We start from the raw sequence: 57,015 nt of genomic DNA, 5'->3' as shown, positions 1-57,015 counted from the left end.
TACCACCTCGGGCTCGCCTTCCAGGCCGTCGACGACCTGCTCGGCATCTGGGGCGACCCCGAGGCGACCGGCAAGCAGACCTGGAGCGACCTGCGCCAGCGCAAGAAGTCGCTGCCGGTCGTCGCCGCGCTCGCCGCGGGCGGCCCGGCCTCCGAGCGGCTCGGCGAGCTGCTCGCCGCCGACGCCAAGAGCAATGACTTCGACAGCTTCTCCGAGGAGGAGTTCGCCGCGCGCGCCGCGCTCATCGAGGAGGCGGGCGGCCGCGAGTGGACCGCCGAGGAGGCGCGGCGGCAGCACGCCGTCGCTATCGGGGCCCTGGACGCGGTCCAGATGCCTGACCTGGTGCGGGCGCAGCTCACCGCGCTCGCCGACTTCGTCGTCGTACGGAAGAGATGATCACTATCGGGCACACCTGACTCGCAGTCGCCGGACGCGCCGCCCTGGTGAGGGCGGTGTGTCCGACGGCGGACCCAGCAGAGATGAAGCACTGCGTCGAAGGGGAAGCCATGACAGCGACGACCGACGGTTCCACCGGAGCGGCGACGCCCCGCGCGGCCTCGGCCACCAAGACGACCGACATCACCCCCGGGGCGGCCGGGGCACGCGAAGCCGCCGCACGCGCCATACAACGGTCCACGGACTTCCTGCTGTCCCGCCAGGACGCCCAGGGGTGGTGGAAGGGCGACCTGGAAACCAATGTGACCATGGACGCCGAGGACCTGTTGCTCCGTCAGTTCCTGGGCATCCGGGACGAGTCGACCACGCGCGCCGCCGCGCTCTTCATCCGCGGCGAGCAGCGCGACGACGGGACGTGGGCCACCTTCTTCGGCGGACCCGGTGAACTCTCGGCCACCATCGAGGCGTACGTCGCCCTGCGCCTGGCCGGGGACGCCCCGGACGAGCCGCACATGGCGCGCGCCTCCGCCTGGGTCCGTGAGCAGGGCGGCATCGCCGCGGCCCGCGTGTTCACCCGGATCTGGCTCGCCCTCTTCGGCTGGTGGAAGTGGGACGACCTGCCCGAACTCCCGCCGGAGCTCCTGTACTTCCCGAAGTGGTTCCCGCTCAACATCTACGACTTCGGCTGCTGGGCGCGGCAGACGATCGTGCCGCTGACCGTCGTCTCGGCCAAGCGCCCGGTGCGCCCCGCGCCGTTCCCCCTCGACGAGCTGCACACCGATCCCAGCGACCCGAGCCCCGCCCGGCCGCTGGCCCCCGTGGGCAGCTGGGACGGGGTCTTCCAGCGCCTGGACAAGGCGCTGCACCTGTACCACAAGGTCGCCCCGAAGCCGGTGCGGAAGGCGGCGATGAACAGCGCCGCGCGCTGGATCATCGAGCGCCAGGAGAACGACGGCTGCTGGGGCGGCATCCAGCCGCCCGCCGTGTACTCGGTCATCGCGCTGCACCTGCTCGGCTACGACCTCGACCACCCCGTCCTGAAGGCGGGCATCGCCTCGCTCGACCGGTTCGCCGTGTGGCGCGAGGACGGCGCCCGCATGATCGAGGCCTGTCAGTCGCCCGTCTGGGACACCTGCCTCGCCACCATCGCGCTCGCCGACGCCGGGGTGCCCGCCGACCATCCGCAGCTGGTCAAGGCCGCGGACTGGATGCTGGGGGAGGAGATCGCGCGGCCCGGCGACTGGTCCGTGCGCCGCCCCCATCTGGCCCCCGGTGGCTGGGCGTTCGAGTTCCACAACGACAACTACCCCGACATCGACGACACCGCCGAGGTCGTCCTCGCGCTGCGCCGCGTCGCCCACCCCGACCGGCGCCGGATGGAGGGCGCCATCGCCCGCGGCGTGCACTGGAACCTGGGCATGCAGTCGAAGAACGGCGCCTGGGCCGCCTTCGACGTCGACAACACCAGCCCGTTCCCCAACAAGCTGCCGTTCTGCGACTTCGGCGAGGTCATCGACCCGCCGTCCGCGGACGTCACCGCGCACGTCGTGGAGATGCTCGCCTACGAGGGCAAGTCCCACGACCCGCGCACCCGGCGCGGCATCGAGTGGCTGCTGGCCGAACAGGAGGCGAGCGGCGCCTGGTTCGGCCGCTGGGGCGTCAACTACGTATACGGCACCGGCTCGGTGGTGCCCGCCCTCATCGCCGCCGGGCTGCCCGCCGCGCACGCGGCGGTCCGCCGCGCGGTCTCCTGGCTGGAGTCGGTGCAGAACGACGACGGCGGCTGGGGCGAAGACCTGCGCTCCTACCGCGAGGAGAAGTGGATCGGGCACGGCGCGTCCACCGCGTCCCAGACCGCGTGGGCGCTGATCGCGCTGCTCGCCGCCGGGGAGCGGGACTCCAGGGCCGTCGAGCGGGGCGTCGCCTGGCTGGTCCAGACCCAGGGCGAGGACGGCTCCTGGGACGAGCCGTACTTCACCGGCACCGGCTTCCCCTGGGACTTCTCGATCAACTACCACCTGTACCGGCAGGTCTTCCCGCTGACCGCGCTCGGCCGGTACGTCCACGGCGAGCCGTCCATCGGCGGCCTGGGCAAGGGCGGCTGATGGCCACGGCCCCGGCCCGGCCGGGAACCGCACCGCTGCTCGTCGCCTGCGCGCTCGGCATCGAGCACCTCGCCCTGCGCACCGGCGACCGCGGCGGCGCGAGCGGCCCCGTGACCGTGCTGCGCACGGGCATGGGTCCGAGGGCCGCCGAGCGCGCCGTGACCCGGGCGCTCGGCAAGGACTCCCTGCGCGGGGCCGCCGTCGTGGCCACCGGGTTCTGCGCGGGGCTCGCCCCCGGCATGCACCCCGGTGACCTGGTCGTCGCCGAAGAGACCCGCCACGACGGCGGCAGCACGCCCTGCCAGGGCACCGAACTCCTGGTGGAGGAGCTGGTGCGGGCGGTGCCCGGGCGCACCGTGCACACCGGCCCCCTCACCGGCTCCGACCACGTCGTGCGCGGCCACGAGCGCGGCGACCTCCTTGCCACCGGCGCGATCGCGGTGGACATGGAGTCCGCCGTCACTCTGCGCAGCGCGGTCACGGCGGGCCCCCGGCCGGTTGCGGCCGTCCGGGTGGTCGTGGACGCCCCACAGCACGAACTCGTACGCGTCGGCACGGTCCGCGGTGGCATAAAGGCCTTCCGCGTACTCCGTGCCGTGCTTCCCGCTTTTTTCGAATGGCACCGTTCTTCGCCGCTCCCCCGGAGGTGAGCCAGATGGCCATGCCGCTGCGCCAGTCAATCAAGGTCGCTACCTACCTCTTTGAACAGAAGCTGCGCAAGCGTGACAAGTTTCCACTGATCGTCGAATTGGAGCCGTTGTTCGCGTGCAATCTCAAATGTGAGGGCTGCGGCAAGATCCAGCACCCGGCCGGTGTGCTCAAGCAGCGCATGCCGGTGGCCCAGGCCGTGGGAGCCGTCCTCGAGTCGGGGGCGCCGATGGTGTCCATCGCCGGTGGCGAGCCCCTGATGCACCCTCAGATCGATGAGATCGTGCGGCAGTTGGTGGCCAGGAAGAAGTTCGTCTTCCTGTGCACCAACGCGATGCTGATGCGCAAGAAGATGGACAAGTTCACGCCCTCGCCGTATTTCGCGTTCGCCGTGCACATCGACGGCATGCGGGAGCGCCACGACGAGTCCGTGGCGAAGGAGGGCGTGTTCGACGAGGCGGTGGCGGCGATCAAGGAGGCCAAGAAGCGCGGCTTCCGGGTCACCACCAACTCGACCTTCTTCAACACCGACACCCCGCAGACCATCATCGAGGTCCTGAACTTCCTCAATGACGACCTGCAGGTCGACGAGATGATGCTGTCGCCCGCCTACGCCTATGAGAAGGCCCCCGACCAGGAGCACTTCCTCGGCGTCGAGCAGACCAGGGAGCTGTTCAAGAAGGCCTTCGCGGGCGGCAACCGGCGCCGCTGGCGGCTGAACCACTCGCCGCTGTTCCTCGACTTCCTCGAGGGCAAGGTCGACTTCCAGTGCACGGCGTGGGCGATCCCGAACTACTCGCTCTTCGGCTGGCAGCGCCCCTGCTATCTGATGAGCGACGGCTACGTACCGACGTACCGGGAGCTGATCGAGGAGACCGACTGGAGCAAGTACGGCCGCGGCAAGGACGACCGGTGCGCCAACTGCATGGCGCACTGCGGGTACGAGCCGACGGCCGTGCTCGCCACCATGGGCTCGCTCAAGGAGTCGCTGCGCGCCATGCGTGAGACCGCCGCCGGGAACCGGTGACGTCATGACCCCCTCGGGGCCCGTTCCCCTGGGCCTGCCCGAGCCACCGGCCCGGCCGATCGCGACGCGCCGCCGCGCGCGGCGCATCCAGGTCGGGTCGGTGGCTGTGGGCGGGGACGCGCCGGTGTCGGTGCAGTCGATGACGACGACGCGTACGTCGGACATCGGGGCGACGTTGCAGCAGATCGCGGAGCTGACGGCCTCGGGCTGTCAGATCGTGCGGGTGGCGTGTCCGACGCAGGACGACGCGGACGCGCTCGCGGTGATCGCGCGGAAGTCGCAGATTCCGGTGATCGCGGACATTCATTTCCAGCCGAAGTACGTGTTCGCGGCGATCGACGCGGGCTGTGCGGCGGTGCGGGTGAACCCGGGCAACATCAAGCAGTTCGACGACAAGGTCAAGGAGATCGCGCGGGCCGCTTCCGCCGCTGGTGTCCCGATCCGCATCGGTGTCAACGCCGGGTCGCTCGACAAGCGGCTGCTGAAGAAGTACGGCAAGGCGACGCCGGAGGCGCTGGTGGAGTCGGCGCTGTGGGAGGCGTCGCTGTTCGAGGAGCACGGCTTTAGGGACATCAAGATCTCGGTGAAGCACAACGACCCGGTGGTGATGGTCAACGCCTACCGTCAGCTGGCGGCGCGGTGCGACTACCCGCTCCACCTGGGCGTCACCGAGGCGGGTCCGGCGTTCCAGGGCACGATCAAGTCGGCCGTCGCGTTCGGCGCGCTGCTGAGCGAGGGCATCGGCGACACCATCCGGGTGTCGTTGTCGGCGCCCCCGGCGGACGAGGTCAAGGTCGGCATCCAGATCCTGGAGTCCCTCAACCTGCGCCAGCGCCGCCTGGAGATCGTCTCGTGTCCGTCGTGCGGCCGGGCACAGGTGGATGTGTACAAGCTGGCGGATGAGGTGACCGCCGGGCTCGAGGGCATGGAGGTCCCGCTGCGCGTGGCCGTCATGGGGTGTGTGGTGAACGGTCCGGGTGAGGCGCGTGAGGCGGACCTGGGGGTCGCTTCGGGCAATGGCAAGGGGCAGATCTTCGTGAAGGGCGAGGTCATCAAGACGGTGCCCGAGTCGAAGATCGTGGAGACCCTGATCGACGAGGCGATGAAGATCGCCGCACAGATGGAGGCCGCAGGCGTCCCGTCCGGGGTGCCCGACGTCACTGTGAGCTGAGGACAACCAGTAAGGGGGCCCGAGCATGACCCTTTTGGAGACCATCCGGGGGCCGCGCGACCTGAAGGCGCTGACCGAGTCCGAGCTGTGCGAACTGGCGGAGGAAGTCCGGGAGTTCCTGGTGCACGCGGTCGCCAGGACCGGCGGACACCTCGGGCCCAACCTGGGGGTGGTGGAGCTCACCGTCGCCCTGCACCGGGTCTTCGAGTCGCCCGTCGACCGCATCGTGTGGGACACCGGCCACCAGACCTATGTGCACAAGCTCCTGACGGGGCGCCAGGACTTCTCCAAGCTGCGCCACAAGGGCGGCCTCTCGGGCTACCCCTCGCGCGAGGAGTCCGAGCACGACATCGTCGAGAACAGCCACGCCTCCACCGCGCTCGGCTGGGCCGACGGGCTCGCCAGGGCGCGGCAGGTCCTCGGCGAGCGCGGCCACGTCGTGGCCGTCATCGGCGACGGGGCGCTGACCGGCGGCATGGCCTGGGAAGCGCTCAACAACATCGCGGCCGCGAAGGACCGGCCGCTGATCATCGTCGTCAACGACAACGAGCGCTCCTACGCCCCCACCATCGGCGGCCTCGCCAACCACCTGGCCACCCTGCGCACCACCGACGGCTACGAACAGGTCCTCGCCTGGGGCAAGGACGTCCTCCAGCGCACGCCCGTCGTCGGCCGCACCCTGTACGAGTCGCTGCACGGCGCCAAGAAGGGCTTCAAGGACGCCTTCGCGCCCCAAGGCCTGTTCGAGGACCTCGGCCTGAAGTACGTCGGCCCCATCGACGGCCACGACATCAGGGCCGTGGAGTCCGCGCTGCGCCGCGCGAAGCGCTTCCACGGCCCGGTCATCGTGCACTGCCTCACCGAGAAGGGCCGCGGCTACGAGCCCGCGCTCGCCGACGAGGCCGACCGCTTCCACACCGTCGGCGTCATGGACCCCCTCACCTGCGAGCCGCTCGCGCCGTCCAACGGCCCCTCCTGGACCTCCGTCTTCGGCGACGAGATCGTCCGCATCGGCGCCGAGCGCGAGGACGTGGTGGCCCTCACCGCGGCCATGCTCCACCCCGTCGGGCTCACCAAGTTCGCGGAGGCCTACCCCGACCGCGTCTGGGATGTGGGCATCGCCGAGCAGCACGCGGCGGTGTCCGCCGCCGGACTCGCCACCGGCGGCCTGCACCCCGTCGTCGCCGTCTACGCCACCTTCCTCAACCGCGCCTTCGACCAGCTCTTGATGGACGTCGCCCTGCACCGGTGCGGCGTCACCTTCGTCCTGGACCGGGCCGGAGTCACCGGACCCGACGGGGCCTCGCACAACGGGATGTGGGACCTGTCGGTCCTCCAGGTCGTCCCGGGCCTGCGCGTCGCCGCGCCCCGCGACGCCGACCAGCTGCGCGCCCAGCTGCGCGAGGCCGTGAACGTCGACGACGCGCCCACGCTGCTGCGCTTCCCCAAGGAGTCGGTGGGCCCCGCGATCCCGGCCGTGGACCGCGTGGGCGCCATGGACGTGCTGCGCGCGGACCCTGACCCGGAGGTGCTGCTCGTCGCCGTCGGCGTGATGGCGCCGGTCTGCCTGCAGGCCGCGGACCTCCTGGGCGAGCGGGGCATCGGCTGCACCGTCGTCGACCCGCGCTGGGTCAAGCCCGTCGACGCGGCCCTGGCGCCGCTCGCCGCGCGCCACCGGCTTGTCGCCGTCGTGGAGGACAACAGCCGCGCGGCGGGCGTCGGCGCGGCCGTCGCGCTCGCCCTCGACGACGCCGACGTGGACGTGCCCGTACGCCGCTTCGGCATCCCGGAGCAGTTCCTCGCGCACGCCAAGCGCGCCGAGGTCCTCGCCGACGTCGGACTGACGCCGGTGGAGATCGCGGGCCGGATCAGCGCGGCGATCGCCCGCGCGGGCGGCGCCGCGCACCCGGCAGGCGTCGGCGCCCCACGGGCGTCCGCCGCCGAGCCGGAGGAGACAGCCGGGGCCACCGGCACGGAGACAACGGAGAAAGCCGGTGCGGCCGGCGGGGAGAACCGAGCATGACAAGCACGAGCAAGGAGTTCGACCTCGGCAGACTGCTCGCCGAGCGCGGCGCCGAGCGGTACGAGCTGCACACCCGGCACCTCAACCACCAGTTGCCGCGCATGCTCCACACCATCGGCTTCGACAAGGTCTACGAACGCGCGGAGGGCGCCTACTTCTGGGACGCCGACGGCGCCGACTACCTCGACATGCTCGCGGGCTTCGGCGTGATGGGCCTCGGCCGCCACCACCCCGTCGTCCGCAAGGCCCTGCACGACGTGCTCGACGCCTCCCTCGCCGACCTGACCCGCTTCGACTGCCAGCCACTGCCAGGACTGCTCGCCGAGCGGCTGCTCGCGCACAGCCCGTATCTGGACCGCGTGTTCTTCGGCAACAGCGGCACCGAGGCCGTCGAGACCGCCCTGAAGTTCGCCCGGTACGCCACCGGCAAGCCGCGGATCCTGTACTGCGCGCACGCCTTCCACGGCCTGACCACCGGGTCCCTGTCGGTGAACGGCGAGGACGGCTTCCGCGACGGCTTCGCGCCGCTGCTCCCGGACACGGCCGTCCCCCTCGGCGACCTCGACGCGCTGCGCCGGGAGCTGAAGCGCGGGGACGTGGCCGCGCTGATCGTCGAGCCGATCCAGGGCAAGGGCGTGCACGCGAGTCCGCCCGGCTATCTGCGCGCCGCCCAGGAGCTCCTGCACCGGCACAAGGCGCTCCTCATCGCCGACGAGGTGCAGACCGGCCTCGGCAGGACCGGGGCCTTCTACGCCCACCAGCACGAGGAGGGCGTCGAACCCGACCTGGTGTGCGTCGCCAAGGCGCTCTCGGGCGGCTACGTCCCGGTCGGCGCGACCCTCGGCAAGGACTGGATCTTCAAGAAGGTCTACTCGGCCATGGACCGCGTCCTGGTCCACTCCGCCAGCTTCGGGTCCAACGCCCAGGCCATGGCGGCCGGGCTCGCGGTCCTCGCCGTCATGGAGGACGAGGGGACGGTGGCCAACGCCCGCGTCACGGGGGAGCTCCTGCAGTCCCGCCTCGCGGCCCTCACCGACCGCTATGAACTGCTCAGCGACGTCCGCGGCCGCGGCCTCATGATCGGCATCGAGTTCGGCAGGCCCACGTCCCTGAAGCTGCGCAGCCGCTGGACGATGCTCCAGGCGGCCCGCAAGGGCCTCTTCGCGCAGATGGTGGTCGTACCGCTGCTCCAGAAGCACCGCATCCTCACCCAGGTCTCCGGCGACCACCTGGAGGTGATCAAGCTCATCCCGCCGCTGACCATCGGCGAGAAGGAGGTGGACCGCTTCGTCACGGCGTTCACCGACGTCATGGACGAGGCGCACGGGGGCGGCGGGCTGATCTGGGACTTCGGCAAGACCCTGGTGAAGCAGGCGGTCGCGAACCGTTAGCACCGCCTGCCCGCCCGCTTTGCCTGTGAGGCAAGAAAATTGCCCGAGAGGTAAAGCTCTGGCTCAATCGACGGTATGAGCCCTGCCACTCCGGACGGCGACGAGGCGGCCGACGCGCTGCCCGTCGTCGCTCCGCACCTGCGTGAGCTGCGCCGCCGTGCCTCGCTGACCCTGGAGGCCGCGGCCCGGACGGCGGGGCTCTCGCCCGCGCACCTGTCCCGGCTGGAGACCGGACAGCGGCAGCCGTCGCTGCCGATGCTCCTGACGCTCGCCCGTACCTACGGTACGACGGTTTCGGAGCTGCTCGGCGAGACGCCCGCCGACCGCGACGCCGTCGTCCGCGCCCCCGACATGGAGCCCACCGCCGCCGGCGGCTGGACCTACTGGCAGGCGGGCTCCCCGGGCCGGGGCATGCAGGCGCTGCGCGTGCACGTGCCCTACGGCGCGCAGGGAGACATCGTGCGGGTGCACCCGGGGGAGGAGTGGCTGTACGTCCTCACCGGGCGGGTGAGCCTGCGTCTCGGCGACACCTCGTACACCCTCGCCCCCGGCGACAGCGCGCACTTCGACTCGCTGACGCCGCACCGGATCGCCGCCGTGGAGCACGGCGGCGCCGACTTCCTGTTCGTCCACACCTTGCTGCAGAGCCCTGCCGCCGCGCTCTGCCTCGGCGGCCCTATGAGGGGAGACCGACATGACGGAATCTGAGTCGCGGGAGTCGGAGCGGCCCGCGCGCCGCATGGTCATGGAGGAGAAGTTCCCGCGTGCCCTGTGGGTGCGGCTGATCATCTACGTCGCCGTGGGCCATGTGTTCGCGGGCTTCATCTACCTGCTGTTCCTCCTGGGCGGCCAGAACCAGTGACCTTGGGCGGCCAGGAACAGTGACCTTGGGCGGCCGGAACCCGTGACCGCCCGCGCCGGTCAGTGCAGCAGGCGCTCGCGCAGCCGCTCGCGCGTCGCCGGGGCCAGGCCGAGCCCCCGGGTGAGATAGGTCTCCGTGTCGCCCCAGGTCTGCTCGATGGTGGCGAAGGCCGCCGCCAGATAGGCCGCGCGCGCGTCGAACAGCGGGCTCAGGAGCTCCATGATCTCGGGGGACATGGCGTCGGGCGCCGTGCTGCTGCGGTTCACCTTGTAGCGGCGGTGGGCGGCGTTCGACTCCAGGTAGTCCGCCTCGATCGCCTCCCGCTCCACGCCGACGGCCAGCAGCGTGACGGCGATCGAGAGGCCCGCGCGGTCCTTGCCCGCCGCGCAGTGCATGAGCGCGGGCACGCTGTCCTCGGCGAGCGCGTGCAGGACCCGGCTGTGCTCGGCCGTGCGCTCGGTGACCATCGTGCGGTACGAGGCCGTCATGCGGTCTGCGGCCTTGCCGTCGGCCAGGATCGCGCGCAGCTGGTCCAGGTCGCCGTCGCGGACCATCTTCCAGAACTCGGCGCCGTCGGCCGGGTCGGACAGCGGCAGGTTCACATTGCGCACGCCCGGCAGCTCGACGTCCGGGCCCTCCAGGCGCTGGTCGGCGGCGTTGCGGAAGTCGAAGACCGTGTGCAGGCCCAGCGAGGCGAGGAACGCGGCGTCGGCGGCCGTGGCGTGCGCGAGGTGTCCGCTGCGGAAGAGGACGCCGTGGCGGACCCGGCGGCCGTCGACGGCCGGAAGGCCGCCCACGTCACGGAAGTTGCGCACACCGGCGAGCTCGGGTTCGGTCGACGGGACCTGCTGTGTCACGGGCTCTCCTTGGGGTCGGGGTCGGCCGGGGCAGGGCGCGGGCGCCTGTGACCGGCCGGGACGCGCACACCGCGCGGCTCGCCGCGGCGGGGCCGTCGGCGGTCGGTGGTCGCGCCTTCGACGATACGACACGGGTTCCTCAGGCAATCAGTGGCGACCGAGCGTGCACGGGCGTTGCCCCGGTGGTCGCACGGGCTCGAAGATGTGCGTACGCCCGCGCGGCTGTTGAGATCTGTCAGAGGACCTGTGGGGGTTTGATGATCGAGGTCGGCGAGGACGGTCGCACGTGGCTCCTCTCGGGTCCCACCAGTAGTTACGCGCTGCACCTGACCGATCGCGACGAGCTGCTGCACCTGCACTGGGGCCCGCGGATCGCGCTCGCCGACGCCGAGGCCCTCGCCGCGGGCCCGCTCCCGCCCGAGCGGCCCTTCGAGTCACGGCTCGACGGGCACGAGGAGTATCCCGTCGAGGGCGGCCCCCGCTTCGTACGGCCCGCCCTGTCGGTGCGCGGCGGCGGGGTGCGGGGCACCGAGTGGCGCTTCAAGGCCGCGGACACCGACGCGGACGAGCTGCGCCTGCGCTTCACCGACCGGACGCACCACCTGGAGGTGCTGCTCGACTACCGCATGCGCGCCGACGTCGTCGAGCGGTACGCGGTGCTCGTCCACGAAGGGCCCGCCGACGCACCCGACCTGGAGCTGCTGCGCGCCGACTCCGCGACCTGGACGCTGCCGCGGCGCGAGCGCTGGCGCCTGTCCCAGCTGCACGGCCGGTGGGCCGCCGAGTCCCGCCTGGCGCGCGCGGACCTCACGTACGGCGAACTGGTCATCGGCAGCAGGCGCGGGCACACCGGGCACCAGCACCTGCCGTGGGTGGCGCTCGACGCGGGCGACGCCACCGAGGAGCACGGCGAGGTGTACGGCTGCGCGCTCGCCTGGTCCGGGTCGTGGCGCGTCGCGGTGCACCGGCTCCCGGACGGCGCCGTGCAGATCACCGGCGGCTGCGGCCACGACGACGCGGGCCAGGACGTGCTCGCGCCCGGCACCGCGATCGTCACGCCGGTGTTCGCCGGGCTGTGGAGCGGCGAGGGCTTCGGCGGCGCGAGCCGCGCCTGGCACGCCTACCAGCGCGCGCACGTCGTGCCGGACGCGGACGAGGTGCGCCCGGTGCTCTACAACTCCTGGGAGGCCACCGGGTTCGACATCCACGAGGACCAGCAGCGCGCGCTCGCCGACCGGGCCGCGGCGGTGGGCGTCGAGCTGTTCGTGGTGGACGACGCCTGGTTCGGGCGGCGCGTCAGCGACCGGGCGGGGCTCGGCGACTGGACGCCGAACCCCGAGCGGTTCCCCGGCGGCCTGAAGCCGCTCGCGGACCATGTGCACGGCCTGGGCATGCGGTTCGGGATCTGGGTGGAGCCGGAGATGGTGAACCCGGACAGCGACCTGTACCGCGCGCACCCCGACTGGGTGCAGCACCACCCGGGCCGCACCCGCACCGAGTTCCGCGGCCAGCTGGTGCTCAACCTCGCGCGCCGCGACGTCCGGGAACACCTGTGGGAGAGCCTCGACGCGCTGCTGACCGGCACCCCGATCGACTATGTGAAGTGGGACTTCAACCGCTGCTTCACGGACGCGGGCTGGCCCGGCGAGAAGTACCCCCAGCGGCTGTGGAGCGGCCATGTGCGCGCGCTGTACGACCTGCTCGACCGGCTGCGGGCCGCGCACCCCGGCGTCGCCTTCGAGTCCTGCTCGGGCGGCGGCGGCCGCGTCGACCTCGGCATCCTGTCCCGCACCGACCAGGTGTGGACGTCCGACAACACCGACCCGGCGGACCGCCTCGCCATCCAGCACGGATTCAGCCAGGTGCACCCCTCGCGCGTGATGGCCGCCTGGGTCACCGACAGCCCCAACAGCCAGCTGAACGGGCGCGTGAGCCCGCTGCGGTTCCGGTTCGTCAGCGCCATGGCCGGGGTGCTCGGCCTCGGCGGCGACCTCGCCCGGTGGAGCGCGGATGAACTGGCCGAGGCCCGCCGGTGGGTGGCGCTGTACAAGGAGATCAGGCCGGTGGTGCAGCTCGGCGACCTCTACCGGCTGCGGCCGCCGGGGCAGGGGCTCAGCGCGGTGAGTTACGTCCGCGGGGACGAGGTCGTCGTCCTCGCCTGGCTGCGGGCGCAGGAGTACGGCGAGGAGCCCGCGCCGGTGCGGCTGCGGGCCCTGGACGCCTCGGCGGCGTACGTGTGCCACGACACGGGCGCGGTGCACCGGGGCGCGGTCCTGCTCCACCACGGGCTGCGCACGGGGCTGCGCGGAGACCTGGACGCGGCGGTGTTCCGGCTGCGGCGGACCCCGGCCTGAGACCGCGCCCAGGGGCACCGCGGCCACCGCGGGCGGCGCGACCACCGTATTCCGGGTTGGTGCAATCTTGACCGGTGGCTTATCTCACGCCACGTCAACCCCTTATTACGGTGGCGTAGGTCACTTGGTGGCAGGAAAGATGTGACGACGTGACAGCAGAGTCGACACCTTTCGTCAGATACGCACCCACCACCCACTTCACCTCCTACGCAGCGGTCGGCGACAGCTTCACCGAGGGCGTGGGGGACCCCGGGCCCGACGGGACCTTCGTCGGCTGGGCCGACCGCCTCGCCGTCCTCCTCGACGACCTGGCGCCGGAGCACACCTTCCGCTACGCCAACCTCGCCGTGCGCGGCAAGCTGCTCGACCAGATCGTGGCCGACCAGGTGCCGCGGGCCAAGGAGCTCGCCCCCGACCTGGTGACGTTCGCCGCGGGCGGCAACGACATCATCCGCCCCGGCACCGACCCCGACGACGTCGCCGAGCGCTTCGAGCGGGCCGTCGCCGACCTCGCGTCGGCCGTGGGCACCGTCGTGGTCACCACCGGCTTCGACACCCGGGGCGTGGCCCTCCTCAAGCATCTGCGCGGCAAGATCGCCACGTACAACGGCCACGTCCGCGCGATCGCCGACCGCTACGGCTGCCCGGTGCTCGACCTGTGGTCCCTGAAGTCCGTCCAGGACCGCAGGGCCTGGGACGACGACCGGCTGCACCTGTCGGCCGACGGCCACACGCGCGTGGCGCTGCGCGCGGGCCAGGTGCTCGGCCTCGACGTGCCCGCCGACCCGGACCAGCCGTGGCCGCCGCTGCCGCCGCGCGGCGCCCTGGAGGAGCGGCGCGACGACATCCACTGGGCGCGCGAGCACCTGGTGCCGTGGATCGGGCGCAGGCTGCGGGGCGAGTCGTCGGGCGACCACGTGGCCGCCAAGCGGCCCGACCTGATGCCGCTGTAGCCGCCCGCCCGGAAGGGACCTGGTCCCGGGCGGCGGGCAAGGGCGGGACCGGTGAGGTGACAGGGCGGGAGTGGCGCACCGGCGCGCGCGTGCGCGCGTGCTGCGATGGCGTATGGCCGTCCCCCGGAAGGGGGCGGAAGGCCGCCCGTGCGGGCGGACCGGCACACCGGAAGGACTCGCCCATGCCCCGCAGCCCGCTCGTGTCCGTACGCCCCCTGGCGGCGGCCGTGGTCGCACTCGCCGCGCTCGGCCTGCCCGCCGCCGTCGCGCCCGCCGCCGCGGCCGAGGCTCCCGCCGCGGCCGCGCGGGCCCAGGCGCCCGCCACCGTCACCGTCACCGGAACGGGGTCCGCGAGCGCCGCCCCGGACCTGGCCGTGATCACCATGGGGGTCGAGGTCACCGCGCCGACGTCCCAGAAGGCGCTCGCCGCGCAGAACCGCGCCGCCAAGGCGCTGATCGACGCCGTGCGCGCGAAGGGCGTCGCGGAGCGGGACGTCCGCACCGAGGGCCTCTCCCTGTCGCCCGTGTACGAGGAGAAGGGCGGGGAGTCCAAGCTGACCGGCTACCGCGCGGCCCAGACGCTCTCGGTCACCGTGCGCGCCCTCGACGACACCGGCCGGGTCGTCCAGGCCGCGATGGACGCCGCCGGGGACGCCGGGCGCGTCCACGGGGTGGCCTTCGACCTCGCCGACAAGCGGGAGCTGCGGGGCAAGGCCCGCGCCGCCGCCCACGACGACGCCCGCGCCAAGGCCGAGCAGTACGCCCACCTCAGCGGCCGCCACCTGGGCCGTCTCGTCTCGCTCAGCGAGAGCGACGGCGGCGGCCCCCGGCCGCTCGCGGTGCCCGCGGAGGCCGTCACCAAGGACCAGGTGCCGGTCGCGCCCGGGGAGATCGAGGACCAGGTGACGCTCGTCGCGGTGTACGAGCTGGACTGACGCCCGGCCCCGCGCCGGGCCCCGGTCAGGCCCGCAGGCGCTCCAGGGACAGGCCGAGCTCACGGGCCAGCGCCTCGTCCGTCCAGGTGCGGGCCCGGGTGCGCGAGAGGGCGCCCGGGTACGCCGTCATCTGGACGGCGAGGCCGTCCAGGAGCGCCGTCAGGCGCAGCGCCGCGGCCATCGGGTCCGGGCAGCGGAACTCGCCCGCGGCCACGCCCTCGGCGATGACCTCGGCGAGCGCCGCCTTCCAGCGCCGGTCGAGGTCGCGCGTGACCGAGCGCAGCGCCGGCTCGCGCACGGCCGACGCCCAGCCCTCGATCCACAGCCGCCAGCCCTTGGCCTGCCCCGTCGGCGCGTACCAGCGCACCGCGGCCCGCAGCCGGCGCACCGCCGACGTACGGCGGCCGAGCAGCTTGCCCAGATGCGCGAGGTCGCCCTCGGCGGCGTGCGCGAACGCGGCGGCGACCAGCTCGTCCTTCGACGAGAAGTGGTAGAGCACGAGCGCGTTGCTCACGCCGAGCGTCGCGGCCACGTCGGCGATGCGCACGGCGGCCACGCCCCGCGCCTCGATCTGCTCGACGGTGGCGGTCAGCAGCTCCACCCGCCGCTCCGCCACGCTCAGCCGCACTCTCACCACGCCCGGCAGCCTACCCAGGGGGAGCGGCGCGCCCGGCGCTGACGGCCGCGGGGGCGAGCTGGCCGAAGCGCGCGGTGATCTCCGGGAGGCGGTCGGCGACCAGGGCGTGGGCCGCGGCACGGGGTGTCGTGCCCTCGCGCTCCGCGCGCGCGAGGACCGCGCCGACCAGGGCGCGCAGGCGGCGGCGCGTGTACGCGAAGGCCTCGGCGGCCGGATCGGCGGCGTCGCCGATGTCGCCGAACAGCGTCCACCACCACCAGGCGTTGGTGGCGGAGTTCACGACGACGTCGGGCAGGACGGTCGTGCCGCGCGCGGCCAGGAGCCGCTCCGCGTCGGCGGTGACGGGCATGTTCGCGGCCTCGGCGATCCAGCGGGCCGTGATCCGCGCCTGCTTGTGCGCGTCGATCGCGTACGACACGGCCGCGGGCACCAGGACCTCCGCCTCGGCGGCGAGCCAGGCGCCGTCGGCCAGCTCGCGGTCGCCGGGGCGCAGGGCCGCGCGGTCGACGGTGCCGTACGCGTCACGGGCCGCGAGCAGCGCCTCCACGTCAAGGCCCTCGGGGTGGGCGATGGTGCCCTTGATGTCGGCGACGGCCACCACCGTGAGCCCCGCGCGGGCCAAGAAGCGCGCGGTCGCCCCGCCCATGGTGCCGAAGCCCTGCACGGCGACGCGGGTCTCTGCGTACGCGACGCCCGCCGTGTCCAGGGCGGTCAGGACGGACTCGGCGACGCCGCAGCCGCCGACGAGCGCGTCCAGGCCGATGCCGTCGACCTCGGTGGCGAAGGCGCCCGCGAGCCGCCGCCGCGCGGCCGCCTCGTCGTCGAGCAGCGGGAAGACGGCCTGCACGGTGGAGCGCAGGCCCGCCTCGGCGGCGGCCCGGTCCACGAGGTCTTGGGTCAGGCCCAGGTCCTCGCCGGTGGTCCAGAAGGCCTCGATGTACGGGCGCGTCGCCCGCAGGTAGCGCACGAGCACGCCGTACGCCTCCGGGGACCGCGGATCGCAGTCGATGCCGCCCTTGGCGCCGCCGAGCGGGACGTAGCGGGCCTCGGGGTCGTAGTGCAGGGCCTCCTTCATCGTCATGCCGCGGGCGAGCCCGGTGACCTCCTGGAGCGTGCAGCCCGGCCGCATCCGCAGACCCCCGCTGCACACCCCGCGCACGAGCCGGTCGACGACGAGGAAGCCCTGGCGCCCGGTGACGTGGTCGGTCCAGGTCAGCGACAGGAAGGGCGCGGGCGGCACGGGCATGCGGGGCTCCTGCGAAGCTACTGAACGGTCGGTCAGCGGGTCAGTACATCACAGGAGTCCACGCGGCCCTGACTCGGCGGACCAGCCGCCCACAGAGTGGGCGGGGGAGCGGATCAGCCCGCCCGCCGGAGTGCGCGGCGTGCCGCGCCGTCTCAACTGATGCGCCTACTGGCGCGTCTACTGATGCGTCTACTTGTGGGTCTCTTCGTGGGTCTCTTCGTGGGTCTCCCTTCGGACGCGGCCCGTTCCGGCCCCCTCCGGCAGGGGCCCCGGCGGTCGATGTCAGCGGCGGCGCACATAATGGGGAGGCCTGAGCAGCCCTGTTTCTGGAGGTGCGCCGTGTCCCGGTCCCTGAGCCCCCTGCTCCGCTCGCTGGTGCCGGACGCCTTCGGCGCGGAGCCCGCCGGTGACCGCCTCGCGCGCATCCGCAGCTCGCCGCACTTCGCGGACGGCTCGTTCCAGAACCCGGTGGGCGCCCGCACCCGCCCCACCGGCTCCTCCCTGGAGTTCGCGAAGGTCTACTTCCGCCGCGAGGAGCGCGTCCGCCGCGCCCCCACGGGCCATGTGCCGGTGCACGCCACCACCCTCGCGGACCTCGCCAGGCCCCCGGCGAGCGGCCTGCGGCTCACCTGGATGGGGCACTCCAGCGTCCTCGCCGAGATCGACGGGCGCCGGGTGCTCTTCGACCCCGTGTGGGGCGAGCGGTGCTCGCCGTTCGCCTTCGCCGGGCCCAAGCGGCTGCACCCCGTGCCGGTGCCGCTGGCCGCGCTCGGCCCGGTCGACGCGGTCGTCATCTCCCACGACCACTACGACCACCTCGACCTGCCCACCATCAAGGCGCTCGCGGGCACCGACACGCTGTTCGTGGTGCCGCTCGGCGTCGGCGCGCACCTGGAGCACTGGGGCGTGCCCGCGGACCGGCTGCGCGAGCTGGACTGGCACGAGTCCACGGACGTCGCGGGCCTGACCCTCACGGCGACCCCCGCCCGGCACTTCTGCGGCCGGGGGCTGCGCAACCAGCAGCACACGCTGTGGGCGTCCTGGTGCGTCACGGGCCCCGAGCACCGCGTGTTCCACAGCGGCGACACCGGCTACTTCCCGGGCTTCAAGGAGATCGGCGCCGCCCACGGCCCCTTCGACGCCACAATGATCCAGATCGGTGCATATTCGGACTTCTGGCCTGATATCCACATGAAGCCCGCGGAAGGCGTGCGCGCCCACCTCGACCTCCAGGGCGGGCGCCCGCACGGCGTGCTGCTCCCGATCCACTGGGGCACGTTCAACCTCGCGCCCCACGCCTGGTCCGAGCCCGGCGAGGGCACACTCGCCGCCGCCCGCGCGGAAGGCGCCCCGGTCGCCCTGCCCATCCCAGGCGAGCCCTTCGAGCCCGCGTCCGACACCGTGCCCGACGCCCCCTGGTGGCGCGAGATCGCCGTCGCGCCCCGGGGCGGCTGGCCCGAGCCCGACAAGGGCCCGGCCCCGGACGCCTCCGGCCACCAGGCCGCCCCGGTCGGCTGACGAAGGCCCCGCCAGGGGGCGCGCGAGTCCGGTCCCGCCCGCCCCGGGCCCCGGTCAACTCCGCGCGCGCGGCGGGGGGTTCCCCGGGGGCGCGGCCCCGGCCGCGCGCCCCACGAGGGTCGCCGCGCACCGCGGGCCCCGGGCGGCCGAGGTCCTGACCGCCCGCGCCCGCCGCCACCACGGCTCCCGCGCCGCGTCGGGAACGGACGTCCGACACAAGCCCGTACCGCCCGACTGACGGTGTTCGCGCTGGCGTACGACGCTTTTCGCGCTGCCGTACGAGGCGTCATACCAGAGCGGGACGCGGTCCGCCGGACTTTGTCAACTGCCCGCCGCCCGCGATGTCTTGACGACTACCGTGTGTGGCCGTCGGGCGACGCAGGGATGACATCTTCGGCCTGCCGGCCGGCACCGCGATGCCATCGACGAGGTGCCGCAGCGGTCCGCCGCGGCACCCGCCGCTACGTACCGAGGACGCTGATGTCTCACCTTCGCGCACCGGCAGCACGCGCAGACCGCCGCGAGGGCGGGCGGCACGGCAGGTCCGGGGGCCGCGCCGCGCCGCCGTCCCCCGAGACGCGCATACGCCCGCAGCTGCTGCGGATCGCCGTGCTGCCCGCCGTCGCCGTGGGTCTGTGCGGCTGCGCCGCCGTGCTCTTCATGATCCGCTCCACCGGGACCCGGCCCGCGCCGCCGCTCCTCGCGCTCCTCGCCGTCGCCGCCCTGCTCGGCCTCACCGGCATCGTGGTCGCCGCGATGGCCGCCGACCGGGCCGCGCGGTCCGTGCGCGACCGGATCGGCGCGCTGCGCCGCACCACCGCACGCGGCCAGGCCGACCTGCGCACCCTCGTCGAGCAACTGCGCCGAGGCGACACCCCGGCGGTGCGCGAGGCCGCCACCAGGACCGCGCCGCCCGGCGACGAGTTCGGGCTGCTCGCCGACGAGCTCGCCCGCGCGCACGACGGCGCCGTCACCGCCGTCGTGCGGGCCTCCCGCCTCTCCAGCCAGGCGGGCAGCGAGCAGAAGGTCGAGGTCTTCGTGAACCTGGCCCGGCGCCTGCAGTCGCTCGTCCACCGCGAGATCTCCCTCCTGGACGAGCTGGAGAACTCCGTGGAGGACCCCGAACTCCTCAAGGGCCTCTTCCACATCGACCACCTGGCCACCCGCATCCGGCGCCACGCCGAGAACCTCGCCGTGCTCGGCGGCGCCATGTCGCGCCGCCAGTGGAGCAGGCCCGTGTCCATGATGGAGGTCCTTCGGTCCTCCATCGCCGAGGTCGAGCAGTACTCACGGGTCAAGCTGGTGCCGCCCGTCGACGGCACCCTGCGCGGCCACGCCGTCGCCGACGTCATCCACCTGCTCGCCGAACTCGTCGAGAACGCCACGGTGTTCTCCGCGCCGCACACCCAAGTCCTGCTCCGGGCCAACCGCGTCACGGCCGGGCTCGCCGTCGAGGTCGAGGACCGCGGCCTCGGCATGCCCGTCGCCGAGCAGAGCCGGATGAACCAACTCCTCGCCGACCCCGACCAGGTGAACGTCGCCAGCCTGCTCCAGGACGGCCGCATCGGCCTGTTCGTGGTCGCCGCGCTCGCCCGCAGACACGGCATCGCGGTGCGCCTGCAGACCAACATCTACGGCGGCGTCCAGGCCGTGCTCATCGTGCCCCAGGGCCTCCTCGGCGCGGAACACGACGACGCGCCCACCGCCCGCGGCGGCGCCCGCGAACCCGCCCCCGCCACCCCGGCCCCGTCCGCGCCCCGGCAGCACACCTCCGGCCACCACGCGCCGTACCAGAGCTCCGCCCCCGCCCCGTCCCACCAGGCCGCCCCCCGCCCCGCGCGACCCGCGAGAACCCCCGCGAACGCGAACGGCACCACCCCGCCCGCCCCGCTCCCCGTCCGCGGCACCCGCGGCGACCGGCCCACCCCCGCCGAAGCGCTGCCGGGCATCCGCCCCGAGGAGCGGCACGCCACCGCCGAGCACACCGCGACGCCGCCGGTGCCCCGGAGCACCGGCGCCGTCCGGGGCCGCGTCGGCAAACCCCTGCTGCCCAGGCGCCGCGCCCAGGAGCACCTCGCGCCCCAGCTGCGCGACGCCCGCGCCCCGCGCGTGGACGACGACAAGGCCGTCGGCCACGACCCCGGCCTGATGGCCGCGTTCCAGCGGGGCATCGGGCTCGCCCAGGCGGCGCAGGCACGGGAGTCCAGCGCCGAGCACGCCCTCGGAGTGCCCCCGGGCCCCGGCGACAGGGCCGCCCCCAGGGACCTGAGCGACCTCAGCGACCAGGGCGGCTGACCCGCACCACCCCCCACCCCGGCTGCCCGGCAGCCCTCGGGACCCTCTCGAACCCGTACCTTTCAAGGAGTCGATCCACCATGGCGAGCGATGTGCCGACCGGCCAGGTATCCGATCTCGACTGGCTGATGAGCGGCCTCGTGCAGCGCGTGCCGCACACCCACAGCGCCGTCCTGCTCTCCTGCGACGGACTCGTGAAGTCGGTCCATGGCCTCGACCCGGACAGCGCCGACCACATGGCGGCGCTCGCCTCGGGCCTGTACTCCCTGGGGCGCAGCGCGGGCGTCCGCTTCGGGGACGGCGGTGACGTGCGCCAGGTGGTCGTGGAGCTCGACTCCACGCTGCTCTTCGTCTCCACCGCGGGCTCCGGCACCTGTCTCGCCGTGCTCGCCGGGCGGGACGCGGACGCCGCCGTGCTCGGGTACGAGATGGCGATGCTCGTCAAGAGCGTCCGCCCGTACCTGGTGACAGCGCCGCGCCAGCCCGCCGGTGAGCCCGCGTCGATGAGGCGCTGAGCGTGGCGGCCCCGCACGACGGGCCATGGCTCGACGACGCCGCCGGGCGCCTGATCCGCCCGTACACCGTCAGCGACGGGCGCACCAGACCGACCGCGCGGCTCGACCTGCTGTCCCAGGTGAGGACGACCGGCACCACTCCCGCCGGCTACCTCGGCCCCGAGCACGCCCAGGCCCTCGGCCTGTGCGAGGCGCCCACGTCCGTCGCCGAGATCGCCGCCCAGCTGAAGCTGCCCGTGGCGGTGACCAAGGTGCTCCTGTCCGACCTCGTCGACTGCGGGGCGATCACCACCAGAGCCCCGGACTTCTACCACAACCCGACCGACCGGTCCCTGTTGGAGGCAGTGCTCGATGGACTACGACGACAGCTCTGACGCCTTCCCCACCGCGCTGAAGATCCTCGTGGCGGGCGGGTTCGGGGTCGGCAAGACCACCTTCGTGGGCGCGGTGAGCGAGATCGCGCCGCTGAGCACGGAGGAGTTGCTCACCACGGTCAGCGAGGCCACCGACGACCTGTCGGGCGTGGAGAACAAGACCACGACGACCGTCGCCATGGACTTCGGCCGGATCACGCTCGACCCGGAGCACGTGCTGTACCTGTTCGGCACGCCGGGGCAGGAACGCTTCTGGTTCATGTGGGACGAGCTCTCCGAAGGGGCGCTCGGCGCGGTCGTGCTCGCCGACACCCGCCGCCTCGAGGACTGCTTCGCCGCCGTCGACTTCTTCGAACAGCGCGGCATGGGATTCATCGTCGCCATCAACGAGTTCGACGGCGCCCACCGCTACGAACCGGATGAGGTCCGCACCGCCATCGACCTCGACCCGCAGGTGCCGGTCGTGCGCTGCGACGCGCGGATCTCGAGCTCCGGCATCCAGACCCTGCTCACCCTCGTCCGCCACCTGCTCGCCCACGCGCCCGCCGCGCCCACATCGGGAGCCCACACATGACCCATGGAGCACGCACATGATGTACGAAGCGACCGGCCGCCTGCTGGTGACCCCGGTCGACAGGGAGGCGCAGGCCCGGGTGCGGCGACTGCGGGAGCTCGACCTGGGGGAGCGGCCCGAGCCCGCGCTCGACGCGTTCGCGGACCGGCTCGCGCGGGTCATGGAAGCCCCGTACTCCATGGTCAACTTCGTGGGCGAGGAACACCAGTTCTTCGCCGGGCTGCACGCGCCCGAGGGCGTTGCCGCGGCCGCCGACGAGGAGTACGAGGAGGGCACCGCGCCGGGCGAGGGGGCGGACGCGCCGGTCGGCGGGGCGCACGGGCGCTACCGGGCGCGGGACCACGGCTACTGCCCGCACGTGATGGCGCGGGGCAAGGCCCTTGTCCTCGAAGACGTGAGCGACTACCCGCGGTTCGCGGGGAACCCGGTGGTCGACGAGCTCGGCGTCCGCTCCTACCTCGGCGCCCCGCTGATCGACCGCACGGGCGTCGCGCTCGGCACGGTCTGCGTGGAGGACGTGGAGCCCCGGCCGTGGGGCAGGAGCGGTCTGGACACGATCAAGTCGATGGCGGCGGAGCTGACCGAGCGCATCCGGCGCCGCGAGGCCGACGGGGAGCTCGGCGGGTCCTGGTGACGGGTGTCCGGCGGGCCGCGAGGAGGCGTCCGTGAGGGATGCCGGGGGGAGGGGGAGAGGGGGGCGAGAAGAGGGGGCGTCGGGTGTGTTGACGGTGGTGGTAAGCGATTACTACGGTGCGAGGCCATGACCGATGACCTTCGCCTCGGCGTCCTCGGATACGGCTTGCGCGGCTCGCTCGCCCGTACCGCCCACCGGCCCGGCGCGGGCTCCCGCGTCACCGCCCTCGCCGACCCCGACGGCGCGGCCCGCGCCCGCGCGGCCGAGGACTTCCCCGCCGCCCGCGTGGCCCCCGACGCCTGCGAGGTCGTCAAGGCCGATGACGTCGACGCCGTCCTCGTCCTCACCCCCGACCACACCCACGCCGCGCTCGCCCGCGCGGCCCTGCGCGCGGGCAAGCCCGTCTTCGTGGAGAAGCCCCTCGACGTCACCGTCGAGGGCTGCGACGCCGTCCTGCGGACCGCGTACGAGACCGGCACCCGCCTGTACGTGGGGCACAACATGCGCCACATGCCGGTCGTGCGGCTGATGCGGGACCTCATCAGGCGGGGCACGATCGGCGAGGTCAAGACGGTCTGGGTGCGGCACTTCGTGGGGTACGGCGGCGACTGGTACTTCAAGGACTGGCACGCCGAGCGGCGCTGCACCACCGGCCTGCTGCTCCAGAAGGCCGCGCACGACCTCGACGTCGTGCACTGGCTCGCGGGCGGCTACACCCGGCACGTCCAGGCGCTCGGCGACCTCATGGTCTACGGCGACATCCCGCACCGCCGCGCCCCCGGCGAGCCCAAGCCCGACGACTGGTACACCCAGGACGGCCACTGGCCCCCGCGCACCCAGCGCGGCCTCAACCCGGTGATCGACGTGGAGGACGTGTCCCTGGTCAACATGCGCCTGGACAACGGCGTGCTCGCCGCCTACCAGCAGTGCCACTTCACCCCCGACTACTGGCGCAACTACACGGTCATCGGCGACGCGGGCCGCCTGGAGAACTTCGGCGACGGACCCGGCGCCACGGTCCGCGTCTGGAACAGCCGCCGCTCGCTCCACCGCCCCGACGCCGACGCGGAGCACCCGGTGGCAGGCGTCCAGGACGAGGGCGGGCACGGCGGGGCGGATCCGCTCCTGATCGAGGAGTTCGTGCGCTTCGCCCGCGAGGGGGGACCCACCGACACCTCGCCGGTGGCCGCGCGCATGGCCGTCGCCGCCGGGGCGGGGGCCACGCGGTCGCTGCGGGACGGCGGCGGGCCCCGCGAGGTGACGCCGCCGGACGCGGAGCTCGCCGCGTACTTCGAACGGGGGCAGCGGCGCTAGACGGGACGGCTGAGACGCACGGGGCCCGCGTTGACGCGAGGGCCCGGTGCGCCTGGGGTCTGAAGGAAAGCTGCGGCCGCGCTTAAGAAATCCTCGATGGACCAGGGGCGCGCGGTACGGAAGATTCTTCAGGCATACCCCCCAGCTTCCCTACGTCAGGAGCCGTCGCGTGAAGGCGCTGGTCAAGGAGAAAGCGGAGCCCGGCCTCCGCCTGATGGACGTCCCGGAGCCGGTCATCGGACCCGGCGACGTCCTGATCAAGGTGCTGCGCACCGGCATCTGCGGCACCGACCTCCACATCAGGGCCTGGGACGGCTGGGCGCAGCAGACGATCCAGGCGCCGCTGGTGGTCGGCCACGAGTTCGTGGGCGAGGTCGTCGAGACCGGCAGGGACGTGGCCGACGTCACGGTGGGCGACCTGGTCAGCGGCGAGGGCCATCTGGTGTGCGGCAAGTGCCGCAACTGTCTGGCCGGGCGGCGCCACCTGTGCCGCGCCACGGTGGGGCTCGGGGTGGGGCGCGACGGCGCGTTCGCGGAGTACGTGGCGCTGCCCGCGTCCAACGTGTGGGTGCACCGGGTGCCGGTCGACCTCGACATAGCGGCGATCTTCGACCCGTTCGGCAACGCCGTGCACACCGCCCTGTCCTTCCCGCTCGTCGGCGAGGACGTGCTGATCACCGGCGCCGGGCCGATCGGCCTGATGGCCGCGGCGGTCGCCCGGCACGCGGGCGCCCGCAACGTCGTCGTCACCGACGTCAGCGAGGACCGGCTGCAGCTGGCCCGCAAGATCGGCGTCAGCCTGGCCCTGAACGTCGCCGAGTCGACCATCGCCGACGGACAGCGTGAGCTCGGCCTGCGCGAGGGCTTCGACGTGGGCCTGGAGATGTCCGGCAACCCGCGCGCGATGCGCGACATGGTCGCCAACATGACCCACGGCGGCAAGATCGCGATGCTCGGCCTGCCGGCCGAGGAGTTCGCGGTCGACTGGGCCCGGATCGTCACCTCCATGATCACCATCAAGGGCATCTACGGCCGCGAGATGTTCGAGACCTGGTACGCGATGTCCGTGCTCCTCGAAGGCGGCCTCGACCTCACGCCCGTGGTCACCGGACGCTACGCCCACCGTGACTTCCAGGCGGCCTTCGACGACGCGGCCAGCGGCCGCGGCGGCAAGGTCATCCTCGACTGGACCCTCTGACCACCCCGGACCTTCCGAACCTTCCCGGCCCCCTTGGAGACTGCCTTCATGTTCGACTCCGTACGCGACGACCTGCGCGCCACCCTCGACGAGATCCGCGCCGCCGGCCTGCACAAGCCCGAGCGCGTCATCGGCACGCCGCAGTCCGCCACGGTCGCCGTCACCGCGGGGGGCCGCCCCGGCGAGGTGCTGAACTTCTGCGCGAACAACTACCTCGGCCTCGCCGACCACCCCGAGGTGATCGCCGCCGCCCACGAGGCGCTCGACCGCTGGGGCTACGGCATGGCGTCCGTACGCTTCATCTGCGGCACCCAGGAGGTCCACAAGGAGCTGGAGGCGCGCCTTTCCGCCTTCCTCGGCCAGGAGGACACGATCCTCTACTCCTCCTGCTTCGACGCCAACGGCGGTGTCTTCGAGACCCTGCTCGGCCCCGAGGACGCGGTCATCTCCGACGCGCTGAACCACGCGTCGATCATCGACGGCATCCGTCTGTCCAAGGCCCGCCGCTTCCGCTACGCCAACCGCGACATGGCCGACCTGGAGAAGCAGCTCAAGGAGGCCACCGAGGGCGGCGCCCGGCGCAAGCTGATCGTCACCGACGGCGTCTTCTCCATGGACGGCTACGTCGCCCCGCTCGCGGACATCTGCGACCTCGCCGAGCGGTACGACGCCATGGTCATGGTCGACGACTCGCACGCCGTCGGCTTCGTCGGCCCCGGCGGGCGCGGCACGCCCGAGCTGCACGGCGTCATGGACCGCGTCGACATCATCACCGGCACCCTCGGCAAGGCCCTCGGCGGCGCCTCCGGCGGCTATGTCGCCGCGCGCGCCGAGATCGTCGCCCTGCTGCGCCAGCGGTCGCGCCCCTACCTGTTCTCCAACACCCTCGCGCCGGTGATCGCGGCGGCGTCCCTGAAGGTCATCGACCTCCTTGAGTCGGCCGGCGACCTGCGCGAACGCCTCGCGGCGAACACCGCGCTCTTCCGGTCCCGGATGACCGCGGAGGGCTTCGACGTCCTGCCCGGGGACCATGCGATCGCGCCCGTCATGATCGGGGACGCGGCGGTGGCCGGGCGCATGGCCGAGCTGCTCCTCGAGCGGGGTGTGTATGTGATCGGCTTCTCGTACCCCGTGGTGCCGCAGGGGCAGGCTCGGATTCGGGTGCAGTTGTCGGCGGCGCACTCCACGGAGGATGTCGACCGGGCTGTGGAGGCGTTTGTGGGGGCGCGGGCGGAGCTGGCCTGATCCCTCGCGGTGCGCCCCAGGCCCGCCCCTTCCCACTCCGGGTGCGGCTGCCCCCGTTCCCCCGCTCAAAGCCAATCGGCGCTGGCGCGCCTCGTCCTCAAACGCCGGACGGGCTGAAATACCCGCGCTTGCGCGCTTGTCCTCAAACGCCGGACGGGCTTGAACTACCGCCGGACGGCTAGATCACCAGGCTGGCGCGGCTGTTAGCCCACCCACCCACCCGCGAGCCGCTAGGTCGGGGAGTGCGGGGGCAGCCGCAGGTGTAAGGGCGGGTGGGTGGGAGGAAAAAGCGCGCCCAGGGGTGCGAGGTGGGCCGCAGCGGGGCCCGCGGCCACACGGTGGGAGAATGGCGGGCATGATCGAAGCCCGGCGGCTGCACATCCTGCGCGCGGTGGCCGACCACCGTACGGTGACCGCCGCTGCCGCCGCCCTCTACCTCACCCCGTCCGCCGTCTCCCAGCAGCTCACCGCCCTGGAGCAGGAGACGGGCCACCGCCTGGTGGACCGCTCGGCGCGCGGCGTGCGGCTCACCCCGGCGGGCGAGATCCTGCTCGCGCACACGAACGCCGTGCTCGCGCAGCTGGAGCGGGCCGAGGCCGAGCTGGCCGCGTACAGCTCGGGCGCGGCGGGCACCGTGACGCTGGCGTCGTTCGCCACCGGCATCGGCCTGGTCGTCGCCCCCGCCCTGACCCGCCTGGCCGAGACCGCGCCCGGCATCCGCGTCCGGGTCCAGGACGCCGAGGGCGACGCGAGCCTGCCGATGGTGCTGGACCGGCAGGTGGACGTCGCCGTCGCCGTCGAGTACCGGGGCGCGCCGGGCGTCGACGACCCCCGCCTGACACGGGTCCCGCTCTACGCCGAGCCCTTCGACGCGGTGCTGCCCGTGGCCCATCCGCTGGCCGGTCTCGGCCGGGTCCCGCTCGGCGGCCTCGCCAAGGACGCGTGGATCGGACCCTTCCCCGGCAACCCCTGCCACGACGTGGTCGTCCTCGCCTGCGAGCAGGCCGGTTTCCAGCCGGTCCTCGAACATACGTCGGATGACTTCCGTGCGGTCGTCGCGCTTGCCTCCGCGGGGGCCGGAGTGGCCCTCGTCCCCCGGTCCGCGCTGCGCGGCATGGACGTGGCGGACGTGGCGATCCGGCCGGTCGACGGGATCGCCCCCACGCGACGGGTGTTCGCGGCCGTACGCTGCGGGGCCGAGGAGCATCCGCTGATCGCCCCGGTGCTCGGCGCGCTGGGCGAGGCCGCGGACGGATAGCGGCTGCTGGGGGCGGCCGGGGCGTACGGCTGAGAGGCCGTCACACGACGGTACGCCGGTAGACCTGTCGCGAGCCGCCCTCCGGGCCCGGGGCGGCGGCTTCGGCGGGCGTGAAGCCGAGGCCCTCGTAGAAGGCGCGGGCGCCGCTGGTGACGGCGCCCGGGTGGTCGGCCCCGAACGTGATCACCTCAAGGGTGCCGGGGCCCGGCAGGAGCCTGCGGGTCGCCTCCGCCATGAGCGCCTGCCCCACGCCCTGCCCGCGTGCCCCCTGCGACACGACGAGCCAGTGCACATGGGCCGCCTCCGCCTCCTCGCCGAACAGCAGCCCGCCGAGCAGGTCAGGGCCCGCGCCGGTCGCGACGAGCGCGGCGGACCGGCGGAGGTGCTCGCGCACCGCCTCGTGGAAGCCGGGTTCCTCGACCATCGGGCCGAACCAGTGCTCCACCTCGGCGGCGAGACGGAGGAAGCCGGGGAAGTCGCTCTCCTGTGCCAGTCGGACGATCATGCGGACAGTGTGTCAGGGGCACGTCGACGCCGGTCGCGCGCACCCTGAGGAAAACCGCCTGGGCGGCCGGACGGGGGATGACGTATGAAGGTCCGATGGGGATGCGAATAGAAGTGCTGGGCCCGGTACAGGTGTTCGGCGACGACGGTGTGCTCGTCGAAGTCTCGGGCGCCCGGCTGCGGATGCTCCTGGCCCGGCTCGCGCTGTCCGTGGGCAAGGCCGTGTCGTCCGAGGCGCTCATCGAGGGCATCTGGGGCGCCGAGTCCCCGGTGGGCAACACCAACACGCTGCACGCGCTGGTGCACCGGCTGCGGCGGGCCCTGCCGGAGTCCGGCGTGATCGAGTCGCTGCCCGTGGGATACCGCCTCGCGCTCCCGGCCGACCGCGTGGACGCGCACCGGTTCGAGGCCCTCGCCGCGCGCGGCAGGCGCGAGCTGAAGACGGGCGACGCCGAGCGGGCGGCGGCGACGCTCGGGGACGCGCTCGCGCTGTGGCACGGCGACGCGTTCGCCGACGTGTCGGCCGCCCCGTTCGCGGAGGCCGCGGGGGCGCGCCTGGAGGAACTGCGCGCCGTGGCCCACGAGGACCGGCTCGACGCGGAACTGCGCCTCGGCCGGCACGCCGAGGCGCTGCCCGACCTGGAGGAGGTCTGCGCGGACCACCCGCTGCGGGAGCGCCCGGCCGCGCTGCGCATGCGCGCCCTGTCCGCGACGGGCCGCCAGTCGGACGCGCTCGCCGCGTACGAGGACATCCGGTGCAGGCTCGCCGCCGAGCTCGGCGTCGGCCCCTCCGCCGAACTGCGCCGCACCCATGTCGCGGTGCTGCGCGGCGAGGTGGACCGGCCGGTGCCGCGCACCGAACCCGTGCCCGGCCGGCTGCCGGAGCCCCTGACGTCGTTCGTGGGCCGCGCCGAGGAGCTCAAGCTGCTCGCCGAGCTGATGGAGAGCGCCCGCCTGGTGACCGTGGTCGGCCCCGGCGGCGTCGGCAAGACCCGCCTCGTGGTCGAGGCGGCGTCCCGGCACCCGGCCTACCGCGACGGCAGGCTGTGGCTGGTGCCGCTGGCCGGGGTGGAGAACCCGCAGGAGGTGGCCGCGGCGATCCTCGGGGCCATCGGCTCGGGCACCGCGCAGGCCGCGGGCGGCGGGCAGGGCGAGCCCCTTGACCGCGTCGCCGAACTGCTCGGCGGGGGCGAGTGCGTGGTCGTTCTCGACAACTGCGAACACGTCGTCGCCGAAGCGGCGCGGGCCGCGCGGCAGCTGCTCCAGGCGCGGCCGCGGCTGACCGTCCTCGCCACCAGCAGGGAGTCGCTTGAAGTCATGGGCGAGGCCGTGTGCCGCATCGGCCCGCTGCACGTCCCGGCGAGCGGCACGGCGCCCGCCACCGCCGCCGAAGCGCCCGCCGTACGCCTGTTCCTGGACCGCGCGGCGGCCGTCCGGCCCGGCTTCGCGCTCGAAGAGGCCACCGCCGACGCGGTCGTGGACGTCGTGCGCCGCCTCGACGGGCTGCCGCTCGCCCTGGAACTGGCGGCCGCGCGGCTGCGTACGATGACCATCGGCCAGATCGCCCGGCGGCTCGACGACCGCTTCCGGCTCCTTTCCACGGGCAACCGCGACGCGCAGCCCCGACAGCGCACTCTGAGCGCGGTGTTCGAGTGGAGCTGGGACCTGCTGACCGAGCGCGAGCGGGTCCTCGCGCGGCGGCTCGCGGCCTTCCCCGCCGCCAGCGGCGTCGACGCGATCGAGGCGGTCTGCGCCGACGAGCGGCAGCTCGTTCCCGGTGACGTCGTCTACGTCCTCGGCTCCCTCGTCGACAAGTCGCTCGTGGAGCAGAGCGGCGAGGGATACCGGATGCTGGAGAGCATCCGCGCGTTCGCCGCCGAGGAGCTGGCGCGGGCGGGCGAACGGGAGCGCATCCGGGCCTGCTTCGTCCGCGCCTTCGCCGCGCTGGCCGCCGAGCACGACCCGCTGCTGCGCTCCCACGGGCAGGTGTCGTCACTGCTGCTCCTCGAAGTCGAGTACGACAACCTGGTGTTCGCGCTGCGGTCCGCGCTCGACGACCGGGACGGGGACGCCGTGGCACGGCTGCTCGGCCTGCTGTACCCGTACTGGACCCAGGTGCGCTACGACGCCCGTACGACATCGTTCGTGAGCCAGGCGATCGCGCTCGGGGCCGAACTGCCCGCACCCGCACGGGCCGCGTTCACCGCGATCGACGCCCTGGTCGGCGCCGGCGCCCCGACCACCGACCCCGACGAGGTGCGCGCCCTGATCGCCGACTGCGTCGCTGCCGGTGCGATGGAGCGGTATCCGCTGCTCCTGACCATCACCTTGCACACCGCGCACAACATGGGCCTCGACGACCTGGCCGAGGCCGAGATGGCCCGGGCGCGCCGCCTTCCGGACCCCTGGGTCCGCGCCCATATGTCCCTCCTGGAGGGCACGCTCGCCGGAAGCCGCGGCGAGTGGGCGGCGCACATGCGCATGATCGCCCGCGCGGCCAGCGAGTTCACCGAGATCGGCGACCGGCGGTGGGCGGCGGTCTCGCTGCTCCTGGTGTCCCGGGCCCACTCCGTCAAGGGCGAGCACGGCACGGCCATCGCGATGCTGCGGCGGGCCCTTGGGCTCGTCGCGGGACTCGGCACGCAGGACGAGGTCATCGGCCTGATGGAGCTGGCCGTCGAGCGGACGCGCGCCGGGGACGCGCACGGCGGCGCCCGCGACGCCGACCGGGCCGAACAGCTGATGAGGGTGCACGGCCACTGGCTCATGGAGCTCGCGGTGCTGCGGGGCCGCGTCGAGATCCACCGCCGCGCGGGCGACCTCACCCAGGCCGAGCGAGTACGGGAGCAGATGGACGAGGCCGCGCGCCGACAGGGGCACGCCGAGCCGCAGAACTGGCTCGCCGCGTCCCGCATGGCCCTCAGCCTGGCGGCCGGGGACGTCAAGGGCGCCCGCGAGCTGCTGCCCGCGGTGATCACAGGGGCCCAGACCACCGGCGACCTCGCCCCGGTCGCCGAGCAGCTGGCCCGGCTGCGCTTCCTCGAAGGCGACCCGCGCGGCGCGGCGACCGCGCTCGGCATGAGCGAGGCCCTGCGCGGCGCCTTCGACGAGGGCGACCCCGAGCTGCGCGCCCTGGTCACCGACATCACCCGGGAGCTCGGCGGGCCCGCCTACGCGGCGGCGTACCGCGAGGGCGCGAGGCTGTCGCGCACCGACGTCTTCGCCCGCTGGACGCCCTGAGCGCCCTGTCCGGACCCGGCTCCGCACGTCCGCTGATACGCGCCCAGTCCCGTGTCAGCGACGTGTAAGGCGGTTGTCACCGCCCCCGCGCACCGTGGGGTCGAACGGATGACCGGTGATCGCCCGGCCCTCGGGGGCCGGGCGATCTCCCTGTGGAAGGAACGGCCTTGGCCTACTTCGCGACCCCCAAGCGCGACGCCGTGTGCGAGATCCTCGACTGGGCGGTGAGCGACGGCGGCGCCCCCAGCGTCGCCGTCCAGATCCAGGACGGCGACGGCACCTGGTTCGACTGCGCGGGCCTCGCCGACGCCACGGCGGGCGCCGTGCGCGTCCCCGGCGAGCAGCTGCACATCGGCGGCATCGCCCAGGCGTACACCGCCGCCACCGTGCTGCGGCTCGCCGCCGAGGGGCGGCTGGGCGTCGATGACACCGTGGACCAGTGGCTGCCGGGCGCGATGGCGGAGAACGGCCACGACGGCTCCAAGGTCACCATCAGGCAGCTCCTTTCGCACACCAGCGGCCTGTGCTCCACGGACCTGGCCCTGGAGGCCCAGCGCCGCTACGCCGTGCGCTCCGCGTTCCTGCGGCACCGCTACGACGTGTGGCAGCCCGAGGAGGTCCTTCGGGCCGCCCTGTCACAGCCGCCCGCGTCCCTGCCGGGCGAGGAGTTCCGGTACTCCAACGGCGGCTTCGCGTTCGCCGCCGCGATCGTGGAGGCCGTCACCGGCAACAGCCTGGAGTCCGAGGTCGACCGGGCCGTCGTCCAGCCGCTCGGCCTCACCAGCACCTTCGTGCGGCACCGCGCCGAGACCGGCTACCGCGGCCGCCACCCCCGCCTCTACTCGAAGCTGTTCTTCAGGGAGGGCGTGAGCCCCGACGAGGTCACCCCGGACAACTGGCCCTCCCTCCTTGAGGACCCGAAGGTCCCGCCCCTGGACACCACCGAGGTCAACACGTCCGTCGCGTGGGGCGCGGCCAACGTGGTGGCGCCCCTCGACGAGCTGATCGTGTTCTTCAACGCGTTGCTCACCGGGAGCCTGCTCCCGCACACCCAGCACCGAGACATGTGGACCACCGTGTCCACCGAGGGCGCCCACTGGCTGGCCCACACCGGCTACGGCCTCGGCGTCTTCGAGCTCACCCTGTCCGACGGCCGCAAGCTGCGCTGCGCGACCGGCGCGGGCGTGGGCACCCACACCCTCGTCGCCGGAACCCCCGACGGCGGCCACACCCTCGCCGTCCACGTCGCCAACGACTACTCCGCCTTCCTCGTCTTCAACAAGCTCCTGGAGGCCGAGTTCGGCGCGACGGGCCTCAGGCTCGACCTCTGACACGTCATCCGACCGTGATCCGGACCGCACCGGTCGTCGTGTCGCCCTTGGTGTCGGTGACGGTCAGCCGCACCGTGTACGCGCCCGCACGCGGATAGGTGTGCGTGGCCGCCGGGCCCTCCGGGCCGCCGCCCGGCCGGGAGTTGTCGCCGAAGTCCCAGTGGTACGAGGCGGCCTCGCGCCCGGCGGGCAGCCGGGCGCTGCCGGTGAGCTTCACCGCGAGCGGCGGCGGCCCGCCGCCCGGTGCCGCGGTCACCGTCACGCGCGCGTGGGGGGCCTTCTCCACGCCGGGGCCGTTGAAGTGCAGCCAGTCGACGGCGAACAGGTCGGGCTTGCCGGCGGACCACTCGGGGTTGGTGAAGACGGCGTACAGCGGGAAGGTGCCGTCGTGGCGGGCGAGGTCGGTGGTGGGCGAGACGACGTCGCCCCAGCCGCCGGTGCGCGGCACGGTCACCTTCCCGAGCAGCGGACCGGTCGGCGATCCCGCGCGGAACTCGACGTCCCCGCCGAGGCCGCCCGAGGCCGCGCCGACGGTCACCGAGTCGACGCCCTTGAGGTGCACCGGGTCGAAGGCGATCCAGTCGCCGTCCTCGATCTCGGTGAGGCGCTTGCCGCCGGACGCGTCCGCCCGCGCGGCGGTCTCGGCGCCGCCGTGGGCCCCGCCGGTCGCGCTCCGGTGCTCGGCCTCCCGCGCCGCCGTGCGCAGCGTCAGCGCCGCGGACCCGGTCAGGGCGGGCACGCCCGGGGCGCCCTGGTCCGTGTACTGGGCGGTGATGCCGTAGTACAGGTTCTGACCCGGGCCGTGACTGTCGCCGGTGTCGGTGACGATCTCACCCGCGCAGCCCGTGTAGTTGTCCAGCGGATGCAGATGCGCGTCGTGCCCGAGCTGCGACTGGACCACGACCCGCTCGCAGTCGATCCGCCCGCCCCGACCGGCCCCTCCGGCCCCTCCGACCCCTCCGTCTTCGGGGTCGCTCACCCGCACCGTGAACGGAATCGTGTCGCCGAAGCGGAACATCCCGCCGTTCGGCGGCTGCCGCAGCGTCACGGTGGGCCGGGTGTTGCCGACGGTGATCTCGCGCACGGCGAGCCCGGTGAGCCCGCCGGGGCCGGTCACCGTCAGCCGCGCGGTGAACCGGCCCTTGGCGGTGTAGGTGTGCGTCGGGTTCGCCTCGGTGGAGTCCGTGCCGCCGTCGCCGTCGAAGTCCCAGGCGTACGACACGGGCTTGCCGTCCGGCAGGCCGGAGCCCTCGCTGGAGAAGGCGACCTTCAGGGGTGCCGGGCCGCTGTCCGGCGCGGCGCTCGCGCGGGCGTCGGGCAGGCGCCCGTCGGCCACGTAGTCGATGCGGTAGATGCCCGCGCCCTCGTTGCTCCCGCCCCGGCCCGTGCCGCTGCCGAGGCCGAAGTCGATCACGTACAGGGCGCCGTCGGGGCCGAAGTCGGCGTCGAAGGGCTGGTTCCACCGCATCTTGGGGAAGACCGAGTTGATCGACTGCACGTCGCCCGCCTTCGCGGGCTCGAACCGCGGGTCGGTGAACGTCTGGTCCTTCTCCTGGACCGAGAACGCCTTGAACCACTGCCGCGTCAGCTCGAAGGTCAGCCACTTGCCGTCGAAGTACTCGGGGAACTTGGTGCGGTACGGGTTCGACGCGTCGTAGGCGTAGACGGGGCCGCTCATCGGGCCGCCGCCTCCGGTGCCGAGTTCGGGGAAGCGCTCCGAGGCGGAGTAGGCGTACCAGACGTCGGCGGGCACGGACGGCGGGAGCGCGCGCAGGCCCGTGTTGTGCGGCGAGTCGTTGACCGGCCGCGCGCAGTCGAACCTCGGCCCCGGCTTCTGGGTGGCGAAGTCGTAGTCGTGGAACGGGGTGTTGGCGCCGGTGCAGTACGGCCAGCCGTAGTTCCCCGCCTTGGTGACGCGGTGGAACTCGACCGTGCCCTCCGGGCCCCGGTCCGGCACGGCCTGACGGGCGTCGGGGCCGTAGTCGGCGACGAGGAGTGCGCCGCCGCGCGGGTCCGTGGTGATGCGGAACGGGTTGCGCATCCCCATCGCGTAGATCTCCGGGCGGGTCTTCGCGGTGCCCGGGGCGAAGAGGTTGCCGTCGGGGACGGCGTAGCTCCCGTCGTCCTTCGGCGTGATCCGCAGGATCTTGCCGCGCAGGTCGTCGGTGTTGCCGGAGGTGGCCTGCGCGTCCCAGGCGCGCCGCCCGGGGCGCTCGTCGAGGGGCGCGAAGCCGTCCGAGGCGAACGGGTCGGTGTTGTCGCCCGTCGCGACGTACAGGTCGCCCTTCTTGTCGAACGCGAGCGAGCCCGCCATGTGCGAGTTGGCGCGGCCCTCGCCCCGCCAGGTGGGGATGGTCAGGAGCCGCTTCTCGGAGGCCGGGTCGACCTTGCCGCCCGCCTCCGTGAACCGCGACAGGTTGAGGCGCTTCTCGGTCTTGTCCGAGTGCAGCAGATACAGCCAGTGGTTGTCGGCGAACCGGGGGTCGAGCGCGAGCCCGAGAAGACCGTCCGACTGGCTCGTCATCTCCGGCGTGTACGCGAAGTCGAGCGCCGTGCTGACCTGGAGCGTCTCCTGGTCGATGAGCTTCAGCTCGCCGGTGCGCTGGATGAAGAGCACCCGCCGGTCGGGCGCGATCGCCAGCTCGAAGGGGTCGGCGAGGTCGCTGGTGGCGAGCGGGGTGCGCTGGAAGGCGCCCGTCTTGGTGGCGGTGCAGTCGCCCGCCTTCGCGCCCGCCGCCCACTGGATGCCGCCGAGCAGGTGCTTCAGGAAGCCCTCCTCGGCGAAGGCCGAGGCCGCGTGTCCGCCCGCCGTGTACCAGGAGCGGCCGCCGTCGTAGTTCTGGCACCACGACCAGGGGTGGTCGACGCCTTCGTCCAGGCCGCTCACGCCGTCGCGCACCTTGATCTGCGCGAGCGTGTGCACCTTCCCGGTCGGGTTGGCGCGCCAGTTGTACCACTCCTCCGTGCGCTCCCACAGCTCCGGCAGGCCCTTGGTGGACGGGTGCGCGTGGTCCAGGACCTTGATCCGCCCCGGCTGCACCGGCGGATGCTTGTCGAAGATCGCGCCGACCAGTCCCTCGTACCAGCCCCAGTCGCGCTCGCTCGCCGACGCCGCGTGCAGCCCGACCCAGCCGCCGCCCCCGCGCACGTACCGCTGCAGGGCCGCGCGCTGCGCCGCGTCGAGCAGGTCGCCCTTCTCCGGTGTGGAGTTGGTGTTGTTGAAGACGACCGCCTGGAAGGCGGCGAGCCGCTCGTCGGTGAACACGCCCGCGTCGTCGGTGGCCTCCACCGCGAAGCCGTGGTCGCGGCCCATCTTCTCGATCGCCTCGACGCCCGCGGGGATGGAGTCGTGCGGGTAGTTCGTGACCTTGGAGAAGACGAGGACGCGGAACGCGGCGGCGGCCTCGACGCGCGGGGCGGCGGTCACCCCGAGGCCGAGGACCAGCGCGAGCACGGCGATCACAGCGGTGACGGCGGTCACGGCCGTGCGGGGCGATACGGGAGATAGGGGCGATGCGGGTGATACGGGTGATACGGGCGTGCGAAGCCTTCGCGTGGAACTCATGGCGCTCCCTGGGCTAGGACGGCTGCCGGTCGCCGGGTGTGCGTGAGTCGTCGTACGCGGGGGAGAGCAGGAGCGGGGTCCGGGTCAGGGTCAGGGGCAGAGTCAGGGTGGAAAGCGCTTACTCTCCGGGTGGGTTCAGGGTAGGTTCCGCTTCGGTGAGGGGTCAATGGGCGGGAGGGGACCCGCGTGGCGCGGGGACCGGGCGGGGTTGGGCGGCCGCCGGTGGGGGAGGGTTCGCCAGGACAGCCGAGCCGCGACCGCACAGAGGGACACCCATGCCGGACCATGACGCCATGAACGGAACCCCGGTCACGTACACCGCCAGGCCCCTGACCGCCCCGGACGGCGTCCCCGTCGCCACCTACGCCTGGATGCCGGACGGCGCGCCCCGCGCCCTCGTACAGATCGCGCACGGCGCCGCCGAACACGCCCTGCGCTACGACCGGTTCGCCCGCCACCTCACCGCCCACGGCTACGGCGTCGTCGCCTCCGACCACCGCGGGCACGGGGCCACGGCGGCGGCCACCGGCGGCTACGGCGTGGCGCGCGGCGCGGACGGCACCGGGCCCGCCGACGGCTGGCGGGCGATCGTCGACGACCTCAGGGCCGTCGGCGACCGGGCGCGCGCCGCGCACCCCGGCGTTCCGCTGGTCCTGTTCGGCCACAGCCTCGGCTCGATGCTCGCGCGGGACCACGCCCAGGAGTACGCGGACGGGCTCGCGGGCCTGATCCTGTGCGGCACGTTCCGTTCGCTGCCGGGCGCCGAGGTCGACGCCGCGCTCGCCCGCCTGGAGGGCGAGGTCGCCGCGAAGGGCGCGGCGGCCCGCTCGTCGTTCGTCCCGCGCCTGTTCGCGTCCTTCAACGACCCCTATCCGCACCGCACCGGCTTCGAGTGGCTCTCCCGCGACGAGGCGGAGGTGGACGCCTACGCCGCCGACGCGCGCTGCGGCTTCCCGTTCTCGGCGGGCCTGTCCCTGGACTGGATGCGCGCGGTCCGCAAGGTCAACGACCCGCGGCAGCTGGCCCGCATCCCCGCGGACCTGCCCGTCCACGTCGTCGCGGGCACCGAGGACCCCTGCAACCAGCGGATGACGCTCGTGTACGAACTCCTGGAGGACCTCCGTTACGCGGGCGTCCGCGACCTCACCTGGAAGGGTTACGAGGGCGCCCGGCACGAGATCCTCAACGAGACCAACCGCGACGAGGTCCAGGCGGACCTCACCGGGTGGCTCGACCGGCACGTGGGCTGACCCAGGGGATGACCCGGAGGGTGACCGGGGCTGACCCGGGGGTGGCCCGGCGAGTGGTTGTCAGTGGGCTTGGTTACCGTTTTTCCATGGTCAACGCCGACGACGTACGCCGCACCGCCCTCGCCCTGCCCGACACCACCGAGAAGATCGCCTGGAGCATGCCGACCTTCCGGGTCGCGGGCAAGATGTTCGCCACGCTGCCCGAGGACGAGACGTCCATCGCCGTGCGCTGCCCGAAGCTGGAGCGCGACGAACTGGTGCTCGCCGAGCCGGACAAGTTCTGGATCGCCGACCACGAGGCGAGCTTCGCCTGGGTGCGGGTGCGCCTCAGATCCCTGGACAAGCAGGAGCTGGGGGACATCCTGGCCGACTCCTGGCGCCAGGCCGCCACCCCCCGACTCATCGAGGCCCACCCGGAGTTGGGCGTGGTGGCCCCGGAGTAAAACCCCTGGGCGCCGCCCGCGCCCCGTGGCATGATCCAGCGGTCGTGTCGGCGGGGCCAGCGGAGGGGCGGGTATGCCAGCGGTGTCGGGGGAGGCGCCCTGCCGCGCCGGGGGCGGCCTGTGGACGCGTGACTTCGGCCTGTTCTTCACCGCGCGGGCCATCGCCAAGCTCGGCGACACCATGCTGCCCGTGGCGCTGGCCGTCGGCATGCTGCGCCATGGGTACGGCGCGGGAGCCGTGGGCCTGGTCATGGCCGCGACCGCCGCCTGCTTCGCGGGCCTCGTCGTCTTCGGCGGGGTCGTCGCCGACCGGGTCAGCCCCCGCCTCCTGATGATCGGCGCGGACGCCGTCCGCCTGGTGACCCAGGCCCTGACCGCCGTGTTCTTCTGCACCGGCCACGTCGTGCTCTGGCAGCTGTGCGCGATCGGCGCGGTCAACGGCGCCGCCGCGGCGCTCTTCCAGCCCGGCGTCGCCAGCACGGTGCCGCGGCTCGCGGCCGACGTGCAGCAGGCCAACGGCGCCATCCGCGTCGCGGAGGCCGCCGCCCAGCTCGCGGGCCCCGCCGTCGCCGGGGCCCTGGTCGGCGTCGCGTCGCCCGGTGCCGTCTTCGCCGCGCACGCGGGGACGTACGCCGTCAGCGGCCTGTGCCTGCTGCTGCTCAGGCTGCCCGCGGCCCCGCCCGGCCAGCGCGCGCCGAGCGCCGGGTTCCGGGCCGACCTCGTCACCGGCTGGCGGGAGTTCACCGCCCGCGCCTGGCTGTGGGGCGTCATCGCCATCTGGTGCGTCCTGATGATCACGGTGACGGGACCGCTGATTCCGCTCGTCGCCGTCACCGTCGTCGACGGCCATGGCGCGGGCGCGTACGGCCTGGTCAACTCGGCCCTCGGCGCGGGCACGGTGGTCGGCGGCCTGGTCGCGCTGCGGCTGCGGCCGCACCGCATGCTGCGCGCCGGTGCCTTCGCCCTCATCGGGTTCAGCGCGTTCCCGGCCGCCGTCGGCGCGGGGCTCGGCGTCCCGGCGATGGCGGCGGGCGCGGCCGTCGCGGGCGCGGGGACGTCGTTCTGGGCCGTGATGTGGGCGACGACCGTGCAGACCCAGGTGCCGCCGGACGTCCTCAACCGCATCCATGCCTACGACGTCGCGGGCTCCCTCGCGATGCTCCCCGTCGGCCAGGCCCTCGCGGGCCCGGCCGCCGCCGCCCTCGGCGCCGAGCGCGTGCTGCTCATCAGCGCCGGGATGGCCCTCGCCGTGTGCGCCGCGCTGCTCGCGGCGCCCGCGATCCGGGGCCTGGTACGCGCGGAGGCGCCCCCGGCGGCCGGAGGCGGCCACCCGCCACGACCGCGGCACACGCCCCCCGGCCCCGACGGCCACCCCCACCCGGCGGACCACGCCTGACGACGACGCGAGCCGGGCCGTGCGCCGCGCCTTGGCCCGGCCCAGGGGGCCGGAGCCACGGCTCACCCAGGCGCGGCGCCCGTCGGCCTACGCGTGCACCCGCCCGCCCAGGAAACCGCCGATCCGCTCGCGCAGCGACGCGGGGTCCAGGCCGTGGGCCCGCAGGTGCTCGTCGATCGTTCCGTAGCGGCGCAGCTCCGCGCGCCCCACGCCGAGGCCGAGCACGCGGTGCGGCACGTCGGCGAGCGCGTCGTTCGCGGAGGCCGTCGACGTACCGGCCAGGTACGGCTCGACGAGCACCACGTCGGCGGCGTCCGCGGCCCCCGTCGCCCGGCGCAGGGCGGCGCCGTCGAAGGGCCGCACCGTGGTCGCGTACAGCACGGTCACATCGAGCCCCTCGGTCGCCGCGAGGACGTGGTCGAGCATCGGCCCGACGGCGACCACGACACCGCCCCGCCCTTCGCGCACGGTGAGGAAGCGCTCCCCGTCCACGGCCATCGGCGCCGCGTTGGCCTGCACCGAGAGACGGACGTACGCCTTGTCGTCCTTGGCCTCGCCCGCCCCGACCGCGTGCCGCAGCAGCGTCTCGGCCTCGTCCGGGTGGCCCGGCACGTGCACCGTCCAGCCGTCGAGGGTGTCGAGGACGCCGACGTCGCCCGGCGCCATGTGCGTGAAGCCGCCCTCGGGCCAGTCGAACGACGCCGCCGCGCTCACCAGGACCCCGCCCACGCCCTGGTGCCCGAAGTCCAGCTTGATCTGCTCGAAGGGCCGCTCCACGAGGAAGCTCGCGAAGGTGTGCACCACCGGCCGCAGCCCCGCGAGGGCCAGACCGGCCCCGGCGCCCACGAGCAGCTGCTCCCGGATGCCGACGTTGATCACCCGGTCCGGGTGCGCGTGCGCCGCCTCCTTGAAGGCGTCCTTGCCGATCTCGGCGAGGACGACGGCGACACGCGGATCCTCGTCGAGCAGCCGCGCCATGACGGGGGCGAAGCGGTCACGCATGGTGTCCATGAGGGGGGTCCTTCCGGGAGTGAGGGCTGGAGGGGTGGGAGAGGGGGAGCGGGCGGGGGAGGCGGGGCCAGGGGGGAGCGCGTCAGGCGGACTCGGGCTCGCCCTCGTACTCCTTGGACTCGACGCGCGCCACGACCACGTGCGGCCGCCCGGCGTGCGGCGCCGTGAACGCCGCGTACAGCGCCTCGTGGTCGCGCCCGTCGACGGTGACCGCCGACCAGCCCGCCGCCTCGAAGCGCGCGGCGATGCCGCCGGGCCGCGCGTACGACGCCGAGGCGTTGTCGATCACCAGGGCGTGCAGCCGCTCCAGACCCGCGGGCCCCGCGTAGGCGATCGCCTCGTGGTTGCTGCCCTCGTCCAGCTCGGCGTCCCCCACGAGCACCCACACGGCCGGATCGGTGAGCCCGCGCGCCTTCAGGCCGAGCGCCGTGCCGACCGCGAGCGGCAGGCCGTGCCCGAGCGAGCCGCTGCCGATCTCCACGCCAGGGACGAGCATCCGGTCCGGGTGGTGGCCGAGCGGCGATTCGTACGCCCCGAACGTCTCCAGCCAGTCCACGGGCACGAAGCCCTTGGCGGCGAGGACGGCGTAGTACGCCATCGGCCCGTGCCCCTTGGAGAGCAGGAACCGGTCCCGCTCCGGGGCGTCCATCCGCTCGGGTGTGACCCGCAGCACACGGTCATAGAGCACCCACAGCGCGTCCAGCGTGGACGTCGCCGCCGGGCCGTGCTTCTCGTCGCCCGTCATCAGAGCCATCAGGCCGGGCAGATCCGCGTACGTGGAGGCGCGCTCCGTTGTCGTCGTCATGGCAGCGAGCCTGCAACCTCAAGCGCGGTTGAAGTCAAGCGCGGAAAGGCGGGAGCGATCACCGGCCGGAGTGCGGTATTGTTTCGGTGCGCGTTCGGCCAGGGGAAACCCCAGGTCATACGGGCAACGGGACGTGGCGCAGCTTGGTAGCGCACTTGACTGGGGGTCAAGGGGTCGCAGGTTCAAATCCTGTCGTCCCGACCAGCTTCTTAGCGGGTCGAAGGCCGCTTTCGCGAAACGCGAGAGCGGCCTTTCGTGTGTCCGCGCGGGCCCGGCCCGCCCGGGCGTCCCCGGGCCGTCGGCCCCGCGCCCCTCAGCTCAGGCTCGGCATCTCCCCCTCCGTCGTCGACAGGTCGATGACGGAGAACGCGGCGCCCTGCGGATCACCCACGGTGGCGAACCGGCCGAAGGGCGAGGACATCGGGCCGAAGTGCAGCGCCCCGCCGCTTTGCCGCACCGTCTCCACCGCCGCGTCGCAGTCGTCGACGCCGAAGTACACGTTGACGTACGGCGGCGCCTCGGCCGGGAAGTCCGGCGTCATCTTCAGACGGCCCACCACCGGCTGACCGCCCAGCTGCCACACATGGAAGTCGACCCGCTCGTCCTCCATCCGCTTGACCTCGTACGGGAACACCGCGGGGAAGAAGGCGTCCGCCTTGCCCGCGTCCCGCGTGGTCACCTCCGCCCAGCAGAACGCGCCCGACGCGCCCATCAGCTCGAAACCCTGGTGCGTGTCCGGCTGCCAGGCGCTGAAGTACACGCCGCTCGGATCCTGGGCGGTCAGCATGGAGCCGAAGTCGCCCACCGCCATCGGCTCCATCACGGTGGTGCCGCCGTTGTCACGGACCTTGGCGGCGGTGGCGGCGATGTCCGGCGTCGCGAAGTACAGGTTCCACGCGGGCGGCTGCCCCGCCATGTCGGGCATCTGCGGAACCACCGCCGCGACGACCTTGCCGTCCTTGAACGCCTGCGTATAGCCGCCGAACTCGGCCGACCCCTCCGCGAACGTCCAGCCGAACAGCTCGCCGTAGAAGTCCTTGGCCGCCCCGACGTCGGGAAACATGGCGTCCGCCCAACAGGGGGCGCCCTCAGCGTGTGTGGTCATGGTGGTACGGCCTCCCGCCCCCCTGGATTGGGACGGCACACCCCAGGAGCGGAGTGCCGCGCTCCTTCCACGCTAGGCGCGAACGGCCACCGGTGCCCACCCGGAACCACCCCCGCGGGCGCCGCGTCGAGGTCGGTAACCAGCCAGGGACACCGGGCCTCCGCGATGGGGCTCCGGGCATCGGCGGGCGAGGTCTTTCTGGAGAGCGGCTATTCGAAAGCTTGCGCATGGCGCCATAGTGGTGCGACGATGGTGCCATGGACCTCACGCGGTACGTCGAGCAACTGCGGCAGGAGCTCTCCGTCGCGGTCGAGGCGGGTGACGAGGAAACTCGTGACTTCGCCGAGCGCCTCGTCGCGCCGCTGGCCTCCGCCTTACGGCTCACGCTGCTTGACGCACTGTCGGCTGCCGCGGCCGAGATCACCCGTGACCTCGCGCCTGGTTCCGTGGAGCTGCGCCTGCGCGGCCTCGATCCGACGTTCATCGTCACACCACCCCCACAGGACCACCGGTACGACGATCAGCCGGGCCATGGCTACGCCCCGGTGCGCGGCGGCATGGTGCCATCACTGGCATCACTGGCGCCAACGACGGTGAACGGCGAGGAGGGCACGACATCCCGCATCAACTTCCGGCCGCCGGAGCACCTGAAGGCCCGGATCGAGGAGGCCGCGAGCCGGGAACGGCTCTCGGTCAACGCCTGGCTGGTCCGGGCGGTGTCCGCGATGCTCGAACGTGACGACCGCGGCCGCGGTGCCGCACGGCACGCCGCAGGCGCCACCGCGGGCGGAGCCCAGGGCTACACGGGCTGGGTGAGCTAGCCGCCCGGCACCCGTGCGCGCGGGCGTCACGCCCGCTAGAGCTTCGGCCCGGAGTGCTGCCGCACACCGGACCGATCCAGTGGCCCTGGAGACCGACCTCCCCCGGCGGTCTCCAGGGCCGCGCCCCTTTTGGCGCGGGCCCGCTCCGGCGCTGGCGCCCCGCGCGCCCGGCCTCAGCTCGCCGACGCTCCGCCGCGATTCCAGCTCACGCGTCCTGGCGATAGCGGCTCCGGGAATATGACAGAGCCGTCGCGGAGAATTCGACGAGTCTTTCCCCGGCGGCGGATACCCAGCGGTGGATACCCAGCCGATACCCAGCAGATACCCATGAGTTGACAACCGCGCCGATTTTGACGAAACGTCAATGGTGTCGTGTCAAGGACGGGCCGCGGAAATTGACGCGGGCCTAGCGACCATGGAATTCCGCGGGGCGGTCCGAGATGCGGAGCAAAGCGTCCGGTTCCCGGTCGCGGACATCGGGAACCGGCTCAGCGGTCCACCAAGTGAAGCCGGTCCTGTGCATTGCGCGCATGTGGCGCGGGACAGCACGGGAGATGACGCGGAACCGGACGGTGTGTCAGCCGCTGATAGGTATACGCCGCGGAAACCAAGGTCATGTGGTGATACCAGCCGGGGAAGGACCGGCCTTCGAAGTCGAGAAGTCCGAAATGCCGTTCCATGCCCGCGACGGCGGTAGTGGTTCCTGTGCGGTGAGCGGCCAGTGAGGCAACGTTGTCCAGGCGGCGATGGGTCAGACTCGTGATCCACATGCCCCCTGTGCGGCCCTCCGGCAGCACCTCGGTGAACAGCCGGTACGGATACTCAGGGGTGGCCCCCGCCCGCGGCCCCGGCAGCCTGATCAGCACCGACTGGACCTGAAGGCGCTGCTGCCGCCCGTCCGCGGCGGTCACCAGGAGCATGTCCGTATTGCCGTTGGCGATGTGGGCGCGGGCGCTGACCGGCCCCGGGCAGTTCGCGGCCCGCTCGCCGATGGGCAGCACCTTCACGTGCTGGGGCACGGCGACCACGAAGTCCCGGGCCCGCTGGCTCAGCCCGCGCAGGAAGAGGCCGACGTCCGGGTCGTCGCTCATGTCGGCCACGACCGGGGCGGACGTGGGCCTGGTCCGGGCCTCAAGGGTGTCCACCAGGTCCAGGGCCTGCGACCACAGGGGGCGGTGGCTGACCTCGTCCGGGATGCGCGCGCGCCGCCGCAGCTGCGGGTCCTCGGTCCAGGGCGCGGGCAGCAGCAGCCGCCAGTCGACCGGCACTTGCAGGGACCCCAGGCACAGGAAGGCGCCGAGGCCGAGCTGGCAGTTGAGCGTACGGCCCGACGCGGGGTCGAAGTAGCGGTGCACGCCGACCGAGCGGTCACCGCGCTTGGGCAGCACGGCACGGCCGATCGCCCAGGTGGGAGCGGGGCCGTGGCTCTCGGCCCAGCGGGTCAGCTCCGCCATGACCGGGTCCCAGTCCCAGGGGCTGAGGCTCACGAACTGGCGCAGGGACTGCACCGCGGTGGGAGAGGCCGAGATGGCCCCGGCAAGGCGGCGCACGGACTTCTTGCCGGGAGTGATGAGCAGTCCCGCCAGATACGCGCCGGCCCAACGGCGCTGGTCGGCACGGCGGAGGTGCTGGAAGACCTGGTCGGTGAAATCGCTGAAGGGAGATGCAAGCTGGGCGCCCGGCACCTCGCTGGCCGGAGTCGATATTGGCGATGCGCAGGGCACAACCATGCTGCGGATCCCTTCCGGACGTCCCTGAGCGGCGGCTGCCGAGCGTCGAGTCTAGGATCCGAGAGCCCTTCGCACCATCTTGCTGCGGGCGTGACTGGTGTGGCAACCACGGCAGCAAACCTGCTCGCCGGGATGCCGGAGAAAACCGTGCCGCGCGGACCGCGGCCGCGCTCCGGGCGTGTGCGCCGGGCGCGCACTATAGGGGCCAGGGCGGCCGGGCGTCGACGGCGGGGCGCGAAGGCAGGACACGGTCGCGCGGACACCCGGGGGCATTGCGGAAGTTGGAATTCCGGAGCCGCTCGGCCGGCCGGGCGACTCCGCTACGGCCCGGACCTCGCCCCGCACCTCACCGTCCACCGGCCGCGCCGAACTCCGTATAGACAACCGTCGAGTTGCCGGAACAGATCAGTCCCGCACGATGCCGCCGGAAGTGTGTCGCGCGTGGGTGTTAAAAGATCGTATGGAAACTGCTAGAGTCACGTATCAGCTCAGGGGCTCGGCTAATGCGTACGAATGGTGACGGAGCCTCAGACTTTGCTTCTGCTGGCCCCGTTAACTCCATGATGCGCCCCGTCTGTCTGTGAGTCCCCTTCTCGTCTGCAACCGTTTCGCCAGCCGTCATCATTGGCTCAATGAGGGCCCTGAATGGCGGAAGTTGGCCGACAAAGCCCCCTCTGTTGGGCATGCTGCGAGAGGCACGTCACACCGGGACAGGGATAGCGCCGTTGGGCTATCTTGTTCGAACTTCGAAAAGTCGCGACGAGCGACGTCGCCTTCCTTGAATCTCCAACAGGCCGCGGGTTCTACTCGGGTAGGCCTTTGGAAGAGACCACTTCGAATCCGGGTCGACGGCAACGACGGGGGACGCGTCGGGCCGACGGCAAGGGGGGCGCGGTGGTCCAGGCGAAACGGGGCGAGTAGTTGAACGGGGCGAGTAGTTGATGTACGTATCCGCACACATGCCGACTGAATGCCTTCCGCGCGGTCCTGAGGGACGCGCCGAACGGCCGGACCTGCCCGCGCTCCATGCCGACGGGCGCCTCGACCAGTAGAGGCGTTCCGATGGCTGGGTGTGCGCGCGGCCACGCCGACGGGTCCACCCGTGAGTTGACGGAACTCTGACGACCCGATTCGGCGAGTGGCTCGAAAGAGCTCTCATCCGGCCGATCGGCTGTGATTCATTGGCCAGCCTTGTGCCTCGCGCTGCGCGACGGCGACCGGTCCCCGGGGGGATCCGGACACGGCTGCCATGCCCGCATGGCTTTTTCGCGTTCGGACGCGGCCGGTTGTACCCGCGTTCGTTCGAAGTTCATTCACATGGAGGCATGATGACGAACCAGGTCAGCGACCTCGAGGACTCGAAGGTAGTGCTGTTCCGCAGAAGCGCGCCCGCCGCGGTCCCGCGGCAGCGCCGGGTGGACGAGCGTCGTGGCCAGGTGTTGACGACGAAGGTGGGCCTGCAGATGCCGGCCGGGCTGACCTTCGAGGACTGGGAGCGGGCTGGACGCCAGCTCTCCGGAATCGTTAACTCCTCTTCCTGGTGGCTCGGGGACTGGCTGGTCTACGGCAAGGACCACTACACCGACCGGTACCAGCGCGGCATTCGCGCGGCGGGCCTGCAGTACCAGACCTTGCGCAACTACGCCTGGGTGTCCCGGCGCTTCGACTTCAGCCGTCGGCGCGCGGCGCTCAGCTTCCAGCACCACGCGGAGCTGGCGTCCCTGCCGATCGACGAGCAGGAGCTGTGGCTCGATCGCGCCGAGCAGATGCAGTGGACGACCAAGCAGTTGCGCAGCGCCATCCGCATGGCGCGCGAGGACGAGGTGCGCGACGGCACGCCGACCACGGAGACGATGCGGCGCCTGGCGGTGCCCGGCAGCCGTCTGCAGTGGTGGCACAAGGCCGCCGAGCAGTCGGGCATCGACTTCGAGCAGTGGGTGCTCGCGACGCTCGACAACGCGGCGGAGCGTGCCCTCGTCGAAGACGAGGAGGAAGAGGAGAAGGCGGGTATCAGCGCCTGATCCGGTACGGCCCGGGCTCGCCCGGGTCGTACGCCAGCACACAAAGCCCGTGCGGAGCAGGTGAGTTGTCGCCTCGTTCCACAGCGGTGCCGACGCGGGGCCCGCACCCTCGAGAGGGGGTGCGGGCCCCGCGCGTGCGTCGAGGGTGAGGTCCCGTGCCGACCGCACGGGCGGCGAAGTCCCGTGCGGGGCAAGGGGAGTGACGCCTCGTGCGGTCTGGTCTGAGCGATGCCGGGCGCGGGCGGCGGGGTGTGCTTACGGAAGCTTGTGCATCAGGTCGGCGGCGGCCCGGTACCGGGTGCACTCGCGCTCGCCGAACGAGCGGCGCACCCGCTCCTGCACCGCGTCCGGCTGCTCCTGGCTGAGCTTGAACATGCCCTCGGCGCCGGTCACCTTGAAGTGGAAGGCGCCCACGGCGGGCACGATCTTCCGGAAGTACTCGAGCGACTCCGACATGTCCCAGCCGGCGCCGAACGCTCCCTCGTAGGCACGCACGGTCGCCTTCACGACCTCCAGCGTGTTCTCGATGCCCTCGATCTTCTCCACCACACCGTGCACATGCACAGAGGTGAAGTTCCATGTCGGGGCGGCCGGAGTCGTCTCGTACACCGTCGGCGACACATAGCCGTGCGGGCCGGTGAAGGTAAGGAGGTTCACGGTGCCCGATTCGAGGGCCTTCCAGTGCGGATTCGCACGGTTCATATGGCCGATCAGCCTACCGCCCGAGAGATCGTCGGACCATTCGCCGGACCACTCGGGGTCCCTGATCACCGGCAGATGCGTGGCGAACGGGCCCGCTTCGGTGCTGCCGTTGCTCACGAACAGTGCCAGGGGATTGCCGAGGATCAGGTCGACCATCCATGAACTGTCCGGCTGGCGGTACTGGCTCGGTACGAACATCCGGAGCTCACCCTTTCGTTGATCTCACTCACGGTACGGCGCCAAGTCGCCGGCCCTTGCAACGCGTTGAGAAGCGCGGCCAAAAGCGCGGACGAGCGGCACCGCTGTCCCGTCGACAGGACAGCGGTGCTCGGCCGGTGGCGCGGCTGGACCCCCTTGATAAGGTCCGTACGCCCCTCTAAGTTGGCGTGGCGGTGTTCTCCAGCGCAATACTCAATGCGTATCTCCCGGACCACCGGTCGAGATGTTTTAGACCATAAGGCGGCCCTGCGAGGCAAGAGTTGACGGCATTTCAGGTCGAAGGTCCTCTTGGGTAACCGCAATTGACCCCTTTGATGCTGCGGCATCCCTGTCGAAGCTACACCAGCGGGAGATTATCCATGGGTACTCGTGAACACGAGATAGTCGACATCGTTGGCATCGGGTTCGGCCCGTCCAACCTGTCCCTGGCCATCGCTCTGGAGGAGCACCCGAGCAACGCCACTGATCAGCCCGTTACGGCTGCCTTCTTCGAGCGGCAGCCCGCCTTCGGCTGGCACCGCAACATGCTGCTTCCCCAGGCGACGATGCAGATTTCGTTCCTGAAGGACCTGGCCACCTTCCGGAATCCCCTGTCCCGGTACAGCTTCGTTTCGTACCTGCACGCGTCTGACCGCCTGGTGCAGTTCGTCAACAATCAGGACTTCTTCCCGACCCGCCAGGAATTCCACCAGTATCTGGAATGGGCGGAGTCGAGCTTCAGCGACCTCGTGACCTACAACTCGGAGGTCACCGAGATCCGGCTGCCGCAGGGCGGCGAAAGCGGCGTACACCAGCATCTCGAAATCGAGGTACGGGACACCGCGAGCGGCGCGACGCGCGTCGTGAAGGCCCGCAACGTCGCCGTCTCGACCGGCCTCGTGCCGCGCATGCCGGAAGGCGTGCGGCGCGACGAGCGCGTCTGGCACAGCTCGGAGTTCCTGGCGCGGTACGGCGAGATGAAGCCCGGGGACCTCAAGAACGTGGCCGTGGTCGGCGCGGGCCAGAGCGCCGCCGAGATCACCAAGTACCTGCACGACATGCTGCCGCACGCCCAAGTCTCGGCGATCCTCCCGTCGTACGGCTACTCCGTCGCCGACGACACGCCCTTCGCCAACCAGGTCTTCGACCCGGCCGCGGTGGACCACTACTACTTCGGCACCGAGAACACCCGCGACTCGTTCTGGCGCTACCACAAGAACACGAACTACTCCGTGGTGGACACCGACGTCATCCGCGAGCTGTTCCGGCGCTCGTACGAGGAGGAGGTCGCGGGCGACAAGCGGCTGCACTTCCTGAACCTCACCCGGGTCAAGGAAGTGAAGCGCTCCGGGAACGACACCCGGGTCGTCCTGCACTCGCTGCTCGACGGCGAGACGGAGCACGAGATGGACGTCGACGCGCTCGTCTTCGCCACCGGCTATAGCACCATGGACGCCACCGGCCTGCTCGGCGACGTCGACCGCTTCTGCCTGCGCGACGACGAGGGCCGCCACCGCGTGGAGCGCGACTACCGGGTGCTCACCGCCGACGGCCTCGCCTGCGGCATCTATCTGCAGGGCGGCACCGAGCACACGCACGGCCTCACCTCGTCCCTGCTGTCGAACATCGCCGTCCGCAGCGGCGAGATCGCCGACTCCCTCGTCCAGCGGCGCGCGGAGTCCGGCGCGGTCGCGAGCCGCACGGCCTAGGCCGGTACGGCAGCCCCCAGTGGCCCGTCGGCGCCACGGCCTTCCCGGCCGGGCCGACGGGCCGTTCTGATGCCCGCGCACGTGCCTCGAGGCATGCACGCACCCCCAGGCATGCACGCACCTCCGGGCATAACGGAAGAAAAGCGACAAGGGGTGGTTTCTCCGCCGATCGGCGGAGAAACCACCCCTTGTCCTCATCCCGGCGCCGGTGGGCGCCGGGGCTCAGGCGGCCTTGTCCGCCGCCATCGCGTCGCGGAGGCTCTTGGGGCGCAGGTCGGTCCAGTTCTGCTCCACGTAGTCCAGGCACTCCTGACGGCTGGCCTCGCCGAACGCGATCCGCCAGCCGGCGGGCACCTCGGTGAACGACGGCCACAGCGAGTGCTGCTCCTCGTCGTTCACCAGGACGTAGAACCGGCCGTCGGCGTCGTCGAACGGGTTGCTGCTCATGGTCACTCCAATTCGGAAGGTCACGTCTCCGGCAGGGCAGGTCCTCGGGCTCCGCGGATTCCGCTCGCTGCGGAGCATCGGCGAAAGGAGAGACCGGCCGGCGCGCCGGGGCCAGCGCCGCGGTCACGCGCTCCGCGGGCAAGGCTCCGGCTCCGTCATTGTCGTTGGCCCCGCCCCCGGCGTCCAGGCCGCCTCGAGGTCCCGCAATTCTCGGGTCGCTGCCGTGGCCGGATGCCGCCTGAAATATCGGATCCGTGAAATGTAAGGGGGTGGCGGGGCAAACTCACATGAAAGTACGCTCCGTTACGGTGTGGCCGGCGCCACTGTGGAGGCGGTCACATGAGAGCGTCCTGTGGACAGGACACCTGCCGGTGCCGGAAGCCGGAATTGCCAATGGTTTGTCGCGGGTTGCGGATGTCCCGTCCGATACTCGGCAAACCTCTTCGATGACATCGGACAGGCCCCGGAACCCGACTCCCTCACGCAGGGTGCGCGGCGGGTGTCCACCCGCCGCCGCGCCCTCGTCAGGCGCGCGGTCAGGGCCTCTCGTGGGTAATACCCTGGAGCGGACAGAGAGTTGTTGAGTTACGGCGCTCCGTCGTCAGAATCGAGGCACGGGGCGACTCGAGTCTGCCTTTATCGGTCATGGCCGGTGGTCCCCCTCGGCCTTCCCGGGAAACCGGGAACTTCCCCTGTAGGAGTAGCAGCGCCATGAGCGTCACGGCAGCACAAGGCTTTTCGGCCGCAGGCGTAGCGGCCGGAATCAAAAGCACCGGAAACCCGGATCTGGCCCTCGTCGTGAACCACGGCCCGCGCCGCGCGGCGGCGGGCGTCTTCACCGCGAACCGGGTGAAGGCCGCCCCCGTGGTGTGGAGCGAGCAGGTCATCAGGACCGGCTCCGTGAGCGCCGTCGTCCTGAACTCCGGAGGCGCCAACGCCTGCACCGGACCCGCGGGCTTCCAGGACACGCGGGCCACGGCCGAGAAGGTCGCCGCGGTGCTCGGCCACCGCGCCGGGGAGGTCGCGGTGGCCTCCACCGGGCTCATCGGCACCCGCCTGCCGATGGACAAGCTCCTGCCGGGCGTCGAAGCCGCGGCGGCCGAGCTGTCCGAGGACGGCGGCGAGCGGGCCGCCATCGCGATCAAGACGACGGACAGCGTGCACAAGACGGCCGTCGCCCAGGGCGCGGGCTGGACCGTCGGCGGCATCGCCAAGGGCGCGGGCATGCTCGCCCCCGGCCTCGCCACCATGCTGGTCGTCCTCACCACGGACGCCGACGTCGACAGCAAGGCCCTGGACAAGGCGCTGCGCGCCGCGACCCGCGTGACCTTCGACCGGGTCGACTCCGACGGCTGCATGTCCACCAACGACACCGTGCTCCTGCTCGCCTCCGGCGCCTCCGGCGCGACCCCGGGCCAGGCGGAGTTCGCCGACGCGGTCCGCGCGGTCTGCGAGGACCTGGCCCGCCAGCTCATCGGCGACGCCGAGGGCGCCTCCAAGGACATCCGCATCGACGTGATCAACGCCGCCAGCGAGGACGACGCCGTGGAGGCGGGGCGCTCCATCGCCCGCAACAACCTCCTGAAGTGCGCGATCCACGGCGAGGACCCCAACTGGGGCCGCGTCCTGTCCGCCATCGGCACCACGACGGCCGCCTTCGAGCCGGACCGCCTGAACGTCGCCATCAACGGCGTGTGGGTCTGCAAGGACGGCTCGATCGGCGCGGACCGCGCCGCCGTCGACATGAGCGGCCGCGAGGTCGTCATCACCGCCGACCTCGCCGCCGGGGCCGAGACGGCCACCCTGTGGGCCAACGACCTCACCGCCGACTACGTCCACGAGAACAGCGCGTACTCGTCATGAGGATCGCGACCCACGAACACCCCGCCCTGGTCAAGGCGCAGTCCGTGATGGACGCGCTGCCTTGGCTGAACCGCCACCAAGGCAAGATCTGCGTGATCAAGTTCGGTGGCAACGCCATGATCGACGACGAGCTGAAGGCGGCCTTCGCCCATGACGTCGTCTTCCTGCGGCACGCCGGGCTCAAGCCCGTCGTGGTGCACGGCGGCGGCCCGCAGATCAGCGCCGCGCTGAAGACGCACGCGATAGAGAGCGAGTTCAAGGCCGGCCTGCGCGTCACCTCGCCGGAGGCCATGAACGTCGTACGCATGGTCCTGGCCGGACAGGTGCAGCGCGAGCTCGTCGGGCTCATCAACCAGCACGGGCCGCTCGCGGTCGGCCTGACCGGCGAGGACGCGGACACCATCACCGCCAGGAAGCACTGGCCGGTGGGGGAGAGCGGCGAGAAGATCGACATCGGCCGCGTCGGGGAGATCGCCTCGGTGAACCCCGGTGCCGTGGAGGCCCTGCTCGCCGACGGCCGCATCCCGGTGATCTCGCCGGTGGCCCGCAGCGTCGACGACCACCACGTCTACAACGTGAACGCCGACACCGCGGCCGCCGCGATCGCCGCCGCCCTCGACGCCCACACGCTGGTCTTCCTCACCGACGTCGAGGGCCTGTACCGGGACTGGCCGCACAGCGAGGAGGTCATCAGCAGGCTCAGCGCCAGCGAGCTGGAGTCGATCCTGCCGGGGCTCGCCGACGGCATGGTGCCGAAGATGGCCGGCTGCCTGCACGCCGTCCGCAACGGCGTGGGCAGCGCCCGGGTGATCGACGGCCGCGTCCAGCACTCCGTCCTCCTGGAGATGTTCACGCGGGAGGAGATCGGCACGCTGGTCATGCCCGACTGAGGGCGGCCGCGGCGCGAGCGCCACACCGGGCGGGGCCCCGAGGGCGGGGCCACGGAGCACCGGCCGCGATGAGCGCGGCCGTCGAAGAGGGGATGCGATGAGCGAGGACATGGCCGCCGGGCGCGAGGACGGGCCCGGCGCGGCGGGCGGGAACGCCGCGCTCACCGAGCGCTGGCGGACATCGCTGATGGACAACTACGGCACGCCGCGGGTGCCGCTGGTGCGCGGCGAGGGCGCCGCGTTCTGGGACGCGGACGGAAAGAAGTACCTGGACTTCCTCGGCGGCATCGCCGTGAACTCCCTGGGCACCGCGCACCCCGCCGTCGTCCGCGCCGTCAGCGAGCAGGTCGGGCGCCTCGGCCATGTGTCGAACCTGTTCATCGCCGAACCTCCGGTACGGCTCGCCGAGCGGCTGCTGCGGCTTTCCGGGCGCCCGGGCCGGGTGTTCTTCTCCAACTCGGGGGCCGAGGCCAACGAGGCGGCCTTCAAGCTCGGCAGGCTGACCGGGCGGCACCGCATGGTCGCCGCCGACGGCGGCTTCCACGGCCGCACCATGGGCTCGCTCGCCCTGACCGGACAGCCCGCCAAGCGCGCTCCCTTCGAGCCGCTGCCCGGCGACGTCACACATGTGCCGTACGGCGACAGCGAGGCGCTGCGCGCCGCCGTCGACACCGACACCGCGCTCGTCGTCCTGGAGCCCATCCAGGGCGAGAACGGCGTGGTCGTGCCGCCGCCCGGCTATCTGGCGGCCGCCCGCGCGATCACCCGCGCCGCCGGCGCGCTGCTCGTCGTCGACGAGGTGCAGACCGGCATCGGCCGCACCGGCCACTGGTTCGAGTGCCAGGCGCAGGGCGTCGAGCCGGACGTCCTCACGCTCGCCAAGGGTCTCGGCGGCGGCCTTCCGATCGGCGCGACCCTCGCCTTCGGCCCGGCCGCCGACCTGATGACGCCCGGCGCGCACGGCACCACCTTCGGCGGCAACCCCGTCTCGTGCGCCGCCGCGCTCGCCGTGCTCGACACCGTCCACGGGGACGGGCTCCTCGACCACGTCAAGCGGCAGGGCGAGGCGCTGCGCCGGGGGATCGAGGGCCTCGGGCACCCGCTGGTGGACCGGGTCCGCGGGGCCGGTCTGCTGCTCGGCATCGTGCTGACCGAGCCGCTGGCCCCGCATGTGCAGCGGGCCGCCGAGGACGCGGGGCTCCTCGTGAACGCCGTCGGCCCCGACACCATCCGGCTCGCCCCGCCGCTGGTCGTGGGCGAGGACGAGGTGACGACCTTCCTGCGCACACTGCCCGGAGTGCTGGACCGGGCGCGCCGGGAGGGCGCGGCCAGGCGCTGACCACGCGCCGTCCGCAGGGGCCGTCCACCACAAGTGGGCGGCCTTCCGGCTGTGTGGACGCGGACGGGTCCCGGACCCGTCCGCACCGCCAGAAGGCCGCCCTCGGGCGTGCTGAGCACGGGCCGCGCGACGGGGCGGACGCGCGACCCGTGCGGTCATACGGCGTCGTCCTCGGGTTCGAGGACGCCGGTGAGGGACGAGAAGACGTCGTCCAGGGTGGGGGCGTGCACCGTGAGTCCGGTGGTCTCCACGCCCGCTTCGTCGAGCGCGTCCAGGACGGCGCGCAGTGTGGGGACGCTGCCGTCGGTCGGCAGGCACAGGGCCAGCGCCTCGTGGTCGGGCGTGGCGCGGTGGAACAGGGCGGTGGCCGCGTCGAGGCCGCCCGCGGTGGCGAACCGCAGCCGGATGTAGCCGCCCGCGAGGGTGTCGCTCAGGGCCGCGAGGGAGGTGCGGCCCGTTGGGGGCGGTGCCTTCGCCGCCTTGGGCGGCGGTGCCGGTGTCACCACGAACTCCGGCTCCCGCCCGCGGAGTTGGACGACGACGGAACCCGGCGCCAGCTCCCGGGTGACCTCGCCCATCGCCTCGGACAGCGCGTTGAGCAGCGCGAGGCGGGCGGCGGACTCCAGCGGGGCGGTCAGCCTCCGGGCGAGGGCTCTGGCTTCGTCTCCGCCCGCGTCTGCGGCGACAGCGAGCTCGTGCCGGAAATCGTCGACGTACGGCGTGAGGTCCATGACGCCATCATGGCACAAAGGTGGCGCCATACAAGTGCCATCGATGATCCGGGAAGGGGCTGACCGAATCCGGGTGCCCGCGGGTTTGCTGATGTCCGATGCAGCCCTGGCCATGGATGCGTCATGTCCCCTTCCGGTATTGCCCGGTGTCTCTTCGCCGATGTGAAGGCGGCATCCGGCCTTGCTGGGTTACACGTGGCTGATGGTGGCTGAATATCGCGCTGGGATCAGCGAATGCAACCCCTTGCGCGAGGTGTGGGCAGGGAGGTGGGGGCGAGTCGTGAAGGGCCGGTGGAGTCGGCTCGCGAGCGGAGGGGGCCTTCTCGTTTCTGGCATCACCTATGGCGCCTCATGTCGGGGATCCGGGCTCTCTGGGGGCATCGGGGCAACGATTTCGCTCCGGTGGGGGCGAGGGTGGCACTGGTCGATGGGCCTCGCGGTGCCGTTTGGGTGTCATGAGTGGCTCGCATGAACGCCACTCTGGCGTTGCCGTAGTGCTGGATCTTCTCGGTTCGCCCCTGGATTCCGGTGCGCGTGCGTGTTCTTCCGTGGGTGCGAGCGGAATGCGGGGGCGCGTCGCCGTCAGGCCGCCCGCCGCGGCCGTCGGGTGTGCGCGGTTGGGCCGTGCCCGGCGCGGCGGGTAGTGCGGCCCTCGCGGGCGTGACGCGCGTCGTGGGTCCGGTGGTGGGGTCCGGAGTGGCGGGCGCGGGTGTCCTGGTCCCGCGAAGTTCCTTGGTCCAGGGCCCATTGAAGCGGCTTCGCGCGCCTTTCGCGGCCGGACGGGAGCTGCCGTCGCGTCTCGGCGGCGAGGGCCGTCCTCGAGGTTTTGTCCTGGTGGCCAAGACAAAGGGCGTGGCTGGCGCGGGCGCGTAAGGGCTGTCGCCGGATGCGGACGCGTGGCTACCGTCGGTCTGGAGGCCTCTGGGGGGGGCCGCGCGGAGTACCAGATCGGGACAGAATCGGAAGTAGTGCCACTGTGGCTCGCGGTGGCGCCATGCGTGTGCCATGATGGCAGCATGGATCTGACGCCGTACGTCGCCGTCCTGCGGCGCGGGTGCGTCGTCGCCCCCACGGCGGGCGATGACGGCACGCGCACGCCGGCCGGACGACTCATCGCGACGCTGGACGTGGCCGCCCGCCCCGTCCCGCCGAGCGCGCCGTCGAAGGCCACCCGCGAGACCACCCGTGAGCTCGCGCCGGGGCCTGACGACGTACGGACGCGGGGGGTCGACCTCGACTTCGCGGTGACGGCGGTGCCCGACAGCGGCCGCAGGCAGGTGGCGCCCACCTAGCCGACCCCGGACAGCGCCGCCCACCGGGGCCCTGTCACGCACCACCCACCCCCTCCGGGCACGGGGCGCCCCGGCGACCGCCGCACCCAGAGAACGACCTTGGAACACCAACGGAAGATGAGAAGGGGCACGATGACCGCCACCACCCAAGTGACCGGGGCGACCAAGGGGATCTCCGCCCTTGGCCTGCGCAAGTCCTATGGCGACAAGCTCGTACTCGACGGGATCGACGTGCACGTCGAGCCCGGTACGGTCTTCGCCATGCTCGGCCCGAACGGCGCGGGCAAGACCACCACCGTCCAGATCCTGACCACGCTGATCGCGCACGACGGCGGCTCGGCCCAGGTCGCGGGCCACGACGTGGACAAGGACGCGGACGCGGTGCGCAGGTCCATCGGTGTCACCGGTCAGTTCGCCGCCGTGGACGGTCTGCTCACGGCGGAGGAGAACCTGCTCCTGATCGCGGACCTGCTCCACCTGGACCGCGCCGAGGGCCGCCGCCGCGCGACGGAGCTCCTCGAGCGGTTCGAGATCGCCGACGAGGCGAAGAAGCAGGCGTCCACCTTCTCCGGCGGTATGCGCCGCAAGCTGGACCTGGCGATGACGCTGGTCGGACGGCCGAGCATCATCTTCCTCGACGAGCCGACGACGGGCCTCGACCCGCGCAGCCGCCGCACGATGTGGGAGATGATCCGCAGCCTGGTCGCGGGCGGCACCACCATCTTCCTCACCACGCAGTACCTGGAGGAGGCCGACCAGCTCGCGGACCGGATCGCGGTCCTGGACGGCGGCAAGATCGTCGCCGAGGGCACGGCCGACGAGCTCAAGCGCCGCATCCCCGGCGGCCACATCCGCCTCCAGTTCAACGACCACCAGCACCTGAACGCCGCCGCGCACACGCTTCCGCAGGCCGTGCGCGACGAGGAGAACCTCACGCTGCAGATCCCGAGCGACGGCAGCATCCCCGCCCTGCGCCACACGCTGGACTCCCTTGAGCGCTCCGGCATCCAGGCGGAGGCGCTGACGGTGCACACCCCCGACCTCGACGACGTGTTCCTGGCCCTGACGGGTTCGGGCAGCAAGACCGTCAAG

General features: G+C 72.7%; 47 protein-coding genes and 1 tRNA gene (1 of these 48 only partly in view). 36 read left to right on the top strand and 12 right to left on the bottom strand.

Going from position 1 to position 57,015, the window contains the following annotated elements:
* The 9 genes from AC07A4_RS04940 to AC07A4_RS04900 form a co-directional block, all read left to right on the top strand.
* Nucleotides 1-396 carry the final stretch of a polyprenyl synthetase family protein gene (locus AC07A4_RS04940; RefSeq protein ID WP_478593093.1) on the top strand. The gene continues 735 nt to the left of window position 1, outside the view, so only the last 396 of its 1,131 coding nucleotides appear in the window; the start codon falls outside the window, past its left edge; it ends in the stop codon at nt 394-396.
* Nucleotides 397-506: 110 nt separating this feature from the next.
* The gene (shc, locus tag AC07A4_RS04935; protein ID WP_478593091.1) at nt 507-2,501 is read left to right on the top strand and encodes a squalene--hopene cyclase; all 1,995 of its coding nucleotides are present in this window, start codon (nt 507-509) and stop codon (nt 2,499-2,501) included.
* Nucleotides 2,501-3,151 (top strand): phosphorylase family protein, encoded by a 651-nt coding sequence (locus AC07A4_RS04930; RefSeq protein WP_478593089.1) that lies wholly within the window; start codon nt 2,501-2,503, stop codon nt 3,149-3,151. Before shc ends, AC07A4_RS04930 begins: the two co-directional genes overlap by 1 nt.
* 5 nt (nt 3,152-3,156) lie before the next feature.
* On the top strand, nt 3,157-4,176 hold the full coding sequence (gene hpnH, locus AC07A4_RS04925; RefSeq protein WP_478594334.1) for an adenosyl-hopene transferase HpnH: 1,020 nt from the start codon (nt 3,157-3,159) through the stop codon (nt 4,174-4,176).
* Nucleotides 4,177-4,180: 4 nt separating this feature from the next.
* Complete coding sequence (gene ispG / locus AC07A4_RS04920; RefSeq protein ID WP_478593087.1) at nt 4,181-5,347, top strand: flavodoxin-dependent (E)-4-hydroxy-3-methylbut-2-enyl-diphosphate synthase; 1,167 nt, start codon at nt 4,181-4,183, stop codon at nt 5,345-5,347.
* 25 nt (nt 5,348-5,372) lie between these two features.
* A complete protein-coding gene (gene dxs / locus AC07A4_RS04915; RefSeq protein ID WP_478593084.1) occupies nt 5,373-7,370 on the top strand; it encodes a 1-deoxy-D-xylulose-5-phosphate synthase in 1,998 nt (665 codons plus the stop codon).
* Nucleotides 7,367-8,761, top strand: coding sequence for an aspartate aminotransferase family protein (locus tag AC07A4_RS04910; protein ID WP_478593082.1), 1,395 nt, complete (start codon nt 7,367-7,369; stop codon nt 8,759-8,761). Before dxs ends, AC07A4_RS04910 begins: the two co-directional genes overlap by 4 nt.
* Nucleotides 8,762-8,836: 75 nt before the next feature.
* Nucleotides 8,837-9,469 carry a helix-turn-helix domain-containing protein gene (locus AC07A4_RS04905; protein ID WP_478593079.1) on the top strand — a complete coding sequence of 211 codons (633 nt, stop codon included), beginning with the start codon at nt 8,837-8,839 and terminating at the stop codon, nt 9,467-9,469.
* A gap of 37 nt (nt 9,470-9,506) precedes the next feature.
* Nucleotides 9,507-9,623 (top strand): DUF6126 family protein, encoded by a 117-nt coding sequence (locus AC07A4_RS04900; RefSeq protein ID WP_478594332.1) that lies wholly within the window; start codon nt 9,507-9,509, stop codon nt 9,621-9,623.
* 59 nt (nt 9,624-9,682) lie between these two features.
* Here AC07A4_RS04900 and AC07A4_RS04895 read toward each other — a convergent pair whose 3' ends face one another.
* Nucleotides 9,683-10,480, bottom strand: coding sequence for a tyrosine-protein phosphatase (locus tag AC07A4_RS04895; RefSeq protein WP_478593076.1), 798 nt, complete (start codon nt 10,478-10,480; stop codon nt 9,683-9,685).
* A gap of 257 nt (nt 10,481-10,737) precedes the next feature.
* Here AC07A4_RS04895 and AC07A4_RS04890 point away from each other — a divergent pair, with 257 nt between their 5' ends.
* The 3 genes from AC07A4_RS04890 (at nt 10,738) to AC07A4_RS04880 (ending at nt 14,722) form a co-directional block, all read left to right on the top strand.
* A complete protein-coding gene (locus AC07A4_RS04890; RefSeq protein ID WP_478593073.1) occupies nt 10,738-12,834 on the top strand; it encodes an alpha-galactosidase in 2,097 nt (698 codons plus the stop codon).
* A gap of 149 nt (nt 12,835-12,983) precedes the next feature.
* Nucleotides 12,984-13,787: an SGNH/GDSL hydrolase family protein gene (locus tag AC07A4_RS04885; RefSeq protein ID WP_478593070.1), complete on the top strand. Its 804-nt coding sequence runs from the start codon at nt 12,984-12,986 to the stop codon at nt 13,785-13,787.
* A 182-nt stretch (nt 13,788-13,969) separates the two neighbouring features.
* Nucleotides 13,970-14,722, top strand: coding sequence for an SIMPL domain-containing protein (locus AC07A4_RS04880; RefSeq protein WP_478593067.1), 753 nt, complete (start codon nt 13,970-13,972; stop codon nt 14,720-14,722).
* Between the two features lie 25 nt (nt 14,723-14,747).
* On the opposite strand, the gene AC07A4_RS04875 is transcribed toward AC07A4_RS04880, so the two are convergent.
* Both AC07A4_RS04875 and AC07A4_RS04870 read right to left on the bottom strand, forming a co-directional pair.
* Nucleotides 14,748-15,359, bottom strand: coding sequence for a TetR/AcrR family transcriptional regulator (locus tag AC07A4_RS04875; RefSeq protein ID WP_478593064.1), 612 nt, complete (start codon nt 15,357-15,359; stop codon nt 14,748-14,750).
* Nucleotides 15,360-15,369: 10 nt separating this feature from the next.
* The gene (locus AC07A4_RS04870) at nt 15,370-16,605 is read right to left on the bottom strand and encodes a Glu/Leu/Phe/Val dehydrogenase dimerization domain-containing protein (protein ID WP_478593061.1); all 1,236 of its coding nucleotides are present in this window, start codon (nt 16,603-16,605) and stop codon (nt 15,370-15,372) included.
* A gap of 300 nt (nt 16,606-16,905) precedes the next feature.
* Here AC07A4_RS04870 and AC07A4_RS04865 point away from each other — a divergent pair, with 300 nt between their 5' ends.
* The 10 genes from AC07A4_RS04865 to AC07A4_RS04820 all read left to right on the top strand — a co-directional run bounded on the left by AC07A4_RS04865 (nt 16,906) and on the right by AC07A4_RS04820 (nt 27,530).
* Complete coding sequence (locus AC07A4_RS04865; RefSeq protein ID WP_478593058.1) at nt 16,906-18,123, top strand: MBL fold metallo-hydrolase; 1,218 nt, start codon at nt 16,906-16,908, stop codon at nt 18,121-18,123.
* Between the two features lie 480 nt (nt 18,124-18,603).
* A complete protein-coding gene (locus tag AC07A4_RS04860; protein WP_478593056.1) occupies nt 18,604-20,418 on the top strand; it encodes a sensor histidine kinase in 1,815 nt (604 codons plus the stop codon).
* Nucleotides 20,419-20,498: 80 nt separating this feature from the next.
* Nucleotides 20,499-20,933 carry a roadblock/LC7 domain-containing protein gene (locus AC07A4_RS04855; RefSeq protein WP_478593053.1) on the top strand — a complete coding sequence of 145 codons (435 nt, stop codon included), beginning with the start codon at nt 20,499-20,501 and terminating at the stop codon, nt 20,931-20,933.
* 2 nt (nt 20,934-20,935) lie between these two features.
* Entirely contained in the window at nt 20,936-21,307 is a 372-nt protein-coding gene (locus AC07A4_RS04850; RefSeq protein WP_478593051.1) for a DUF742 domain-containing protein, read from the top strand.
* Complete coding sequence (locus AC07A4_RS04845; protein ID WP_478593049.1) at nt 21,285-21,881, top strand: GTP-binding protein; 597 nt, start codon at nt 21,285-21,287, stop codon at nt 21,879-21,881. The genes AC07A4_RS04850 and AC07A4_RS04845 overlap by 23 nt, the downstream gene beginning before the upstream one ends.
* A gap of 16 nt (nt 21,882-21,897) precedes the next feature.
* Nucleotides 21,898-22,515, top strand: a complete 618-nt coding sequence (locus AC07A4_RS04840) for a GAF domain-containing protein (RefSeq protein ID WP_478593046.1) — start codon at nt 21,898-21,900, stop codon at nt 22,513-22,515.
* A 126-nt stretch (nt 22,516-22,641) separates the two neighbouring features.
* Nucleotides 22,642-23,829: a Gfo/Idh/MocA family protein gene (locus AC07A4_RS04835; protein WP_478593044.1), complete on the top strand. Its 1,188-nt coding sequence runs from the start codon at nt 22,642-22,644 to the stop codon at nt 23,827-23,829.
* A 169-nt stretch (nt 23,830-23,998) separates the two neighbouring features.
* Nucleotides 23,999-25,027 (top strand): L-threonine 3-dehydrogenase, encoded by a 1,029-nt coding sequence (gene tdh / locus AC07A4_RS04830; RefSeq protein WP_478593042.1) that lies wholly within the window; start codon nt 23,999-24,001, stop codon nt 25,025-25,027.
* A gap of 48 nt (nt 25,028-25,075) precedes the next feature.
* Nucleotides 25,076-26,272 (top strand): glycine C-acetyltransferase, encoded by a 1,197-nt coding sequence (locus tag AC07A4_RS04825; RefSeq protein WP_478593039.1) that lies wholly within the window; start codon nt 25,076-25,078, stop codon nt 26,270-26,272.
* Nucleotides 26,273-26,627: 355 nt separating this feature from the next.
* A complete protein-coding gene (locus AC07A4_RS04820; protein ID WP_478593036.1) occupies nt 26,628-27,530 on the top strand; it encodes a LysR family transcriptional regulator in 903 nt (300 codons plus the stop codon).
* 40 nt (nt 27,531-27,570) lie between these two features.
* Here AC07A4_RS04820 and AC07A4_RS04815 read toward each other — a convergent pair whose 3' ends face one another.
* Nucleotides 27,571-28,035, bottom strand: a complete 465-nt coding sequence (locus AC07A4_RS04815) for a GNAT family N-acetyltransferase (RefSeq protein WP_478593033.1) — start codon at nt 28,033-28,035, stop codon at nt 27,571-27,573.
* Nucleotides 28,036-28,136: 101 nt separating this feature from the next.
* Between AC07A4_RS04815 and AC07A4_RS04810 the strand changes: the two genes are divergently transcribed.
* Together AC07A4_RS04810 and AC07A4_RS04805 are read left to right on the top strand one after the other, a co-directional pair.
* Nucleotides 28,137-31,274, top strand: coding sequence for an AfsR/SARP family transcriptional regulator (locus AC07A4_RS04810; protein WP_478593030.1), 3,138 nt, complete (start codon nt 28,137-28,139; stop codon nt 31,272-31,274).
* Between the two features lie 167 nt (nt 31,275-31,441).
* Nucleotides 31,442-32,605: a serine hydrolase domain-containing protein gene (locus AC07A4_RS04805; protein ID WP_478593027.1), complete on the top strand. Its 1,164-nt coding sequence runs from the start codon at nt 31,442-31,444 to the stop codon at nt 32,603-32,605.
* A 4-nt stretch (nt 32,606-32,609) separates the two neighbouring features.
* Here AC07A4_RS04805 and AC07A4_RS04800 read toward each other — a convergent pair whose 3' ends face one another.
* Nucleotides 32,610-36,170, bottom strand: a complete 3,561-nt coding sequence (locus tag AC07A4_RS04800; protein ID WP_478593024.1) for a ThuA domain-containing protein — start codon at nt 36,168-36,170, stop codon at nt 32,610-32,612.
* 293 nt (nt 36,171-36,463) lie between these two features.
* Between AC07A4_RS04800 and AC07A4_RS04795 the strand changes: the two genes are divergently transcribed.
* From AC07A4_RS04795 to AC07A4_RS04785, 3 genes are all read left to right on the top strand, one after another.
* Entirely contained in the window at nt 36,464-37,420 is a 957-nt protein-coding gene (locus AC07A4_RS04795; RefSeq protein WP_478593021.1) for an alpha/beta fold hydrolase, read from the top strand.
* Between the two features lie 86 nt (nt 37,421-37,506).
* Nucleotides 37,507-37,863 carry an MmcQ/YjbR family DNA-binding protein gene (locus AC07A4_RS04790; RefSeq protein ID WP_478593018.1) on the top strand — a complete coding sequence of 119 codons (357 nt, stop codon included), beginning with the start codon at nt 37,507-37,509 and terminating at the stop codon, nt 37,861-37,863.
* 73 nt (nt 37,864-37,936) lie between these two features.
* Entirely contained in the window at nt 37,937-39,259 is a 1,323-nt protein-coding gene (locus AC07A4_RS04785) for an MFS transporter (protein ID WP_478593015.1), read from the top strand.
* An 87-nt stretch (nt 39,260-39,346) separates the two neighbouring features.
* Here AC07A4_RS04785 and AC07A4_RS04780 read toward each other — a convergent pair whose 3' ends face one another.
* Both AC07A4_RS04780 and AC07A4_RS04775 read right to left on the bottom strand, forming a co-directional pair.
* Nucleotides 39,347-40,270, bottom strand: a complete 924-nt coding sequence (locus AC07A4_RS04780) for a transketolase family protein (RefSeq protein WP_478593012.1) — start codon at nt 40,268-40,270, stop codon at nt 39,347-39,349.
* Nucleotides 40,271-40,352: 82 nt separating this feature from the next.
* Entirely contained in the window at nt 40,353-41,075 is a 723-nt protein-coding gene (locus AC07A4_RS04775; RefSeq protein ID WP_478593010.1) for a transketolase, read from the bottom strand.
* A gap of 127 nt (nt 41,076-41,202) precedes the next feature.
* Here AC07A4_RS04775 and AC07A4_RS04770 point away from each other — a divergent pair.
* Nucleotides 41,203-41,279, top strand: a tRNA-Pro gene (locus AC07A4_RS04770).
* A gap of 109 nt (nt 41,280-41,388) precedes the next feature.
* On the opposite strand, the gene AC07A4_RS04765 is transcribed toward AC07A4_RS04770, so the two are convergent.
* The gene (locus AC07A4_RS04765) at nt 41,389-42,180 is read right to left on the bottom strand and encodes a VOC family protein (protein ID WP_478593007.1); all 792 of its coding nucleotides are present in this window, start codon (nt 42,178-42,180) and stop codon (nt 41,389-41,391) included.
* Nucleotides 42,181-42,437: 257 nt separating this feature from the next.
* Here AC07A4_RS04765 and AC07A4_RS04760 point away from each other — a divergent pair, with 257 nt between their 5' ends.
* Nucleotides 42,438-43,001 carry a hypothetical protein gene (locus tag AC07A4_RS04760; protein ID WP_478593005.1) on the top strand — a complete coding sequence of 188 codons (564 nt, stop codon included), beginning with the start codon at nt 42,438-42,440 and terminating at the stop codon, nt 42,999-43,001.
* 488 nt (nt 43,002-43,489) lie between these two features.
* On the opposite strand, the gene AC07A4_RS04755 is transcribed toward AC07A4_RS04760, so the two are convergent.
* Nucleotides 43,490-44,731, bottom strand: a complete 1,242-nt coding sequence (locus tag AC07A4_RS04755; RefSeq protein WP_478593003.1) for an IS701 family transposase — start codon at nt 44,729-44,731, stop codon at nt 43,490-43,492.
* A 1,325-nt stretch (nt 44,732-46,056) separates the two neighbouring features.
* Between AC07A4_RS04755 and AC07A4_RS04750 the strand changes: the two genes are divergently transcribed.
* A complete protein-coding gene (locus tag AC07A4_RS04750) occupies nt 46,057-46,752 on the top strand; it encodes an LmbU family transcriptional regulator (protein ID WP_478593000.1) in 696 nt (231 codons plus the stop codon).
* A 255-nt stretch (nt 46,753-47,007) separates the two neighbouring features.
* Here AC07A4_RS04750 and AC07A4_RS04745 read toward each other — a convergent pair whose 3' ends face one another.
* Nucleotides 47,008-47,652 (bottom strand): FMN-binding negative transcriptional regulator, encoded by a 645-nt coding sequence (locus tag AC07A4_RS04745; RefSeq protein ID WP_478592997.1) that lies wholly within the window; start codon nt 47,650-47,652, stop codon nt 47,008-47,010.
* 380 nt (nt 47,653-48,032) lie between these two features.
* Between AC07A4_RS04745 and AC07A4_RS04740 the strand changes: the two genes are divergently transcribed.
* Nucleotides 48,033-49,361 (top strand): lysine N(6)-hydroxylase/L-ornithine N(5)-oxygenase family protein, encoded by a 1,329-nt coding sequence (locus tag AC07A4_RS04740; protein WP_478592995.1) that lies wholly within the window; start codon nt 48,033-48,035, stop codon nt 49,359-49,361.
* Nucleotides 49,362-49,583: 222 nt separating this feature from the next.
* Here the strand turns inward: AC07A4_RS04740 and AC07A4_RS04735 are convergent, their stop codons facing one another.
* Nucleotides 49,584-49,808: an MbtH family protein gene (locus AC07A4_RS04735; protein ID WP_478592992.1), complete on the bottom strand. Its 225-nt coding sequence runs from the start codon at nt 49,806-49,808 to the stop codon at nt 49,584-49,586.
* 711 nt (nt 49,809-50,519) lie between these two features.
* Here AC07A4_RS04735 and argJ point away from each other — a divergent pair.
* The 3 genes from argJ (at nt 50,520) to AC07A4_RS04720 (ending at nt 53,900) form a co-directional block, all read left to right on the top strand.
* Nucleotides 50,520-51,671 carry a bifunctional glutamate N-acetyltransferase/amino-acid acetyltransferase ArgJ gene (gene argJ, locus AC07A4_RS04730; RefSeq protein ID WP_478592990.1) on the top strand — a complete coding sequence of 384 codons (1,152 nt, stop codon included), beginning with the start codon at nt 50,520-50,522 and terminating at the stop codon, nt 51,669-51,671.
* Nucleotides 51,668-52,561: an acetylglutamate kinase gene (argB, locus tag AC07A4_RS04725; protein WP_478592987.1), complete on the top strand. Its 894-nt coding sequence runs from the start codon at nt 51,668-51,670 to the stop codon at nt 52,559-52,561. Before argJ ends, argB begins: the two co-directional genes overlap by 4 nt.
* A gap of 97 nt (nt 52,562-52,658) precedes the next feature.
* Complete coding sequence (locus AC07A4_RS04720; RefSeq protein WP_478592985.1) at nt 52,659-53,900, top strand: acetylornithine transaminase; 1,242 nt, start codon at nt 52,659-52,661, stop codon at nt 53,898-53,900.
* A 155-nt stretch (nt 53,901-54,055) separates the two neighbouring features.
* Here the strand turns inward: AC07A4_RS04720 and AC07A4_RS04715 are convergent, their stop codons facing one another.
* Entirely contained in the window at nt 54,056-54,631 is a 576-nt protein-coding gene (locus AC07A4_RS04715; protein WP_478592983.1) for a hypothetical protein, read from the bottom strand.
* Between the two features lie 1,016 nt (nt 54,632-55,647).
* On the opposite strand from AC07A4_RS04715, the gene AC07A4_RS04710 reads away from it, so the two are divergent.
* Both AC07A4_RS04710 and AC07A4_RS04705 read left to right on the top strand, forming a co-directional pair.
* Nucleotides 55,648-55,923 (top strand): hypothetical protein, encoded by a 276-nt coding sequence (locus AC07A4_RS04710; protein ID WP_478592981.1) that lies wholly within the window; start codon nt 55,648-55,650, stop codon nt 55,921-55,923.
* A 132-nt stretch (nt 55,924-56,055) separates the two neighbouring features.
* Nucleotides 56,056-57,015, top strand: a 960-nt coding sequence (locus tag AC07A4_RS04705) for an ATP-binding cassette domain-containing protein (RefSeq protein WP_478592979.1), incomplete at its 3' end; no start/stop codon positions are given.

The organism is Streptomyces sp. NPDC043996, assembly GCF_056435225.1.
This window is presented reverse-complemented; position numbering and strand designations above follow the sequence as displayed.

Excerpts from the sequence above, each read along its gene's own strand:
- shc (WP_478593091.1), top strand. The coding sequence starts at position 507 with ATGACAGCGACGACCGACGGTTCCACCGGAGCGGCGACGCCCCGCGCG.
- AC07A4_RS04930 (WP_478593089.1), top strand. The coding sequence starts at position 2,501 with ATGGCCACGGCCCCGGCCCGGCCGGGAACCGCACCGCTGCTCGTCGCC.
- hpnH (WP_478594334.1), top strand. The coding sequence starts at position 3,157 with ATGGCCATGCCGCTGCGCCAGTCAATCAAGGTCGCTACCTACCTCTTT.
- ispG (WP_478593087.1), top strand. The coding sequence starts at position 4,181 with ATGACCCCCTCGGGGCCCGTTCCCCTGGGCCTGCCCGAGCCACCGGCC.
- dxs (WP_478593084.1), top strand. The coding sequence starts at position 5,373 with ATGACCCTTTTGGAGACCATCCGGGGGCCGCGCGACCTGAAGGCGCTG.
- AC07A4_RS04910 (WP_478593082.1), top strand. The coding sequence starts at position 7,367 with ATGACAAGCACGAGCAAGGAGTTCGACCTCGGCAGACTGCTCGCCGAG.
- AC07A4_RS04905 (WP_478593079.1), top strand. The coding sequence starts at position 8,837 with ATGAGCCCTGCCACTCCGGACGGCGACGAGGCGGCCGACGCGCTGCCC.
- AC07A4_RS04900 (WP_478594332.1), top strand. The coding sequence starts at position 9,507 with ATGGAGGAGAAGTTCCCGCGTGCCCTGTGGGTGCGGCTGATCATCTAC.
- AC07A4_RS04890 (WP_478593073.1), top strand. The coding sequence starts at position 10,738 with ATGATCGAGGTCGGCGAGGACGGTCGCACGTGGCTCCTCTCGGGTCCC.
- AC07A4_RS04880 (WP_478593067.1), top strand. The coding sequence starts at position 13,970 with ATGCCCCGCAGCCCGCTCGTGTCCGTACGCCCCCTGGCGGCGGCCGTG.
- AC07A4_RS04870 (WP_478593061.1), bottom strand. The coding sequence starts at position 16,605 with ATGCCCGTGCCGCCCGCGCCCTTCCTGTCGCTGACCTGGACCGACCAC.
- AC07A4_RS04865 (WP_478593058.1), top strand. The coding sequence starts at position 16,906 with ATGGGGAGGCCTGAGCAGCCCTGTTTCTGGAGGTGCGCCGTGTCCCGG.
- AC07A4_RS04860 (WP_478593056.1), top strand. The coding sequence starts at position 18,604 with ATGTCTCACCTTCGCGCACCGGCAGCACGCGCAGACCGCCGCGAGGGC.
- AC07A4_RS04855 (WP_478593053.1), top strand. The coding sequence starts at position 20,499 with ATGGCGAGCGATGTGCCGACCGGCCAGGTATCCGATCTCGACTGGCTG.
- AC07A4_RS04845 (WP_478593049.1), top strand. The coding sequence starts at position 21,285 with ATGGACTACGACGACAGCTCTGACGCCTTCCCCACCGCGCTGAAGATC.
- AC07A4_RS04840 (WP_478593046.1), top strand. The coding sequence starts at position 21,898 with ATGATGTACGAAGCGACCGGCCGCCTGCTGGTGACCCCGGTCGACAGG.
- AC07A4_RS04835 (WP_478593044.1), top strand. The coding sequence starts at position 22,642 with ATGACCGATGACCTTCGCCTCGGCGTCCTCGGATACGGCTTGCGCGGC.
- AC07A4_RS04825 (WP_478593039.1), top strand. The coding sequence starts at position 25,076 with ATGTTCGACTCCGTACGCGACGACCTGCGCGCCACCCTCGACGAGATC.
- AC07A4_RS04820 (WP_478593036.1), top strand. The coding sequence starts at position 26,628 with ATGATCGAAGCCCGGCGGCTGCACATCCTGCGCGCGGTGGCCGACCAC.
- AC07A4_RS04815 (WP_478593033.1), bottom strand. The coding sequence starts at position 28,035 with ATGATCGTCCGACTGGCACAGGAGAGCGACTTCCCCGGCTTCCTCCGT.
- AC07A4_RS04810 (WP_478593030.1), top strand. The coding sequence starts at position 28,137 with ATGCGAATAGAAGTGCTGGGCCCGGTACAGGTGTTCGGCGACGACGGT.
- AC07A4_RS04800 (WP_478593024.1), bottom strand. The coding sequence starts at position 36,170 with ATGAGTTCCACGCGAAGGCTTCGCACGCCCGTATCACCCGTATCACCC.
- AC07A4_RS04795 (WP_478593021.1), top strand. The coding sequence starts at position 36,464 with ATGAACGGAACCCCGGTCACGTACACCGCCAGGCCCCTGACCGCCCCG.
- AC07A4_RS04790 (WP_478593018.1), top strand. The coding sequence starts at position 37,507 with ATGGTCAACGCCGACGACGTACGCCGCACCGCCCTCGCCCTGCCCGAC.
- AC07A4_RS04785 (WP_478593015.1), top strand. The coding sequence starts at position 37,937 with ATGCCAGCGGTGTCGGGGGAGGCGCCCTGCCGCGCCGGGGGCGGCCTG.
- AC07A4_RS04780 (WP_478593012.1), bottom strand. The coding sequence starts at position 40,270 with ATGGACACCATGCGTGACCGCTTCGCCCCCGTCATGGCGCGGCTGCTC.
- AC07A4_RS04775 (WP_478593010.1), bottom strand. The coding sequence starts at position 41,075 with ATGACGACGACAACGGAGCGCGCCTCCACGTACGCGGATCTGCCCGGC.
- AC07A4_RS04765 (WP_478593007.1), bottom strand. The coding sequence starts at position 42,180 with ATGACCACACACGCTGAGGGCGCCCCCTGTTGGGCGGACGCCATGTTT.
- AC07A4_RS04760 (WP_478593005.1), top strand. The coding sequence starts at position 42,438 with ATGGACCTCACGCGGTACGTCGAGCAACTGCGGCAGGAGCTCTCCGTC.
- AC07A4_RS04755 (WP_478593003.1), bottom strand. The coding sequence starts at position 44,731 with ATGGTTGTGCCCTGCGCATCGCCAATATCGACTCCGGCCAGCGAGGTG.
- AC07A4_RS04750 (WP_478593000.1), top strand. The coding sequence starts at position 46,057 with ATGATGACGAACCAGGTCAGCGACCTCGAGGACTCGAAGGTAGTGCTG.
- AC07A4_RS04745 (WP_478592997.1), bottom strand. The coding sequence starts at position 47,652 with ATGTTCGTACCGAGCCAGTACCGCCAGCCGGACAGTTCATGGATGGTC.
- AC07A4_RS04740 (WP_478592995.1), top strand. The coding sequence starts at position 48,033 with ATGGGTACTCGTGAACACGAGATAGTCGACATCGTTGGCATCGGGTTC.
- AC07A4_RS04735 (WP_478592992.1), bottom strand. The coding sequence starts at position 49,808 with ATGAGCAGCAACCCGTTCGACGACGCCGACGGCCGGTTCTACGTCCTG.
- argJ (WP_478592990.1), top strand. The coding sequence starts at position 50,520 with ATGAGCGTCACGGCAGCACAAGGCTTTTCGGCCGCAGGCGTAGCGGCC.
- argB (WP_478592987.1), top strand. The coding sequence starts at position 51,668 with ATGAGGATCGCGACCCACGAACACCCCGCCCTGGTCAAGGCGCAGTCC.
- AC07A4_RS04720 (WP_478592985.1), top strand. The coding sequence starts at position 52,659 with ATGAGCGAGGACATGGCCGCCGGGCGCGAGGACGGGCCCGGCGCGGCG.
- AC07A4_RS04715 (WP_478592983.1), bottom strand. The coding sequence starts at position 54,631 with ATGGACCTCACGCCGTACGTCGACGATTTCCGGCACGAGCTCGCTGTC.
- AC07A4_RS04710 (WP_478592981.1), top strand. The coding sequence starts at position 55,648 with ATGGATCTGACGCCGTACGTCGCCGTCCTGCGGCGCGGGTGCGTCGTC.